General features: G+C 42.3%; 60 protein-coding genes, 4 pseudogenes and 3 riboswitches. Of the genes and pseudogenes, 18 read left to right on the forward strand and 46 right to left on the reverse strand.

Features of this window, described 5'->3' with window-relative positions:
• Nucleotides 1-97: 97 nt before the first annotated feature.
• Genes CEG13_RS17175 through CEG13_RS17190 form a run of 4 tightly spaced genes read right to left on the reverse strand, consistent with a single transcriptional unit; the run spans nt 98 to nt 2,986 of the window.
• Nucleotides 98-826: a class I SAM-dependent methyltransferase gene (locus CEG13_RS17175; RefSeq protein ID WP_100013125.1), complete on the reverse strand. Its 729-nt coding sequence runs from the start codon at nt 824-826 to the stop codon at nt 98-100.
• A 24-nt stretch (nt 827-850) separates the two neighbouring features.
• On the reverse strand, nt 851-1,198 hold the full coding sequence (locus tag CEG13_RS17180; RefSeq protein ID WP_100013126.1) for a hypothetical protein: 348 nt from the start codon (nt 1,196-1,198) through the stop codon (nt 851-853).
• Nucleotides 1,199-1,234: 36 nt separating this feature from the next.
• On the reverse strand, nt 1,235-2,056 hold the full coding sequence (locus tag CEG13_RS17185; protein WP_100013127.1) for an ABC transporter permease: 822 nt from the start codon (nt 2,054-2,056) through the stop codon (nt 1,235-1,237).
• A 15-nt stretch (nt 2,057-2,071) separates the two neighbouring features.
• On the reverse strand, nt 2,072-2,986 hold the full coding sequence (locus tag CEG13_RS17190) for an ATP-binding cassette domain-containing protein (protein WP_100013128.1): 915 nt from the start codon (nt 2,984-2,986) through the stop codon (nt 2,072-2,074).
• A 265-nt stretch (nt 2,987-3,251) separates the two neighbouring features.
• On the opposite strand from CEG13_RS17190, the gene CEG13_RS17195 reads away from it, so the two are divergent.
• From CEG13_RS17195 to CEG13_RS17235, 9 genes and pseudogenes are all read left to right on the forward strand, one after another.
• Nucleotides 3,252-3,788, forward strand: coding sequence for a short-chain dehydrogenase (locus CEG13_RS17195; RefSeq protein WP_100013129.1), 537 nt, complete (start codon nt 3,252-3,254; stop codon nt 3,786-3,788).
• A 22-nt stretch (nt 3,789-3,810) separates the two neighbouring features.
• Nucleotides 3,811-4,533, forward strand: a complete 723-nt coding sequence (locus CEG13_RS17200; RefSeq protein WP_100013130.1) for a hypothetical protein — start codon at nt 3,811-3,813, stop codon at nt 4,531-4,533.
• A gap of 58 nt (nt 4,534-4,591) precedes the next feature.
• Nucleotides 4,592-5,377: a helix-turn-helix domain-containing protein gene (locus tag CEG13_RS17205; RefSeq protein WP_239984699.1), complete on the forward strand. Its 786-nt coding sequence runs from the start codon at nt 4,592-4,594 to the stop codon at nt 5,375-5,377.
• Nucleotides 5,378-5,525: 148 nt separating this feature from the next.
• Nucleotides 5,526-6,419, forward strand: coding sequence for a DUF899 family protein (locus CEG13_RS17210; protein ID WP_100013131.1), 894 nt, complete (start codon nt 5,526-5,528; stop codon nt 6,417-6,419).
• A gap of 282 nt (nt 6,420-6,701) precedes the next feature.
• Complete coding sequence (locus CEG13_RS17215; protein ID WP_100013132.1) at nt 6,702-7,394, forward strand: Na-translocating system protein MpsC family protein; 693 nt, start codon at nt 6,702-6,704, stop codon at nt 7,392-7,394.
• Between the two features lie 195 nt (nt 7,395-7,589).
• A complete protein-coding gene (locus CEG13_RS17220; RefSeq protein ID WP_100013133.1) occupies nt 7,590-7,781 on the forward strand; it encodes a hypothetical protein in 192 nt (63 codons plus the stop codon).
• Between the two features lie 160 nt (nt 7,782-7,941).
• Nucleotides 7,942-8,274, forward strand: a pseudogene (locus tag CEG13_RS17225) (hypothetical protein); the annotation flags it as partial.
• A gap of 356 nt (nt 8,275-8,630) precedes the next feature.
• The gene (locus tag CEG13_RS17230; RefSeq protein ID WP_204758499.1) at nt 8,631-9,296 is read left to right on the forward strand and encodes a hypothetical protein; all 666 of its coding nucleotides are present in this window, start codon (nt 8,631-8,633) and stop codon (nt 9,294-9,296) included.
• Between the two features lie 380 nt (nt 9,297-9,676).
• On the forward strand, nt 9,677-10,678 hold the full coding sequence (locus CEG13_RS17235; RefSeq protein WP_100013134.1) for an NAD-dependent epimerase/dehydratase family protein: 1,002 nt from the start codon (nt 9,677-9,679) through the stop codon (nt 10,676-10,678).
• A gap of 254 nt (nt 10,679-10,932) precedes the next feature.
• Here CEG13_RS17235 and CEG13_RS17240 read toward each other — a convergent pair whose 3' ends face one another.
• The 17 genes and pseudogenes from CEG13_RS17240 to CEG13_RS19420 form a co-directional block, all read right to left on the reverse strand.
• The gene (locus CEG13_RS17240) at nt 10,933-11,856 is read right to left on the reverse strand and encodes a DNA-3-methyladenine glycosylase 2 (RefSeq protein ID WP_100013135.1); all 924 of its coding nucleotides are present in this window, start codon (nt 11,854-11,856) and stop codon (nt 10,933-10,935) included.
• A 49-nt stretch (nt 11,857-11,905) separates the two neighbouring features.
• Nucleotides 11,906-12,700, reverse strand: coding sequence for an exonuclease domain-containing protein (locus tag CEG13_RS17245; RefSeq protein WP_158234721.1), 795 nt, complete (start codon nt 12,698-12,700; stop codon nt 11,906-11,908).
• A gap of 342 nt (nt 12,701-13,042) precedes the next feature.
• A complete protein-coding gene (locus CEG13_RS18845; protein ID WP_158234722.1) occupies nt 13,043-13,210 on the reverse strand; it encodes a hypothetical protein in 168 nt (55 codons plus the stop codon).
• A 414-nt stretch (nt 13,211-13,624) separates the two neighbouring features.
• On the reverse strand, nt 13,625-13,900 hold the full coding sequence (locus CEG13_RS17250; protein WP_100013137.1) for a CD3324 family protein: 276 nt from the start codon (nt 13,898-13,900) through the stop codon (nt 13,625-13,627).
• A 344-nt stretch (nt 13,901-14,244) separates the two neighbouring features.
• Nucleotides 14,245-14,802, reverse strand: coding sequence for an alpha/beta hydrolase (locus tag CEG13_RS17255; protein WP_100013138.1), 558 nt, complete (start codon nt 14,800-14,802; stop codon nt 14,245-14,247).
• A gap of 173 nt (nt 14,803-14,975) precedes the next feature.
• Nucleotides 14,976-15,542 (reverse strand): dihydrofolate reductase family protein, encoded by a 567-nt coding sequence (locus tag CEG13_RS17260; protein WP_100013139.1) that lies wholly within the window; start codon nt 15,540-15,542, stop codon nt 14,976-14,978.
• Nucleotides 15,543-15,611: 69 nt separating this feature from the next.
• Nucleotides 15,612-15,941: pseudogene (locus CEG13_RS17265) on the reverse strand (RNA polymerase subunit sigma-24); the annotation flags it as partial.
• 9 nt (nt 15,942-15,950) lie between these two features.
• The gene (locus CEG13_RS17270) at nt 15,951-16,754 is read right to left on the reverse strand and encodes a nucleotidyltransferase domain-containing protein (RefSeq protein WP_100013140.1); all 804 of its coding nucleotides are present in this window, start codon (nt 16,752-16,754) and stop codon (nt 15,951-15,953) included.
• A gap of 79 nt (nt 16,755-16,833) precedes the next feature.
• Nucleotides 16,834-17,394, reverse strand: a complete 561-nt coding sequence (locus CEG13_RS17275) for a dihydrofolate reductase family protein (RefSeq protein WP_100013141.1) — start codon at nt 17,392-17,394, stop codon at nt 16,834-16,836.
• Between the two features lie 457 nt (nt 17,395-17,851).
• The gene (locus CEG13_RS17280; RefSeq protein WP_100013142.1) at nt 17,852-18,664 is read right to left on the reverse strand and encodes a C40 family peptidase; all 813 of its coding nucleotides are present in this window, start codon (nt 18,662-18,664) and stop codon (nt 17,852-17,854) included.
• Between the two features lie 326 nt (nt 18,665-18,990).
• The gene (locus tag CEG13_RS17285; RefSeq protein WP_100013143.1) at nt 18,991-19,581 is read right to left on the reverse strand and encodes a TetR/AcrR family transcriptional regulator; all 591 of its coding nucleotides are present in this window, start codon (nt 19,579-19,581) and stop codon (nt 18,991-18,993) included.
• Nucleotides 19,582-19,595: 14 nt separating this feature from the next.
• Nucleotides 19,596-20,378 carry a DNA alkylation repair protein gene (locus CEG13_RS17290; protein ID WP_100013179.1) on the reverse strand — a complete coding sequence of 261 codons (783 nt, stop codon included), beginning with the start codon at nt 20,376-20,378 and terminating at the stop codon, nt 19,596-19,598.
• Complete coding sequence (locus CEG13_RS17295; RefSeq protein ID WP_100013144.1) at nt 20,375-20,809, reverse strand: VOC family protein; 435 nt, start codon at nt 20,807-20,809, stop codon at nt 20,375-20,377. Before CEG13_RS17295 ends, CEG13_RS17290 begins: the two co-directional genes overlap by 4 nt.
• 313 nt (nt 20,810-21,122) lie before the next feature.
• Complete coding sequence (gene ribH / locus CEG13_RS17300) at nt 21,123-21,590, reverse strand: 6,7-dimethyl-8-ribityllumazine synthase (protein ID WP_100013145.1); 468 nt, start codon at nt 21,588-21,590, stop codon at nt 21,123-21,125.
• 36 nt (nt 21,591-21,626) lie between these two features.
• Nucleotides 21,627-22,229 (reverse strand): annotated as a pseudogene (ribB, locus tag CEG13_RS17305) (3,4-dihydroxy-2-butanone-4-phosphate synthase); the annotation flags it as partial.
• 12 nt (nt 22,230-22,241) lie between these two features.
• Nucleotides 22,242-22,892, reverse strand: coding sequence for a riboflavin synthase (gene ribE, locus CEG13_RS17310; RefSeq protein ID WP_100013147.1), 651 nt, complete (start codon nt 22,890-22,892; stop codon nt 22,242-22,244).
• 178 nt (nt 22,893-23,070) lie between these two features.
• Nucleotides 23,071-23,218: riboswitch (FMN riboswitch) on the reverse strand.
• A gap of 393 nt (nt 23,219-23,611) precedes the next feature.
• A complete protein-coding gene (locus CEG13_RS19420; RefSeq protein WP_143469693.1) occupies nt 23,612-23,893 on the reverse strand; it encodes a hypothetical protein in 282 nt (93 codons plus the stop codon).
• Nucleotides 23,894-24,718: 825 nt separating this feature from the next.
• A riboswitch (SAM riboswitch) is annotated at nt 24,719-24,821 on the forward strand.
• A 183-nt stretch (nt 24,822-25,004) separates the two neighbouring features.
• Here CEG13_RS19420 and CEG13_RS17320 point away from each other — a divergent pair.
• From CEG13_RS17320 to CEG13_RS17335, 4 genes are all read left to right on the forward strand, one after another.
• Entirely contained in the window at nt 25,005-25,169 is a 165-nt protein-coding gene (locus CEG13_RS17320; protein WP_192869567.1) for a DUF2292 domain-containing protein, read from the forward strand.
• Nucleotides 25,170-25,336: 167 nt separating this feature from the next.
• Nucleotides 25,337-25,885 (forward strand): NADPH-dependent FMN reductase, encoded by a 549-nt coding sequence (ssuE, locus tag CEG13_RS17325; RefSeq protein WP_100013149.1) that lies wholly within the window; start codon nt 25,337-25,339, stop codon nt 25,883-25,885.
• 38 nt (nt 25,886-25,923) lie between these two features.
• Nucleotides 25,924-26,124: a hypothetical protein gene (locus tag CEG13_RS17330; protein ID WP_100013150.1), complete on the forward strand. Its 201-nt coding sequence runs from the start codon at nt 25,924-25,926 to the stop codon at nt 26,122-26,124.
• 80 nt (nt 26,125-26,204) lie between these two features.
• Nucleotides 26,205-27,062 (forward strand): LLM class flavin-dependent oxidoreductase, encoded by an 858-nt coding sequence (locus CEG13_RS17335; protein ID WP_192869568.1) that lies wholly within the window; start codon nt 26,205-26,207, stop codon nt 27,060-27,062.
• A 364-nt stretch (nt 27,063-27,426) separates the two neighbouring features.
• Here the strand turns inward: CEG13_RS17335 and CEG13_RS17340 are convergent, their stop codons facing one another.
• The 9 genes from CEG13_RS17340 to CEG13_RS17375 form a co-directional block, all read right to left on the reverse strand.
• Entirely contained in the window at nt 27,427-27,999 is a 573-nt protein-coding gene (locus CEG13_RS17340; protein WP_100013181.1) for an NAD(P)H oxidoreductase, read from the reverse strand.
• 91 nt (nt 28,000-28,090) lie between these two features.
• Nucleotides 28,091-28,405 carry an ArsR/SmtB family transcription factor gene (locus tag CEG13_RS17345; protein WP_100013152.1) on the reverse strand — a complete coding sequence of 105 codons (315 nt, stop codon included), beginning with the start codon at nt 28,403-28,405 and terminating at the stop codon, nt 28,091-28,093.
• Between the two features lie 264 nt (nt 28,406-28,669).
• Nucleotides 28,670-29,185, reverse strand: a complete 516-nt coding sequence (locus tag CEG13_RS17350) for a DinB family protein (protein ID WP_100013153.1) — start codon at nt 29,183-29,185, stop codon at nt 28,670-28,672.
• A 139-nt stretch (nt 29,186-29,324) separates the two neighbouring features.
• Nucleotides 29,325-29,843, reverse strand: a complete 519-nt coding sequence (locus CEG13_RS17355; RefSeq protein WP_275661818.1) for a cysteine hydrolase family protein — start codon at nt 29,841-29,843, stop codon at nt 29,325-29,327.
• Nucleotides 29,844-29,949: 106 nt separating this feature from the next.
• Nucleotides 29,950-30,714 carry a class I SAM-dependent methyltransferase gene (locus CEG13_RS17360; protein WP_100013155.1) on the reverse strand — a complete coding sequence of 255 codons (765 nt, stop codon included), beginning with the start codon at nt 30,712-30,714 and terminating at the stop codon, nt 29,950-29,952.
• A gap of 110 nt (nt 30,715-30,824) precedes the next feature.
• The gene (locus CEG13_RS17365; protein WP_100013156.1) at nt 30,825-31,307 is read right to left on the reverse strand and encodes a DinB family protein; all 483 of its coding nucleotides are present in this window, start codon (nt 31,305-31,307) and stop codon (nt 30,825-30,827) included.
• 117 nt (nt 31,308-31,424) lie between these two features.
• Complete coding sequence (locus tag CEG13_RS18850) at nt 31,425-31,595, reverse strand: hypothetical protein (RefSeq protein WP_158234723.1); 171 nt, start codon at nt 31,593-31,595, stop codon at nt 31,425-31,427.
• A gap of 64 nt (nt 31,596-31,659) precedes the next feature.
• Nucleotides 31,660-32,430 carry a S41 family peptidase gene (locus CEG13_RS17370; RefSeq protein WP_100013157.1) on the reverse strand — a complete coding sequence of 257 codons (771 nt, stop codon included), beginning with the start codon at nt 32,428-32,430 and terminating at the stop codon, nt 31,660-31,662.
• A 134-nt stretch (nt 32,431-32,564) separates the two neighbouring features.
• Nucleotides 32,565-33,173, reverse strand: coding sequence for a dihydrofolate reductase family protein (locus CEG13_RS17375; RefSeq protein ID WP_100013158.1), 609 nt, complete (start codon nt 33,171-33,173; stop codon nt 32,565-32,567).
• 202 nt (nt 33,174-33,375) lie between these two features.
• Between CEG13_RS17375 and CEG13_RS17380 the strand changes: the two genes are divergently transcribed.
• Nucleotides 33,376-33,843, forward strand: coding sequence for a nucleoside deaminase (locus tag CEG13_RS17380; protein ID WP_100013159.1), 468 nt, complete (start codon nt 33,376-33,378; stop codon nt 33,841-33,843).
• 91 nt (nt 33,844-33,934) lie between these two features.
• Here the strand turns inward: CEG13_RS17380 and ade are convergent, their stop codons facing one another.
• The 6 genes from ade to CEG13_RS17410 form a co-directional block, all read right to left on the reverse strand.
• Nucleotides 33,935-35,722 (reverse strand): adenine deaminase, encoded by a 1,788-nt coding sequence (gene ade, locus CEG13_RS17385; RefSeq protein WP_100013160.1) that lies wholly within the window; start codon nt 35,720-35,722, stop codon nt 33,935-33,937.
• A gap of 98 nt (nt 35,723-35,820) precedes the next feature.
• Nucleotides 35,821-35,922: riboswitch (purine riboswitch) on the reverse strand.
• Nucleotides 35,923-35,990: 68 nt separating this feature from the next.
• A complete protein-coding gene (locus CEG13_RS17390; protein WP_100013161.1) occupies nt 35,991-37,481 on the reverse strand; it encodes a PH domain-containing protein in 1,491 nt (496 codons plus the stop codon).
• Nucleotides 37,478-37,972, reverse strand: a complete 495-nt coding sequence (locus CEG13_RS17395; RefSeq protein ID WP_100013162.1) for a PH domain-containing protein — start codon at nt 37,970-37,972, stop codon at nt 37,478-37,480. Before CEG13_RS17395 ends, CEG13_RS17390 begins: the two co-directional genes overlap by 4 nt.
• 188 nt (nt 37,973-38,160) lie before the next feature.
• Nucleotides 38,161-39,369, reverse strand: coding sequence for a quaternary amine ABC transporter ATP-binding protein (locus CEG13_RS17400; protein WP_100013163.1), 1,209 nt, complete (start codon nt 39,367-39,369; stop codon nt 38,161-38,163).
• Entirely contained in the window at nt 39,366-40,226 is an 861-nt protein-coding gene (locus CEG13_RS17405) for an ABC transporter permease (protein ID WP_100013164.1), read from the reverse strand. Before CEG13_RS17405 ends, CEG13_RS17400 begins: the two co-directional genes overlap by 4 nt.
• Nucleotides 40,227-40,309: 83 nt before the next feature.
• Nucleotides 40,310-41,305, reverse strand: coding sequence for a glycine betaine ABC transporter substrate-binding protein (locus CEG13_RS17410; protein WP_100013165.1), 996 nt, complete (start codon nt 41,303-41,305; stop codon nt 40,310-40,312).
• Nucleotides 41,306-41,860: 555 nt separating this feature from the next.
• On the opposite strand from CEG13_RS17410, the gene CEG13_RS17415 reads away from it, so the two are divergent.
• From CEG13_RS17415 to CEG13_RS17425, 3 genes are all read left to right on the forward strand, one after another.
• The gene (locus CEG13_RS17415; protein ID WP_100013166.1) at nt 41,861-43,012 is read left to right on the forward strand and encodes a CaiB/BaiF CoA transferase family protein; all 1,152 of its coding nucleotides are present in this window, start codon (nt 41,861-41,863) and stop codon (nt 43,010-43,012) included.
• A gap of 39 nt (nt 43,013-43,051) precedes the next feature.
• Nucleotides 43,052-44,254 (forward strand): acyl-CoA dehydrogenase family protein, encoded by a 1,203-nt coding sequence (locus tag CEG13_RS17420; protein ID WP_100013167.1) that lies wholly within the window; start codon nt 43,052-43,054, stop codon nt 44,252-44,254.
• Between the two features lie 84 nt (nt 44,255-44,338).
• A complete protein-coding gene (locus CEG13_RS17425) occupies nt 44,339-45,775 on the forward strand; it encodes an NAD-dependent succinate-semialdehyde dehydrogenase (protein WP_100013168.1) in 1,437 nt (478 codons plus the stop codon).
• A gap of 114 nt (nt 45,776-45,889) precedes the next feature.
• On the opposite strand, the gene CEG13_RS17430 is transcribed toward CEG13_RS17425, so the two are convergent.
• The 6 genes from CEG13_RS17430 to CEG13_RS17455 form a co-directional block, all read right to left on the reverse strand.
• Complete coding sequence (locus CEG13_RS17430) at nt 45,890-47,062, reverse strand: saccharopine dehydrogenase family protein (RefSeq protein WP_100013182.1); 1,173 nt, start codon at nt 47,060-47,062, stop codon at nt 45,890-45,892.
• Nucleotides 47,063-47,092: 30 nt separating this feature from the next.
• On the reverse strand, nt 47,093-48,589 hold the full coding sequence (locus CEG13_RS17435; protein ID WP_100013169.1) for an aldehyde dehydrogenase family protein: 1,497 nt from the start codon (nt 48,587-48,589) through the stop codon (nt 47,093-47,095).
• Nucleotides 48,590-48,622: 33 nt separating this feature from the next.
• The gene (locus CEG13_RS17440) at nt 48,623-50,296 is read right to left on the reverse strand and encodes a thiamine pyrophosphate-dependent enzyme (RefSeq protein WP_100013170.1); all 1,674 of its coding nucleotides are present in this window, start codon (nt 50,294-50,296) and stop codon (nt 48,623-48,625) included.
• Nucleotides 50,293-51,474: an aminotransferase class I/II-fold pyridoxal phosphate-dependent enzyme gene (locus CEG13_RS17445; protein WP_100013171.1), complete on the reverse strand. Its 1,182-nt coding sequence runs from the start codon at nt 51,472-51,474 to the stop codon at nt 50,293-50,295. Before CEG13_RS17445 ends, CEG13_RS17440 begins: the two co-directional genes overlap by 4 nt.
• A 370-nt stretch (nt 51,475-51,844) precedes the next feature.
• Complete coding sequence (locus CEG13_RS17450) at nt 51,845-52,906, reverse strand: aldo/keto reductase (protein ID WP_100013172.1); 1,062 nt, start codon at nt 52,904-52,906, stop codon at nt 51,845-51,847.
• A gap of 152 nt (nt 52,907-53,058) precedes the next feature.
• Nucleotides 53,059-53,577, reverse strand: a complete 519-nt coding sequence (locus tag CEG13_RS17455; protein WP_143469694.1) for a hypothetical protein — start codon at nt 53,575-53,577, stop codon at nt 53,059-53,061.
• 73 nt (nt 53,578-53,650) lie between these two features.
• On the opposite strand from CEG13_RS17455, the gene CEG13_RS17460 reads away from it, so the two are divergent.
• Nucleotides 53,651-54,199 carry a hypothetical protein gene (locus CEG13_RS17460; RefSeq protein ID WP_100013174.1) on the forward strand — a complete coding sequence of 183 codons (549 nt, stop codon included), beginning with the start codon at nt 53,651-53,653 and terminating at the stop codon, nt 54,197-54,199.
• A 32-nt stretch (nt 54,200-54,231) separates the two neighbouring features.
• Here CEG13_RS17460 and CEG13_RS17465 read toward each other — a convergent pair whose 3' ends face one another.
• From CEG13_RS17465 to CEG13_RS17480, 4 genes and pseudogenes are all read right to left on the reverse strand, one after another.
• Nucleotides 54,232-55,050, reverse strand: coding sequence for an alpha/beta fold hydrolase (locus CEG13_RS17465; protein ID WP_100013175.1), 819 nt, complete (start codon nt 55,048-55,050; stop codon nt 54,232-54,234).
• A 273-nt stretch (nt 55,051-55,323) separates the two neighbouring features.
• Nucleotides 55,324-55,794 (reverse strand): GNAT family N-acetyltransferase, encoded by a 471-nt coding sequence (locus CEG13_RS19425; protein ID WP_100013176.1) that lies wholly within the window; start codon nt 55,792-55,794, stop codon nt 55,324-55,326.
• 153 nt (nt 55,795-55,947) lie between these two features.
• Nucleotides 55,948-56,199, reverse strand: a pseudogene (locus tag CEG13_RS17475) (DinB family protein); the annotation flags it as partial.
• Between the two features lie 130 nt (nt 56,200-56,329).
• Nucleotides 56,330-56,949: RNA-guided endonuclease InsQ/TnpB family protein (locus tag CEG13_RS17480; RefSeq protein WP_143469695.1), on the reverse strand; the 620-nt coding region annotated here is incomplete at its 5' end.

Consider the following 56,949-nt stretch of genomic DNA (forward strand, 5'->3'; position numbering starts at 1 on the left):
TTTATAATCATGATAGATACCAAAAAAGATTAAACGGCCTTAGCCCTATGGAACACAGAGCTAAAGCCGCTTAAGTCATTTTTATTATTTCCACTGTCTACTTGACAGGGGGCAGTTCAGATGGCCTGCGTTTTTCATTAATTAATTTCGGCATTTGTTCCAACCCAGCTGCAGTTGACTGTGGTTCAATAACTTTCTCCAACACAAGCCCATTTTCAATAAGCGTGTTTATCAAAGTAGAAATGGTCCTATGGTAGATTACTACGCCATCCACATACCAATCGTGTTCCCTTTTCCCTTCTTCCTGATAGTTATCCAAAGCCCAATGTAATTTATCACCTTTTTCATACTTCACCCAATGATTGCTCCCTTTTCGGGCTGTGGCTATTGGATGTTCGGTTGAGAAGATAAATTCACCATTGTTTTTTAATAGTCTACTAACCTTCTGAACCAAATTCGGGAAATCTTCAATGTAATGTACAGATAGTGAACTGATGATTAGATCAAATTGTTGATCCGGTAATTCCAAATCCTCCATCGATACACATATGAATTCAATATTATCGTGACTGTTGTTCTTTTTAGCCCGTGCAATCATATTACTTGAGATGTCTGCCCCTATTACCTTTGCTGCACCGTTTTCAATACAATATGTTGAAAAATGGCCATCCCCACAACCTAAATCCAATACTGTCTTTCCCCTCAGATCAGGCATTGCTGATTTCATTGCTGGCTGTTCTACAAAATCGTTATAGGTAATACCACTTTCACGTAAAGATATGTAATCCTTAAAGAAGGTCGGATTATCGTAAATGTTTTGTTTCATTCATTTCCCTCCCCAATATCCCAGCTATTTCCGATCCGCAATCCAATTACTTACAGCAACTATAATCACGCCCAAGCCAATTAACCACATGAGTGGATGGCCCACACCACTTTCCGACTCGCCACCAAACAAAACCAACATAAAAATCAGCAGAAACAGCGCTGACACAGAAGCTATTTTTCCGAGATGACTTGCTTTTTCCGCCTCTGACTTCTCAGGCCAAGTTAAAATAGAGAGCAACACACAAGCAAGAAGACCGTAGATTAGGATCGTCCGGTCTATGCTTATATCCGGAAAGAAATCTTTCACCAGCAATAACACAAAAAATATGCCCGCCAAAATCGTGATGATAAGATTGATTTTCCGCTTCACACCATCCCCCCTTGTACTGTTCACTCGCTGGGCCCTCTAACTATTCGCGCGCCTGAAACTCAGCGTAGCAAGCAAAATCAGCAAGGTCGTGAAACCCAGCAAAAAGAAGACTTCGCCCGTCATCGTTACAGGCTGACCGAAGAAGGTAAGGTTCAAGCCCATCTCCTGCCGTACCCCAGCACTTAAACTCTCCACATCAATCATAATATGTTTCATCAAGTCTACCCCATAGGTGACCGGGTTCAGTGTGACGAGGAAACTAACCCATCCGGGCATGTTATTTAGCGGAAACAATGCGCCGGATAAAAAGATCATTGGCATCACCAGGATGTTTACCACGAGCTGAAACCCCTGCATGGAATTAAGCAGACTCGCTACCAAAAGCCCAAGAGACGCAAATGCGCAGGCGATCATGAACATGACCGGGAGCAACAGGAGAAACGAAAGCGGATCAATCCCTATGCCGAGTACAGGCAACAGCACAAACATCATGACACCCTGCAAAAATGCAACAGAAGCGGATCCAAGCATTTTGCCAATCGCGATGTTGACCCGGGATACCGGTGATACAAGGATTTCACGCATGTACCCGAAATCACGATCCTGAATAATGGACAGCGATGAAAAAATCGACGTCATTAACAGCGTCATGGACACAATCCCCGGAAAAATAAATTCCGTGTAATTAAAATTCTCCGCATTGGTACCCGCGCGGACTAACGACTCCATCGAACCACCCATCCCAATACCAAATACCACTAAAAAAAGAATTGGCATGGAAAAAGACCCGACCATCCGCGGCCGATCTCGGAAAAACTTGATAATATCCCGCTGCCAAATAGCTATAATTCCTTCCATCAGTCATCCCTCCTATTAATCTCTGATCTCGCGGCCTGTAAATGACAGAAACACGTCATTCAGGGTAGGTTTACGAATATCCAATCCAGTAAGTGGTGTTTGCAATGTTTTAATAAACTCGGAAACAAACGCATCGCTGTTTTCCACCTTGCAGTAAATCACGTCATCTTTCAGTGACAGATCCACAACATCGAAGTTCTCCCTGATTTCTTTCATAGCCGCCTCATTATCGCTGGTGGTGATTTCGATAATATCCCCGCCAAGCTGCTGCTTTAATCGTTTTGGTGTGTCAATCGCAATAATCTCGCCGTGATCCATAATGGCAATACGATCACTGATTTCTGCTTCATCCAGATAGTGTGTTGTTAAAAACATGGTGATATTTTCTTTTTCTTTCAGTTTCAATATATATTCCCAAACATGAGCGCGTGTCTGCGGATCAAGCCCGACTGTCGGTTCATCAAGAAACAGCACCTTTGGATAGTGAAGCAGCCCGCGGGCGATTTCCAGCCGTCGCTGCATGCCGCCGGAAAATTTCTCCACTAATGTGCCAATGCTTTCCTTAAGATCGACAATTTCCAGCACCTCATCAATACGGGATTTACGCTGGGCGCGGGAAATACCATAGAACTTGCAATGCAGCATTAGATTTTCCTTGGCGGTCAGCTTCTCATCCAGCGTATTTTGCTGAAAAATGATCCCGATACTTTCCCGTACCCGATTCTGCTCTTTGACGACATCATAACCATTGATCGTCACCGTCCCGCTTGTTGGTGGAAGCATGGTGGACAAAATATTGATGGTCGTGCTTTTCCCTGCTCCATTCGGACCCAGAAAACCAAAGATCTCTCCTTGCTCCACCCGAAAATTGCTATTCTTGACAGCCTGAAAAGATTTATAGTTTTTCTTTAAATTATTAACCTCAATCAATGCTCATTTCCCCCTTTTCTCACTTGCCACTTTTGTTTCAAGGCAACAGGTAGATCCTAATGCAGTCCCTCTTTACAGAGTAAACGTTCCAGCGCAGGCATGCCATCCTTTTGTTCTTTTCCAGAGATCATCGTCTCTTTTAAAAATTTTACCGAACAGCACGATTATACACCAAGTATAGTATGAGTTGAAAGTCTTTTCTGGCAATTAATACGAAAGCGGTTTACACTATGATTAACTACGTTGCAGAGGGGTTTGAAAGAAAATGAAACATGCACTTGTTGTCGGTGGAACGGGGATGCTTCGGGAAACAACGCGATGGCTGGAGCAGCAAGGTTACCACGTTTCTATCGTTGGAAGAAATGAAGATCGACTGAATCAAACCGTGCAAGTACAGCCGGATCATTTCACAAAGATAGCTGTGGACTATACAAACTCGAATGATTTAGCCAAAGAGCTTGCGCGCACGATAGATACGAATGGTCCTATTGATTTGGCGGTTGCCTGGATACATTCAACCGCGCCCGTGGCTTTGCAGATCATTCATGACGCGATAGCCCTGTCATCTCCTAAATGGTCACTTTTTCATGTCAAAGGAAGCACCCGCTCCATTTCTAAAGAAAAGCCTTTGGAAAGTGAAAATATGGCTTATCATCAGATTTTGCTGGGATTTGTTTTAGAAGGTTATTCGTCCCGCTGGCTGACCCATCAGGAAATCGCAAGTGGAGTAATCGAAGCAATTCAGGCGAAGCAGGATGAATTTGTCATAGGAACACTGGAACCTTGGAAAAAGCGACCTTGAGTGTTAATCGGAGGTGAACATTATGGCAATTTCAATTAATGCAGTTGCTGAATATAACGATAAGGGATGTTTGATTTATTGCACAAAACATACCGGCGCTTTTGTCCGCGGGAAAACAATAGATGAAGCGGTAGCTAAATTTGATAGGGAAATTACCCAATACACGAGGTGGTTATCCGGGGATCGTCATCTCAAGAACGAAAAAGCAGATGTCCGGATTATCCAAGAAAAGAAAAGCAGTCTGCGTGTAGAGGATGCGGATTCTGATGTAATTTTTGCCAAAGAGAGACTGCCCTTAAGCGGAGAAGAATACGATCGGCTAAAAAACACCGCCTTGAAGTCAGCAGCGGATTCCAACACTCTGTATCACTCCATACCTGATAAACAATACCGTATTACCCCGCCAAGAAAAACTTTTTACGGTGAAGTTCCATGCACCGCAGATGAAATCTACACGCATACAAATAATGTAACAAACTATTATGCTGGGGAAATTGGCGTGAGAATGGATAACCTGTCCGATATAGCTGAAAACCGCATTCTAGCAATAAGCTTAATAGAATCGCTCCCCGACTTTTTAAGCAACCCTGTACACTTCGGCAGTTATGACGAAGAATGGTCACTAGGGAAAGTGCTGCGGCGCTTCATATGGCATGACCGCACCCATGCAAAATCCATGTATCGAATGGCCGCTAAGGTATGGGGAGATGAGAAAATAGAAAATCCGTTTTGTTTTGAAATTTAACATTATATCCCGGATTCTAATGTTATAATAAATCCATACACGAAAGCTGGTGATTAAAGTGGATCATACAAGCGATCAATACAAGGCTGTGGTGCAGGCAATTGAATATATGAAAAGGAATTTGGATAAAGAAATTACTTCAGAAGAACTTGCTTCTCTAGTTGGATATAGTCACTACCATTTTTCGAGGATTTTTAAAGAAATAACAGGTGTTTCTCCACGCCATTATTTGTCGGCTTTACGTATTGAGTCGGCAAAACAAATACTTGTAAACCGCTCCTCATCTACTATGTTACATACATTGCTGTCCGTTGGCTTTCGGAGTATGGGTACGTTCAGTTCCAGATTTAAGCAATATGTCGGTTTATCGCCAAAGCAATTTCAAGTAAATGTAAAGCCTTTGCACCAGTTCATTAATCAGCAAGAGAATAATATAAAGCCATTGGAAGACAGCCGCCCTTCACCTGTTTTAACTTGCTATATTGAATTTCCCGAGAGTTTTAAAGGGCTCATTTTTGTTGGCCTATTTCCACGACCAATTCCTGATCAAAAGCCTCTGCAAGGAATTGTGCTAAATCATCACCAATCAAAATGCCTCTTTTCAAACATACCAACCGGAACCTATTACGTTTTGGCTGCAACCCTTCCAATAAGTTTCAATCCAAGAGATTACTTTTTGTTGGATAGGGTACTCCGCGGAAAATATGAATATCCCATTAAAGTTACAGATTGTACAAATACAGAGATACGAATTACACTACGGGAGCCGTTGCCGACAGATCCGCCAATATTGGTAAACTTGCCCCAACTGTTATTTGAACAGAAAAAGGATAAAGCAAACTAGAAGAAAAATATAAATCGTTATCATGCTACGCTAAGCATAAAAAATATGGGAGCGATTTTATGTTGAATGAAGTATGTGCGCTTTATTGAGGATCCTGCTGGAAATCAAATTGAAATAGTAGAGTTTTCTAATTAGGAGGGATTATTCTATGGTTGAACATAACATAGTCAGTGAAATCAATAAACTGGAGCAGGAAATTTTGGAAAAGAAGAAAAGGTTAGTCGAACTCAAAAAAGCAATACCTGATAAACAAGTAGAGAATTATCTATTCCAGTCTTCTATGAATCAGGAAAAATCTCTGCTTGAATTGTTTGATGATAAGGATGAGTTGTGGGTCGTTCATAATATGGGCAAAAGCTGCGGTTATTGCACCATGTGGGCAGATGGATTTAATAGCGTTTATCATCACCTCGATGGTAAGGCAGCCTTTGTTGTTTCTTCACCGGATACACCTGAAGTTCAAGAGAGTTTTGCGGCATCACGAAAATGGCAGTTTCCAATGGTTTCAATTGAAGGGTCTGCATTTACCAAGGATATGGGCTTTGAAAAGGAAGGCTATTTTTATCCAGGAGTATCCACTTTTTATAAAGATGAACAAGATCAAATTTTCCTCCATTCACAGGCAAGTTTTGGTCCGGGAGATGATTACTGTGTCCCATGGCATTTGTTTGACCTCCTTCCTTCAGGGAGAGAAGGAATTACAGTTAAGCGAAATTTAAACTCTGAATCTCCATTCCAATTAACAAACAATATAGCAGTTGGCGTGACGGATTACGATAATGCAGTTCAATTCTATGAAAATGTCTTAGGAATGCAGATGGAGCAGGAACTTCAGAATGAGAAAAAGTTCTCAGCCAGTGGGACGAATTTTTATTTCGAAAATGCCTCGGAAAACGATGTGTACTTTGAATTCGCTGTTGATGATTTTGAAGCTGCAAAAAGGCTCCTTCTTGCCAATGGGTGCACAATCACAAAAGTGTACAGTGAAAATAGCTGCATGTTTGCTGATCCGTATGGGCTGAGGTTTCATGTATTTGAATAATAGCTGATGGCTGCATGGATTTAATAGCAGCAAAAACAAACTGAAGAGAGAGTATCTTTTGCATTGTAAGGTACATCCCTTCTATGATCAACCAGGATTAAACGAGCGATGAACACATGAAAGACGAGGATGAAAGTTGCTTTTGCACTCCCTAAACCACCCGCTATCGATCGAATAAAAACGGAAAACCAGGTTATCCTTGTAATGAATAAAACACATTGATACAATTAACATTGGATAGAAAAAAATAACGTTTCTGTCTTTAAAAAGGAATGACTACTCTTGGATAAAAACTCTCTACAAACTGAAATAGCAAGTTATATAGGAAAGCTTTTACGGGATAACTTTGGGAAAGGCCCATCTTCCGTTTATGTCTCCTTAAAAAAACCATTTATCAGCATACACTTGCGAGACTTTCTAGCTCCTATGGAACGGGTGTTAGTGTCCCAGCAGGAAACAATGAAAGTAGAAGAAACAAGAGACCTTCTCATGCAGGAGCTGATTCCTGATATCAAGGCTACCTTAAAGGTTGGCACAGGCATGGAAGTAAAGGAATTATATTATGATTGGTCCCTTCAGAATCGTTCGGGCATTTTAGTTGGGATTTTGGATAATGAGGAAGACAACGATAATAAATTAGAAAATTACCCGGAAAAAGAAGCAGTCCATCATGAGATATTGCTCATAAGCAGACAGGCGGAGAAATCCCCGGAATCTCTGGATTCTTGTTTCCTTAATGATCGAACCCTTTTAGTGAAAAGAACTGGTATCTTAGTCAGAATTGAAAAAGAGCTAATTCGGACTGGATTTGAAGAACACCTTAAGCTCACGAAAAGACAATTAGAAAAAAGGCTATTACACGGCAGTGATTTTGAAGAAATTCTTCAAAGAAACGTGGTTGATATCTTCGTTGATTGGGATTTCAAATTGGATAAAAGCTATATAATATTTATTTTACAGCCGAATAATAAGTAAGGTGGAAATGAACCGGACAATAGAGCTGGACTTAAGCCGAAAAGGATGACAATACATCCCTTTTCGGCTTTTTTTAATTTTTCAATTATCTCACACGAAGGGAAAGTGCAGACTCCCAGTCAAATTATATATCAATACACAGATTATAATAAGTGAAAGTACAATATTTTATGGAAAAGGAAGTGAATTAACTCTATGCGCTATAAACTGATTTCGAAAGGTATAAACCCTCCCAAAGTGCTTTTTAATTCCGGAACAAACACTGTTAAAATATTTGATACAGTAGAAGAAGCTAATAGAATGAAAGATGAGTTAAATGACATTACCCTCGATGATGTACATTGGGAGGTCGCTCCTCTGAACGCAGAGGGTAATCCACAGGAATGACCGGATGTACGATACTTGCTGCATTATGGCTGATGATAATTCATGATGTTTGGCAATGCTGTTCGGCGAATTCAAATAGTTTTTCGCTTATGAACAGCGTCAGCCAAGGTTCTGAATTATTATCAGCTCCCCACATTCCCCAAATCAAAATTATTTAGATGCCGGTGAGATCCGGATTGGCGAGACACCGATAAATGAGCTGTCACTGCAATCGTGGCTCAGCCAAATTGGTTATGTCTCACAGGAAAGCGCAATGATGGAGGAAGCAACCGCAAGCCTCGACAGCCGATCGGAAGAAGTGGTTCAGCAAGCACTGGCAAAGCTGATGGAAGAACGCGCGACTTTTGTAATTGCTCACCGATTATCTACCATCGTGGATGCAGATAAAATAATTCTTATTGATAAAAGAAACATCACCGGCAGCGGCAGCCATCAGGAATTGATTGGTTCACATCCTTTGTACCGGGAATTTGCGGAACAGCAGTTGACTTAGTGTATTAATTTTTAAAAAAGCAGCAAATAATGTGAGGCTGCTATGATATAATAGGAAATATCTGATAACAATCGCTGGGAAGAAGGTGAAATCTATGATTAAACTGGAACCAGGCAAAGAAGGCAAAAAATTAACTGTAGTAGATTGGCAAAACTCCACTCCGCGAAAATAAGCTGTTGTGGGATGGTGTTGCGTTTGACCCATCCGGGGAAGAAAGAGATATTTTTTGTATGGCCTTGATCTACAACATGGAGCTAAATCACCTTGTCGAAATCCTTCCTGATCATTCACGGGGAGCATTAAAAGAGGTACTTGAGGAGTATGGAAACGAATAGAGAGAAAAGGAGGCAGCCGTAATGTTACGTCTGTTCCGTCGTTGGCGCCGCCAAAGATCAGTAAATAAAGTTAAGCGGGGAGATGGTCATGCGCTAAAGCCCTATCGTTGGACGCATCTGCTTTCCCGCTCCCTATTTTACGCAAAACTGCATGAAGATGATGGCATCGTCCATACGTATGCAGTAGATGTCCATTACTTCAGTGAGGAAGAAACTGCCGAGCTGTACCGCGATGGCAAACACTATGCCACCTCCAAGCTTCCTGCAGTTTTCCCAGTGCCAGGTGGTTTCATTGAAGTAGCAATAAGTACATACGGGCTCAAGCGCATGCACTTTGTCACAGATGACGACTCAGAGTATCAGCTCTACCCTGATCGCTCGTCGACAGAAGGACTGCGAACGAGATTCGATCGTCGCTTCCCGCGAGCAAGCTCAGTTATTGGCACCGCAGCTATCGTTACATTACTAGTTTCATTGATATTAGGTCTTCCGCAGCTTGCAGCATTAATCTCTCAAATTCCCATTGTTGAGGAGTATTTAGGATCTTTCGAATCACCATTTGTACTGTCGGATTGGTTAAACACCACACTTCTGACAGCTGGGATTTCGGCTGCGATAGAGCGTACCCTCATGCTGCGGAATCACTGGTTGATCGATATGGAAACGAACTGGTGGGACGGCTGGTGAAACTATTAAAAAATTATTTACGTAATAAGAGTCCTTGATCCCATGACCCCTTTCATTATTGATTCGCAATAAAGAAAAGGCCATTTACTCCTGTTTTGTTTGGAAGGAATTTGGCTTTCTAAATGTATACTTTACATACAATTATCAACAAGACTTTTTCACATTCAGATTTTCCACCTGAAAACCATATCCTTTTCTGCCTATTTTCTCTTATAAGAAGTGGAAGGAGCGATTAAAAAGGAGTGTGAATCATGAAGAAAAAGTTTAATGAAGCTGCTTCCCCACCATGGTAAGCCTGTTTGCGATGTACTAACAACCATCGGCATGGCAAGCGAAGTACTACGTAATTATTGACTCTATCCTAGGGAGGAATCGGCCTAATGAAAGTACTATTGCTGGGCGGGACGTTATTTTTAGGAAAACATATCGCAGAACAAGCTTTGAATAAGGGGTTGGATATTACATTATTCAATCGCGGAAAAACGAATCCAGAATTCCTAAAAGAAGCAGAAGGTGTCACACATATTGTTGGTGATCGCAGTACAGCTGACATCGAAAAGCTTACAGATAACTGGGATGTAGTGATAGATGTATCAGGTATAAATCCAGATGATGTACAACGTTCTGTAGATCAATTAAAAAATCGTTGCACTAGCTATGTTTTCATCTCAAGTATCAGTGCATACAAAAATCTGGATAAAGGGCCTGTATTGGAAACAAACGCACTTCACGAACTAGATAAAGGCGACTATGGCAGCAATAAAGCTACTAGTGAGGTCATAGTAAACAATGGTTTTTATGATAACTCACTCATTATCCGACCTGGTCTTATTGTTGGTCCAGATGATCCGACAGATCGATTTACCTATTGGCCATGGAGAATGAATCAGGGTGGAAAGGTTCTCGTTCCAAATGTGAGTCATAATAAAAACGTTCAGTTTATTGATGTGCGCGATTTGGCGTCGTGGATTATAGAAGCTATTGAGCAAGGGTTGAAGGGTACATTTAATGCAACAGGTCCGAAAGAGACTCTAGGTTTCAGAGACTTTCTTTTAACATGCAAAAAACTAGTTTCACCAGAAAATACGGAGCTTTGCTGGGCAGATGAATCTGTCTTACAAGAAAATCTGGTTCAACCCTGGATAGAGCTGCCATTTTGGCTCCCTGATTCTTTAAATATGAATGGGATGATGCACGTGAACAATGACAAAGCCATAGAAGCAGGGTTAAGCTTTCGTCCCTTTCGTCCAATGAAGGATACAATAATAGATACTCTTGAATGGAGCTTACATGAGCGGAATGGGAAATGGGACGCGGGATTGGAAAGGGAGAAGGAGTATCGTGTGCTGGAAGTAGTGGAAAGTGGAAATAACGCTGTTTGAGAGTATGCTACATAAAGAAGATGATACCTCGACACAAGTATCATCTTCTTTATCTCTACATATGCTTGTTAATCCCAAAGCGCCCTAGATTTGGATAAGAATTTTGGTTAATTAACAACTAACTTCTTAATTGAGCAGGCGACATGCGGACTATTTAAAACCACTCATATCTTTATTGGGCAATCCCAATCCCACCCTTTTCTAGATTGGATTTTAAAAGAGGATTTACATTAAAAGGGACTCAGCTCCCAATGCTATTTATTCGAATACGAAACACGCCATAAATAAAACGTGGCATAGGCCTCCCAGCCTTTCCATGGGACTGCCATCTTGAGAATCTCTTCCTTTGTCGGTTTCCGATCCATTCCCTTCAATATTTTTAACGCATTTTGGAGCCCGACATCAGCAATCGGAAAAGCTGCTGGGTAGCGAAGAGAGCGCACCAGCACATAATTCGCAGTCCATGGGCCGATTCCACGAATTTTGATAAGCGCCTTTTCAATTTCCTTAAAATCATTCAGCTCCAGCAGCTTTTCTTTTGTAAGCTCCCCGATCGCCATTAACCTGGCAATCCCTATAATATATTCACTTTTTCTACCCGTCATTTTAATGTCTGCCATGTCCCGGGCGCTGAGTTTTGCTATTTTTTTATACGAGGGGAACACCCAATAGCGTTTCCCTTTATACTCGAAAGCATCACCGAATTTCTCGACGAATTGTCGCTTCAATGTGTAAGCAAACCGCAGATTGATCTGCTGACCCAAAACACCCCAGCACAGCGCTTCGAATAAGTCGGGCATTCCAACGATTCTTAAACCATAATATTCCCCAATGAGCGGTCCGAGCATTGGATCATTCTGAGCTATTTCATAAAATGGCGCCAGGTCTGTGTCAAGATCAAACCAGTCCCGGATATAATCGATAACAGCTGCTCTGATTTTATCAGATTCAGGCTGGTCCCCTGCTAAAAACCGGACGAACAACTTGTGATTGTCCGGGGAACTAATCTGCACAAGTGTACGTACATCATCAATAACAACTACACGTGTAATTTTTTCATCTTCTATTTCATACATCATTTCATTTTTATCCCGTTGCAAGTATTCAAGATTTGGCTTGAATCGAAACTGATCAGGGACTTTAATGAAAATGCTTTCGTGGTCCCAGTGTTCTGCCATAAAGAAAATCCCTCCAAAGTCCATCTTATACTATAAGATAAAAAACCGCTCACCGCTTCTCCGCCGTCTCCCCTCTCATCGAAAGAAGCGTGCCAGTAAGTACGGCAATTTCTTTCTTGGTTTTTCTTATCTCAAGCGATTCAATCTGTTCAAGCTCTTTTTCACTTATGCCGGATATTTCGGATAATTCTTTATAGCTGACACCGACCTTCTCGCGCATCAGTTTTACATACCAAATTTTCTTTTTATAGGTTTTGTCCATTTCGAGGTAGTCGATGAACGGTTCTGGGGTGATTTCCAATGTGTGATAGGCCTCGACAAACACTCTCGCTGTATTATTGTAGGCATCATCAACTGATCGATGCGGTTTTCCAACAAATCTTAATCCTAAGAGCTTCACCGCTGAACCCAAGCCAATAAGATTTCCTTTGCCCTGATTCACTTCCATTGAAAAGGCATCCTGCAGATCAAAATACTTCCTGTGCTCTACCATGTCGAAGTCCAAATGATAAGCCTGCATATTCTTCAGCAAAATCCGCCGGTCCACTTCTCCCCACGAACAGAAAATATACGGTTCTTTGCCAACCCAGCTGTCAAAACTCCTTATTACAGTCGGCAATCTCAGCGCCAGCCAGCGTTCGGTATCCTTCATATTGGTAAATTTTCTGTTTCGCCGTGACACACGCCGGCGCGACCTGACGTAACAATGGAATCTCCTCCCGATCAGGATCATCCCATCAAGCACACTCACTTCCACCGCCCCAATTTCCGTGATTTCCTGCCCCCTGACCTTCCCCTTGCGAAAAATCGGACTCCACTCCAGATCAAACACGATAAACTTCATCCCTTCCCCCCTCTCCACATGTGGAAAATAGGTCTTTTCCACATGTTGAATTTTATTTCGACATGGGAGGGGGAGAATCCTTGCAGGGAGGGAAATTTTTATTTGAAACCGGGTGGAAAATTGCAACTCAATTACGGGCTTTTTCCTTGTGGATGTATTTAATTTGACCATAAATAAACGTAAAAAAGCCCACTTTGAGTCTATCAAAATGGACTTTTCTTTGCTCATCCAAAACCATCATTTGATTGTTTGTTTCTCCCTATTCTCTAAAGAAACCATTCATCTAACACTTCTCTTTTCCTGGAAAAGTGTTATTCATCCATCTTTCGCCATTTTGCTCAATCAGCCTTTCCCCGGATCAAAAAATGATCTGAAAAGCGTGTTTTTCTTTATTTTTCTATCGGTAACGTATTTGGTTTTATTAACTCTTCTACTTCCACAGGCTTCTTTTAATAATTGATCCATACGGTCGTTTACGATACTTTTGTAGATGTCTAAATGAAAATGCACGATATTACCTCCCTAAAAGTTGTTTAATTCGTTTATCATACAACCGGGAAGGCTTCTGGTCTTCGGCATTCAACGGAAGATCACCCTGCAAATAATCCCCCTTCGCGAAAGGATTATTTACAATTTGGGCCTGAATATGGGTTTTGAACATGCTTGTTTTCTACGTTTATACAAAAATCACCTTAATTTGTGAATTCATCATCCATTCAGCCTCCTTTACCAAGATCTATCGCGACATATCCATTAACTCACGAAACAAACCATACAAACAAGCGAAAGAATAATTATAATCATTTTATACACAACTTCCGGGGGAATTAGTGAAGCAAGGAAGGAGTCTTTTCTAGCAATAACAAAAGCGCGGTAAAATCACCACGCTTCATGTTTTTAAACCCACAGATATTCAATTTTGCTTCATGCCTTGCTTCGGGTTTTATATATAATTTTACGGATACTGTCGTTAGACAAACTATACATTTCCTCTAATTCTTCCAGAGACTTGCCTTCTCTGTATAACTGAAAAATATCTTCATTTCTTTGGGCGATTAACGCTCGGGAACCATTTACCTCTCCCCAGCCTGCCCGCTGGTTTTTTTCTTTGGGAATATAAATCAGTTCGCCCTGGATATACTTCTGCATTTCTTTCAGCAATCTAGGGGGAAAAACCTCTCTCCCATTTTTGTATTGCACGATTTACGTCCTCCTTATTAAGGTGTACGTGGATAAACTGTATTTTTTTATTCATATCATTCATTTTCCGTCTCTCCTTTCTTTCAAGTTAAGTTCTTAAGTCATCCAAAAAACAAAGTTAATGTTCTGAAAACACCTGGAATAAATAAATGGAGCCGCACGAAGCGGCCCCATACGTTCAGAGATCCCCGCTTATGCGGAAATCACCTCAAGTTTTGTGATCATTATAATCAGCCTCCTTTCGCAAGAGTCTGTCGGCCCGACACTCTTATTAACTCATGAAACTTCCGACCGTGCAAGTGAAAGTTTAATTATAATTAATTTTTTCCAATGCTTGTATAATTTTATTGACGAAATTTTCTGATATCGTTGACAAGCTCAGGCAACCCGTCACTAAAAGCATGTTCAGTTCCATCGAGTATCCGGGTATTTGCCTGTGGAAGCTTTTCCTGATAGTGTTCAAGATGTGCAGACGGCACTACTTTATCGTTACGGCTGTGATAAAGGAAAACCTGCGATATCTGAGGGAGTTTTGAAGCAAAATTCTCGGACAAAGTATACTCCTTGGCCAGCCAATCATCGTCCCCTCCCCAATATGGTGCTGCAATCATAAACAAACCGGAAATGGATTGTTTGCATGCCTCCTCCGAAAGATATTTCAACAGAACCGACCCGCCTAAAGAATGGCCGATAAGAAGCATCTCACCATTCAATGAAGCGAATTCCTTTTCCAGTTGAGCTTTCCAAAGCGTGTACTTAGGGTTTTCAGGATCAGGCATTTTTGGATCTATCAAGTTATATTCATTACCCAGAGCCTCTTTTAAATATGCTTTCAGATCACTGCTTCCTTGGTGAAGTTCCTGGGAGCCCGCACTATGAATGAATAATACATGTTTCTTCATTTTATAACTCTCCTTTTCTCTGGTTATGGTCAAAAGAAGCTTCTTTCATGCTTGTACAGGCTTGGCCACAATCCCTTTCGAAGGACGATCCGACGAAAGGGCAGTTTTAACCAATGAGCAGAAAGAAATGTAAATGCTTTTCTTTACTGCCAATAATAACCTGAATAAACCTGCTAAACAGGCTTATATCGCAGTATTACTATGCCAGATTTAAACGGTTGTGTCTCTGCAAGGCTTAAATTCTTCGTATCTAAATTTTCGTTAAATAAACGCTTCCCGCCACCCACTACAATTGGATGAATCATGAGTCTATATTCATCGATGAGGTCATGTTGCATCAGTGAATTGACTAATTGACCACTACCATGGACGGTAATATCTTGACCAGGTTCCTGTTTTAACTTAGATATTTCCTCTACGAAATTACCTTTAATCAACCTCGCATTATTCCAATCTGCTTCCTCTAATGTTGTTGAAACAACATACTTGGGAAGACTGTTCATTCTTTCAGCAAATCCTGTATCATCTGTCATTATTGGCCATGCAGCCGCAAAACCTTGATAGGTTATACGCCCCAGTAAGAGAGCGTCACTTGCAAATAGTTCATCATGCTTAAACTTCTCCACTTCATCACTCCAGTACTGACCACTCCATCCGCCATACTTAGATTTATCACCACCTCCAGGATCTTCCATAACACCATCAAGTGTGATAAATTCTGTTACAATAATTTTTCTCATGTTCATTCTCCTCGTACATTATTTTTTACACTAAACCTTATCTTTTCAGTCCAAAAAAAATTCAACGCCTTACCCCCTGTAATCACCTTTCGACTTATCGACAGCACACTCGGAAGCGCGCTTCAGGAGCAATTCCCGCTCGCGTAAATTGCCCGTGAGCATTGCAGCAAGTTTGAATTCTTCGCATGCTTTGGCAATACGACCAAGCTTAAAGAGAATGTCGCCGCGCACACTCGGCAACAGATGATAGCCTTTCAGAGATGGTTCCGACATCAATGCATCAACGATTTCAATACCAACTTCAGGGCCGAATGCCATAGGAAGCGCAACCGCACGATTCAACTCCACGACAGGCGACGGGGCAACTTGGGCGAGTGCGTCGTACAGGGCTGTAGGCCGCCCTAATGTTCAAGAAGAAACACGGGCTTCACGTTCAAAGTTGTCACTGGCCCACTTACCCTCTCTCTTAAAGAGTTCCAGTACTGCTCCACGATTGGTCGTCGGCTCCTCAAGCCATTTTTCCAAGGTGCGAATAATAGGTTCCTTATATTGAAAGTAGTGGATAAAAACCTCAGACTGCTCGTGAAGCCGTGTCGACCAAATCTGAGATCGCTCCATCACCATGGAATAGTATGTTCGAATGAGTTTACGGGCAAAGTTTTGTGCAATTGTTTTAAACTCCTCATCGGGAGCTGCTTCTAACCGGCTTATTGTTCGGGCAAGAACTTCACGAATATCTCCATTAAAACTTATTGCTATCTCCGCTGTGAGTTTGTACGGACCGAATCGTTTTCGAATATCCTTTCCATGCACAAAAACACAGAGCTCCTTAATGAACGCCTGCTCGTAATAATTTTCAGGATCTACCGCATAGCCGTAATCTCCAATTGCTATGCCAACATCACGAACCAGCGAACGATATTTTTGAGACAATTTCCCAGATAGGTTCTTTATTTTTTCTAACTCATCCGGGTTCAGCTTGCTATTGAACATAGCGAGAAGATCCAGGTCTGACTTACGTATTACAGCGTCACCCCTGGCTACGCTGCCATACACATAGACACTGTGTAATTGATTTGGAAACAATTCTATTAGATTTTCAACTGACTCTCGTATGCAAGGTAAATAGACAGTATCAATCTTGTCCAAACCTACATCACTAACAATAAACCCATTGCGGTCCAGACCATATCCAGCTTGAAGTTTCCCCATTTCAATCTCCTTCCTCTGCACCATCATTACCGAACGAGTCCTTTTCTGTTATTCAGGTCATACAAAACCATATCACTCACTAATGCTCAGCAGGACGGTAACATAACAGGATATTTCCAGAACGAAATTCCTTCGTTTTGTGAAGTGTCAGATGAATTCTTTGATCTAATTCTTTAAAGAATGGTTTGCCGCTGCCTAAGATAACCGGATTAACTATTATATGATACTCATCGATTAACTTATGCTCTGTTAAAGAGAAGACCAAGTCTGAGCTGGCGAGTATGACCATGTCCATGCCGTCCTGCTGTTTTAATTCTGAGATTGCATCGGAAATGTCCGCGTTTATCAGTCTCGTATCCTTCCAATCTACAGATTCCAGCATCTTTGAAAAAACTACTTTAGATAATTGGTTCATTTTTTCGGCAATAACGGGAAACTTCTCGGCCGCAATTGGCGTTGGCCAAAAATCAACCATATGCTGATAGGTTTTTCGACCAAACAAGATCGTGTCTACTGAACTCAGCAATCCTTCCGTATATTTAAAGTACTCTTCATTTACTACATGCCAATCCAATTCTTGATTTGATCCTTCAATAAATCCGTCAAGACTTACCATGATTTGAGATATAACTTTTCTCAATTTCCTCTCCTCCATAGTCGTATATTTTGTTTATTAGCGACTATAGCATACTTAAGCCGATATAATTTCTTCTCGATTGCTGAAAATGAATTTATTCTCTGACGTTATTTAATTAATTCCTCTATACAGACATTTTATGATAACAAAACTGTTCTTCGCCTTCTTCTGCAAGTCTATTGATTGCAGCTCATTGACAAAAAAGGACGACTCTTTGAGTATTCGGGAAGAAGTCTTTAGCAGAAGTTAATGGTGAGTTTACTTGGTGAAAAATTGTTTACTTTGAAAGAATACTCTTTACTACAGCAGGTTGATCTTAAGCAATCGGGCAGTTTTCTGGAATAAGTCTTCTTAAACCTTATTATAAACAAAAATAAACGTGGTACCCTAATGGTGGTTACCACGCTTACTTTTTAATTTATTGGGGTTTTGTTCCAGCTTCATTTATGTTGGAGATCTATTATTCTGTAATAGATTTAGCACCAATATAATGATTTTGCCAATAGTCTATGCTGATATCTGCTGCACTTACACCGTCACTTCCGGCATGAATCATTTGATTGTCACCAATATAGATTCCGCTGTGGGAAGCACCTTCTGTATCGTACGTACCTTCAAAAAACACGACATCCCCGATGCTCGGTTCATCAACATGGACACCGTCGTTCACCCACATATCACGATGTGTCCGCGAAACATCAATCCCCACTTGTTCAAACACATAATTGATAAATCCACTGCTGTCCATTCCTTCTGGAGTTGTTCCTCCCCATACATAAGGCGTACCTATGACACTTTCTGCAGCAGCAACAATGTCTGATTGAATGTTAGAAGTACTATCTCCAGTCTCCGTTATCGTTAAATTGCCTCCTGAAGATTCGCTTGCTGGTGATTGCAGTGCTTCTAATGTATTTGGGCCTACTATACCATCAACTAGTAAATCATGATCTGCTTGAAACTCTCTTACCGCTTGTTCGGTTATTGGACCAAAAATACTGTCAACCGTATATGTATAATATCCTTGTTCTTGAAGTTCTTCTTGTACATTCGCTACTTCTGTACTCACATCTCCAAAGCGAATGAGCTCCGTCTCACTTGGTGATGTTTCTGTTTGCTCCTGTGCATCAGAAAGATTGCTCTCACTGATGGTTATGTCTCCCTCTGAAGCACCAGCACTTGCAAACACACTCCCGCCAAAAATAGGAGTAAATGCCAAGGTAGCTGCAAATGCCGTCGAGATCACATATTTTTTTGTTTGATTGGACTGTACCAACGAAATTCCTCCTTCATTATCTCTGTGAAACTAGTTAAGTAAAATATGATTCGACATAATTCGTCATATTTTTTAACTACCGACACTTTATCATATGAAAATATCAATGAGATAACATAGCGATTAAGAAGGAATAACACTTTATTATGTAACATTACAACTCATTTTATGTTCATTATGAGACTATTTTCCAGTAAAGATTAAGCAGAAATTTAACTAATTCGTCCTGTTCTTTATTGATCAAGCATTATTAATTCCTTTGTAACCATAAATTACAAACATCGTCTTACTCAAGTCGAATAAGCTCCATACCGCTTCAATCCCATTCACTTATTTTCTCTCAAACCTTCCAACATGTGCTGTAAAACCATCATCGCTTCTTTTATTTTATCTTTCTGATCAGGATAATCAGCGATCCATAATACCAACTCATTCATTGCCCCAGAAAGACAATGTGTCATTGCATCTGCAGAAACAGGCTTTAATAGATTCTGCTCCTGCATTAACTGTAATTGTTCTTTCAGTGAATTCATCGAATATTTCTCGTCCATCTTTCGAAAGGTCTCCCAGCCTAATACGGCCGGCCCGTCAACTAGCAGGATACGTTGATTATGCGTTTGTACAGCCCCCTCCAGGAAAGCTTGGCAACCATTGATCAATTGCTGCCAGCTGTCGTTACTTTTTGCTGCAGCCTCTTCTACATACTCCCCTACTTCTTTTTGAACGGCCTCAAATACGGCAAGGAAAAGTCCTTTTTTATTTTTAAAATGATGATATAAAGCCCCTCTGGTTAAATCTGCCTCGTTTACGATCTCTTCCAGGGAAACATTCGCATACCCATTCGTCGTAAAATGGTTTCTTGCTATTTCTATTAATCTTTGTATTGTCCGCTCTGTTTCTGTTTTGTTTTTCCTCATGCTGTCTGCACTCCTCATTCCACTTGTTGTAATAATTTCATTGCAAACTCATCCTCTAACTTTATCAGAGTTCTTAAACCATTTTTAACTATTTTTGGGTTTATATCATCATTTTCTGATACATACTGATCGATCCATGCGAGAACCATTTCAGGATTCTCTTTCGTTAAATCATTAATATGGTTGGCTACAGACTTTTGAACATAACGAGAACTGTCCTGCATCAAATTCTCCAGCAAATACAAATTGTTTTGTACCCTTCCCTTTAATGGAGGAATCTTTTTCGCCCATGGGAGTCTTGGGCGAGTTCCTTCACATACTAATCGCCTGACATGTGAATTCGGATCTTTTACCCAACCTTGAAAATAATCCAGACATCGATCAGTATCTGCTATTAAATAAGGCCGGACTGCATATTCTGATGTGTGCCGTTTTGTAATTTCATACATCGCATTTAAGGATAAATCAACGTGATCCAGCCCGTATTTTTCAACAAAAAAGGCTACTGGCATGAGGAAGTATCCTTTGGTAAACATGCCTTCTTCGGATTTATTTTCCGGTCCTAAAATCTTCAATAAGATAGCCAAAGCATCTTCATATTCAGTTGGAAGATGCTGTTTTAATGTGTCCGCTATCACCGCCACACGGGCCTTCAATTCTTTATGTTCCACTTCACTGGCCACAGACTCCACAAAAGATTTTCTTGAAAATCGGGGGTAATGCAAATGGATTAAATCCGCTAATCGAAGTGCCAATTCCCTGTCAAAATAATATTTCAATGCTACATATTCACTCATGATGACCTGTCCTTCCATACCTCCTCTTTATATTGATCCTGAAAGGACGCATCAGGAGGAATAACCGTTATGACATCAATTAACACACCATTAGGGTCACTTGTAATGAAATGCCTTTGGCCAAATGCCTCGCTGCGTAAATCGAGATGCAAGGGAAGCTGTTTTTCCGTAATCAATTGCTGATACACTTCATCGACATTTTCCACTTCAAAATTTAGAATCAATCCTTGAATATACTTACCAAAGGAACTTGGTACTGTCTCATGATTGGCCTGCAGGATTGCCAATTCAGCATCAGTCTCCTCTTGCTTCAAACTCATGTACCAATCCGCCTCAAAAACAATCAAGAACCCAAAATACTGCTGATAAAATGCACCTGTTTCCTTTACTTTCTCTGTCATCAATACCGGGTAAAAACTGCTTAGCCTCATCGTTCTTCACTTCCTTATCATGTGATGGGTTCATTTTAACATACATACAGTATGTATGTAAATCAGCAGTCTTCTTATTCAAATTGCATAAGGGATGAATGTAGATAACGGGGCAGTCATATCAACAGTTATTATTCTGCGCCTTTCATAAATTGAAGTACCTCCCTCTATAAATTAATTAAACAGAAAGCTGCTGGTATCTGCTCTATAATTGAACAAAAAAAGCATGGAGGCATAGAAAATCCCGTACAGAATTTCCAAATTACCACCATGTCTTTTCTTAACAGCAACATGTTTAATATTTTATTTCAATTTATTTTAGTTCCAAAGCTAGGTTAGCCATTTCTATCGCTGAAACAGCAGCTTCTGCTCCTTTGTTTCCAGCTTTTGTTCCTGCCCGCTCAATTGCCTGTTCAATCGATTCCGTTGTCAGCACCCCAAAAATGACCGGCTTTCCCGATTGCATGGAAGCATTGGAAATGCCCTTTGCCGCTTCATTGCAGACATAGTCAAAATGCGGAGTAGAACCTCGGATGACCGTCCCTAGCGTGATAATTGCATCATATTTTTCATTGGCCGCCATTTTTCCGGCAATCAACGGAATTTCATAAGCACCTGGGACCCAGGCCGTGTCAATATTTTCATCAGCTACCCCGTGCCTTCTCAGTGTATCCATCGCTCCATCCAGAAGCTTGTTCGTAATAAATTCGTTGAACCTCGCGACCACAATTCCAATTTTAAGATCTGTTCCAACCAAATTTCCTTCATATATTTTGCCCATGCTACATGTCTCTCCTTCTTAATAATGAATTGGATTTTCATATTTTTTTCGATAAGCAATCAATTGTTCGATAGAAATTAATTTCAAGTCAAAGTCCCCTGCCATCTTCTCGAGATCCGGCACCCTTGCCATTGTTCCATCGTCCTTAATAATTTCGCAGATGACTCCGGATGGAAAAGCCTCGCAAAGCTTTGCCAGATCCACAGAGGCTTCTGTATGACCTGTACGTCCCAGTACACCTTCCTCTTTTGCAATAATTGGGAAAACATGGCCTGGCCGCCTGAAATCTGATCCTTTTACGTTCCGATCTGATAATGCCCGTATTGTTCTTGATCGTTCTGCTGCACTAATTCCAGTAGCTGTATCCATATGATCTATCGTTATGGTAAATGCTGTACCCAATGGATCCGTACTCTCATTTGTCATCATTGGAAGTGCCAGTTTCTCCGCATGCACCCGCTCTATGGAAGTGCATACAAGTCCTTTTCCATAAGTAATCATAAAATTGATAACTTCCGGTGTCGCCATTTCCGAAAGCGCAACAAGGTCTCCTTCATTCTCCCTATCTTCATCATCAACTACAATAACTGGTTTTCCGTTCTTTAAATCTGTAATTGCCTCTTCAATGGTATGAAACATAATCTCACTTCCTTAACTAAATCCATTATTTTTTAGAAAGTCTTTTGTTATATTTGTTTTGCTGCCGTCGAATTGCTGATCAAGCATGTTTTGAACATATTTAGCGAGCATATCACATTCGATGTTTACAAGGTCTCCTTTGCCTTTCTCACCAAGAATTGTTTCTGCTGCTGTGTGGGGAATAAGCGAAATGGTAAATCTTCCTTGTTCCGTACCAAATACAGTCAGACTGACCCCGTCCACTGTTATAGATCCTTTGTGCAATATGAATCGGTTTAACTCATCCGGGATTTCAATAACATAATAAATTGCATTCTCATCCTTTTGTTTTCCAACAATTCCCCCAGTTCCATCCACATGTCCTGAAACGAAGTGTCCGCCGAATCTTCCGCCGGCCGCCATAGCTCTTTCTAGATTCACCTTTGATCCTGTCTTTAAAGACTGCAATGAGGTCGACTTAATCGTCTCCGGCATTGCCTCAGCCTGAAAGTTATCTGAAGAAAAATTGGTTACAGTGAGACAGATTCCATTTACGGAAATACTGTCACCAACATTTACATCTTTTATTACTTCCTGAGATCCAATAGTCATTTGCACCGCATGTTCAGAGACCTTTTGCATTCTTTTTATGGTCCCCATCTCTTCAATAATTCCTGTAAACATTCTTGCTCTGCGCCTCCTTTATTTAAAATTAAAAAAGCCTCTGAATCAGCTTCAGAGGCGATAGTGGTAGAATTTTATATGCAAACAATGATAAATAATGTCTAAGCAGACGGCAGGGACCAATTGTGAAAAAAACAAATAAAGTCCATGCGCTGTGTGAACATCACATGCTTACCTAAAATTCCTTCTCCCATCCAGACTTTAACTGTCGGCTCTGGAGTTTCACCAGATCCACCGCTTGGCTCAAAAAGCCGCACGGGTCACGGACTGAGAAGCATCGCTTCATCACCGCCGATTGGGAATTTCACCCGACCCCGAAGGAAATTCTATTATGAACTTGTATATTAGTTATAACTTAAAAGCGATTATACTGCAAGTTTCATGAATTAATTTTATTCGTTTTCGGTTAAATTATGATTAATTTTGCTTGTTGTTGACGAATTTAGTCAACGATTCGTCAACAACTTATAAACCAAGGAGTGATTGTGTAATGGTAATAAAATTGTTTGATTTTGAAACTGAAAAAACGCATTACACCGACCACGTTTGCGGACGGTGTAAAAATAAAGTTGTTTAATTTCTTGTACAATTACTAAACACGAACTTATGGAAGTAACAATAAAATCGTTTAAAAATCAGATCCTTATGCCACAATCTCACCCGTTTGCTGCAAAAAGCTTTTTTATAGCTTGATTTCATTATCTTAAAAGAAGACCATTTTATATAGCACCATTAACAGCGCTTGTTTTCCTCACAAAAAAGACAACCGCAACAACCTGCGATCGCCTTATTTTGATATTGGAAACTTGATCAATACGGTGTTGTAGATACCATTCAAGCAAAGGGCGGCTTTGCTGAATCATAGTTAATTCTCCTGAAAAGCGTTCCTTCCAGAAACCAAAATGATACCATTTTAAATCTTTGGTAAAGACAACAATTTGTGAACCTCCAACACTTGAAAAGTGCAGGAGGTTCATAAAATAGCCTTTCTTTACTAACACCTACAATATTTCTTCTTATATGCCTTTTTGCAGCAATCATAAAAACGATCTTTAGGATTGTAATGGTCGCATCGATCATGATAATGACATTTCCTTTTACAACAATCATAAAAACGATCTTTAGAATTGTAATAGTCACAATGATCATCACAATGATACTTCTTTTTACAAGCATCGCGATAACACATATAATCACCCTCCTTACTTTCTTTTATAATATGATAATAAGAAGAAATAGATTGGACAGGTTTCATAGTTAAAAATACATTTTCTTTAAATCATTCATATTGACTTTTACCAATAGTGGTTGTTTCTCATAATCTCTACTTAGGGAGTGTTATCTGAGGTACAGGCAACAAAACGGAAAATCACACGTTAAAGCTTGAATCCTTGGTATAAAAGGGGAGAATCATTAGTGTCCATTTAGTGCCTTAATTAAGTTGTAGATGTGTTGAAATCAGTCCATTTACAGCACCAGAACTCTTTACCAAAAACGAAGAACTGTTCAATGCAGGGTGAATACCTTTTGGGAAGGGTCTTAGCGTACACATAACAAGCAATTTTTGTAGGTTGACTTGCTTACCGTATAAAATTCAGAAATGTTGGCGGAATCCCCTTAAAGTTTGGCCTCATGGCCGGAAACAGGACCGAAGAAGTGCCTCCAGTTTAACCAGTATTCGGTATCTGCTAATATATCCAATATATTAACAGGTTCGAGTCTTTCTGTAATATTTTGTTTGTACAGGGTGTAGTTAAGCAATGACTATTGTCATATCGAAAAATACTTTGTAAACTAATAATTATAATTAAACTATATAATTAAGATTCTTATCCAGAGAGGTGGAGGGACTGGCCCAACGAAACCTCGGCAACAGCCTTATGAAAGTACTGTGCCAATTCCAGCAAGCGTTAGCTTGAAAGATAAGAAGAGTAAAGTAAACGTTGATGTTTAAACCCTCTTCTTATTTCAGAAGAGGGTTTATTTTTTGTGAATAGCTGATTAGGCTACCAAAGGCATTCATTTTCTGGATTATTCATTTGGAGGTGCGCAATGCCGGTCGGCTGTTCCTGTTATTTTATTAACACCCTAAAAAAAATAGGAGTGAGGAAATTGGCAAAGATTGATGAATCAAAAATTAACCATATTGTAAATGTGTTAAAAAGTTTAGAATATGGTTCTGTAGTCATTACGGTACATGATGAGGAAATCACACAAATAGATACAACTGATAAGAAACGGTTTTCTTTATCGAAAAGTCGATCAGGAAAAAAATAAAATTACATATTGTTCATGCTGATTAGACAACTAAAGGCATCTTCCATTTCGATAAGTAAGGTAAGTACTTTTCGGGTGAAAGATGTCTTTTATTTATTTAATGAACAATATGAAAATTTGATGTTGCAGCTCATTAATCAAAATGAAAATTAGAAAGGATGTATATGATGAGTGAAATTGTTGTTTTATCCGGCAGTCCTTCTGAAAGTTCCAGGTCAGAATCAGTACTAAAATTTATCGGTTCATTACTTATAGAAGAGGGCTTTTCTGTAACACATATTTCCATACGGGATTTATCAAAAGACGTACTTTTCAATGGTGAATTTAATAGTCCTACTGTTAAAGATGTAACGAAACTTATTCAAGAAGCGGAAGGAGTTATCGTTGGTTCGCCGGTTTATAAATCTTCATATTCTGGAATGTTAAAGACGTTATTGGATATACTGCCGCAGGATGTACTAGAGGATACGCCGGTCTTACCGCTAATGACAGGAGGGAGTTCATCCCATTTGCTGGCATTGGAGTATGCGTTGAAACCGTTGCTGGCTTCATTAAAGGGTTTGAATTTAAAAGGTGTTTATCTGGAAGATTTTCAAATTGATAAAACTAAAATCAATAATCCTATCATCCATACCAAAGCCTTGGAACGTTTAACAAAACAAGTGGCGTATTTTACAAAAATAATTAACAGTAAACAGACTAACATTCTATTATAACAAAAGAAGAAAGGGGTTCTTGATCAGTTAAAGTAGCGATTGAAGAATTTGCTTTTAAAGCAGCAACATTGCTATTCGAAGTAGGAGGGGCTTCAGCAACAAGACAATCAGCAAATTTAGACCGGCACTGGCGCAATATACGTACGATATCTTCTCACAACCCAACATTATATAAAGCAAGAGCAATCGGGGATTACCATATTAATGATGATCTATTATCAGAGAATGTATATTTTTAGAATAGGATAGGAGGACAGGTACCCCGGTTCATCTGTATATAAGGTTAGAGGAATAAATAGAAAGGAAGGAAGGAATTACAATGACAAAAACATTATCTTTTTCAGCTTTTGTAATGAATACCGCTTCACATATTGTACATGGGACATGGAGGCAGCCCGAAGGAGAACAAATTGATTTTAATAAAGTTGATTTATGGATTAACCTTGCAAAAAAATTAGAGGAAGGCGGATTTGACAATATCTTTTCTTCTAAAAGAGGTAAAGAGTTTGCAGCAAAAAATGCGGAAGCAATTTTTATCCAAGCACCTAACCCTGAGGTTGCCAAGGAATTAATAGAGGAAATGGTTGAATTATTGGAAAAATACGGACGTCAACCAGAAGACTTGAAATTTTACCAAGGATTAACCTTCGTCATTGGAGATACAGAGGAAGAGGCATTAGAAAAAAATAAAAAAATAACAGAAGCTACAGATTTAAAAATGATGATCGCTCATTTGGGTGGCGCCATGGGTATCGATTTTGGCAAGTGGGATTTGGATACACCACTAGAGAATATTGAAACAGAAGGGACTAGGAGTATACTACAATGGGTGCAGCAAGGAATACCAGACAGAAAGGCAACTTTAGCAGACTTTGCAGCCCATAGCGGGAAAAAGACTCGCATTGTCGGAACAGCTGAGCAAATTGCTGATAAGTTAGAAGAATGGCTTGATAACGGTGTTTCAGGTATTAATGTGATGAATTCTTTTATACCGGGTTCGTATATTGAATTTATCGATAAAGTAATGCCTATTCTAAGGGAACGAGGTCTGGTAGAAGAGCATGGAGATACACCAAAAACACTCCGTTCAAGACTATTTGGCAGTGACAAGCTAAATGACCGTCATCCAGCGACCAACTATCGGCATCAATTTGCGAAAAAGCAACCAATTCGTTAATGTTACTATCACAGAAGAAATTGGTTGCTTCTGAAGAGATTTTTATGTTTTTATAAAAACATAATATAATGGAAGAAACTCGATTTTTTTAATTCAATTCCTAGTAGAAATTCTTGAATAAGAGATTTCAATTTAGGAGGTACTTAAATCGAGCGTTGTATTCTGATACTTATTTTACGTATTGGAGCTGGACGATATTATCGTTATAGGGAGTCCGAAGAGGCCTCTTTCTAAATGTATTTGCCGGTCAAAGCATACATTTATGATAGAGTGCCTCTTCTTTTTGTGAAGAAAAAATGCTCAAATATCTCCGAGAACTATTTTACACATGAGAAGTGAGTTAAGTTTTTGTGATAAATTTCCACTATTCAGCATAGTTAAATCCCAGATTATAAGCTCGAGTTAACCACGCTTCCATATATCTTGGCTGTTCCTTTATGGTCTCATAAAAAAGCTCGAATTGCGAATTCGGGATTCCACAATAATCCGCTAACCCAACATTGAAATAATGAGTCATCATCTTGTCGTACTGCCTTTTCTCAAAACGCTCGACTGGAGCTCCGGCCAAACTGAGCCACAGCACTTTTTGATGATCAAGCTTTTTTGGACCATAAGCAAACCCATAGTTCCAAACTCGGTCTATATATCCCTTCAGCATAGCCGGCATACTCCACCACCAAAGTGGAAAAACAAATGCCAACGCATCATGTCTTTTCATTCGCTCCATTTCTGTCTCAACAGCAGGAGAATATTGTTGCCTATCAGCGGACCATTCGGGCTCATCTTCTTCCCAAAGCACAGGGCTGAAATCGCTGCGATATAGATCCATTATCTCTGTTTCGTGACCTGCATCCTTAAGCCCCTGTACAAAACTCTCTGTAACTTTAAAAGTCAAAGAGTCCTCTCTTGGATGCGTCACAACGGTCAGTACCTTCATTATGATTTCCCTTCTTTCTTTTGGTTTTTGTGGATAAATCATTATCAAATCCTCATATCGAAATATGACGATATGATTATGCAAAAAAAGATTAAAGCTTTTCTTTCAAGAATGCGGATACATCTTGAATCGTTTTTTCATTTCTTTGGTAGTACGTCCATTTTCCTTTACGCTCAGATTTCAACAGACCAGCCTTTTGCATCATAGATAAATATTGAGATGTCGTTGATTGTGATAATTGTGCTTTCTTTTGAATGACACCTACACAGACACCGCCTTTCTCGTCAATATTTTTTGGATCTTTTCCAGGAGGATTATCAAAATGATCTTTTGGATCTTTCAACCATCTCAATATCTCTAAACGCGTTTCATTGGATAATGCTTTGAAAATATCAATATGTCTCATATCTTAATATTAATCGTCTTTTCCCGATATGTCAATGTAAAAGTTATACATTACTTATCGGCATCCTCTTACATCCTTGTCCAGTTAAGCGAAAATGTGACCAGGAACATCCAATACCTAAACCTATGAAGGAACTAAACATTTCACAAAAAATAATTATCTTTTTTGCGAGTGTAAGATCTATAGCTACCAAAATTATAACCCAAAGAATTAAGAAAAGCGCAAGACTTTATTTTGTTTTATTACGCTCTTTAACGTTGCAAATTAATTCTCCCATTGCCTGTCATAAAGATACACGATATAATCGTTCGGCACACTGGTATAACCCTGTTGGCGAATCATAGCGGTAAGATTTCCTCGGTGGTAGGTCCCATGATTGACGACATGCTGCACGAGTTCTGAAAGATGGGTTTCCAGTTGTCCGAACGTCGGATGTACCACAGCCATAGCTTTGTCCATATCTTCTTGACTATTGAAAAAGGCTTTATATTGTTTGGTCAACTCGGCATACAAGGCTTCCATTTCACCGGGGCCCTTACCCTTTGTGTTTTCTTGCGCCTGTATAATGGAAGCTTGAATTTCGTTCATACTTTTCTCTCGCATTACACCAAGGTATATTGTATCCGTCGTATAAACATGAACAAGCGTTTCCGCAATTGAAGGAAAAACACTTTGGATTTCCTGAGTATAAACGGTTTGCGGCAGCTCTTTTAACGTTTCAAAAAATCTATTATTTGCCCAGACGTGATAGTTATACAACTGTAAGATGCGGTGTTCCATTAAAAACTCCTCCTTATATTTCATTATTTTATGTCTTTTGCACAATCTCCGTCCTGACAAACTTGGTCAGGGAAGTTCATTGATTTCTGATCCTTATTCAACAATATGTCTCTTCTCCGGAACATCTATATCCTATCTCTTACCCAGAAAACTGCACCTCCTTTGCTTCCTTAAGATCAGCAAAGTTGCCAAGTACTCCATTGTGATGGCCAATAATTTGCTGCGCGGTTAAGGAACCGGAATCCCATGTCCCGTGGGCATCTTTGACAAGTGTCACTTTATAGCCGAGACTAAATGCACGGTGGCAAGTAGTGTCCACACACATTTCGGTTTGATTTCCGGTAACAACAAGGTGTTGGATTCCTTTTGCTTCCAGTTCCTCCTTAAGATTGGTTTCATGAAAGGAATCTGGCGTCCATTTTTGAATAACGGGGTCTCCTTCTTTTGGGCTAACCGACGGATGAATTTCCCAGTAGTGAGTGCCCTTCACAAGGCCCTCGTCATTATGTTGGACAAAAACAACAGGAACATCTGCCGAACGAGCCTTTTGAATTAAGGACTGAATATTTCCTAGCATCTCCTTTGCCTTGTATACCGGATTAGACTCCTCATACATCTCGTTTTGGACATCAATAACCAACAAAGCTGTCTTTTGCAATTTTAGCACCTCCCTTAAATTAATTGTACTGATACAAGTATTCGCCATACTTAATAAAAATCCTCTTTTTATTTAAACGGATTGAATGCCCACACGCGGAAGAAGTTTATGGTGTTGCTATAATTAGCCGCAGCGCACAGGTGAAACTCGACTTTGTTCTGAATTCCCCATATTTTCTATCCCATTCACCTGATTTTAGGTCATCAGATAGGGCTTTTACCAATCTATCTTCAACCTCCTCGGACAAAAATCCCCATGCCGATTGTGATAATCTCACCTCTTTTTCCAGAAATGCTTCGGGCCTCCCATAAAAAGCCTCCTGAAAGCCATCCACACAGTCAAACGGAACTGGGATGGATTGAACTGCACATTTCCCCCCAAGTGCATTGGTAATAAAATCTATCTTAGGATAACGGGGTTTCTCCACTTCAATCAGCTCCGGAAAATAATCAGCATTCCAAAAATCATCTAAAGCATCCGGATCGAAAGTCATAATGATAACTTGCTCCCGCGTAACTCTACGCAATTCCTTCAAACCTTTATTCATGTCCGGCCAATGATGGACCGTTAACATTGCCATGGAAGCATCGAAGGAATTATCGTCAAATGGCAGCGAATCTGCTGTGCCATTTATAGCCGGAACTTTTTGCGCTTTTAGACGTTGAGAACGCATTACGTTTGATGGCTCAACTGCAACTACATATCTGTCCTCTGGTTCATATGAGCCGGCTCCTGCTCCCAAATTCAACACCGTTTCTGCCGACCCTAAAGCGTCATAAACATACTCCGCTATTCTAGGGTCCGTTCGTCTGTGTCCAGAATATTTTTGTCCATATTTGTCATAATTGAAGGCTGGGTTTTCAATTTCCATATCATTTGGCCTTCCCTTCTGGAGATCATTTATATTTAGTTATCACGCCAATAAATCAGCGAATTAATGAACTAGGGACTCCAGAATATCCATATCACGGAGGTAGGTGACTATTCACTCTGACCTAGAATATTTGGTATACCAATTGCACGTTTAATACCGTGCATCACACCAAGATGATATGTTTCATGACCAATCAAAAAACAGATTAACTCCTCGAATGTGGTCTCATACTCAGCTGGCTTTAGCAATTCCTCGTTAACACGTCCACTAAGTAGCTCCTGTAAGTACCGCGGTTCTGCTTCTAACCACTGTAATAAATCGTCCATTGATGGAGGATCCTCGTTCCAATCTGATGACCTGGTGCCAGTGGCAAATAAGGTATGATAGAAATCTGGTAATCTTTTGTCTCTCCCTATTCCCATGGAGATATACTCATCATTTACTACTAGAATATGCCCTGTGTTCCAGCGAATGCTATTTAAAAATCCTTCAGGTACCTCGTCGACTAGGTCTTCCGGAGTAGAACGAACCAATTGAACAGTAAAATTCCTCCAAAAGCTCATTTGACCGAACAAACTTTTTTCTTTCATATGAAATCATCCCCTTTTACCAGCAAAAAAATAAAATACCCCGCCTGCCATCAAATGTGGATTGGGTTCGAAACTCAACGACTCTATTTGTAATTAAATAGTTTAATTGCATAATATTCAATAGGTTACATCTTGTTTATACTGCATTTTCTCCAGTTCCTTCTGAGCTTCCTGAACCAAAAACTCATGGCTTATACTGCCTTGATATTGTTTAGTCACATGGTGAAGGGCTATTTTGTAAGCTGTCCCAAATGCTTCCTCCCTACTGGTTTCGATATCTGGTATCACCCCTACCCCCTCCCAATTTGTTTGGGTGATCGGATTGATCGCACGTCCATTAGGAATAAATACACTAACATGCTTTGTTAGTTGGTGAACAAAGCCAGGATTCGCTCCTCCCCCCTGTAACTTCCCCTATAATCGTTGCCCGTTTTAAGTGTTTCAAGTTATAGGAAAACTCTTCAGCACCAGAAAATGTATAATTGCTTGTCAAAATATAAACTGGCTTAACGACGTAGCGTTTTCCTGAAATAACTGGCATAGTCCAGAATTGTTTATAATTATCATCCGGTCTATAATAAAAACTGTTTAAATGTACTGGCTTTGCGGATTTAAATAAATAGCTTGTTAAAAACGCAACCATATTTGGATCCCCGCCACCATTATTTCGCAGATCAAAGATTAGTGCCTCAGTATTAGCCACCAAGCTCATAGCATTTGCCCCTGTTTCTGCAGCAATCATAGCATTGTAAAATTCTCTTAGATCAATGTAACCAATGTTCCCCGCAAGACGCTCAACCTTATAAAAACCATAATTATCAACCTTGGCACTCAACAAATATTTTTCCTTCTGTTCTCTTTCGTTTATCTTTTGATCCAAAGACTTCTCAAGTTGCGAGTACTTTAATCTTAAATGTTTATCTTTACTTATTTCCCTAAAATCATTTGTAAGTTCTTCACAAAGCTCTTCCACGGTTGCGTCTCTTTCATATTCGCTTTTTGATAACTTCAACTCTAGCATCTTTCCCATTTCCTTTGCGATATCAGGAAATACGTAGTAATCATTTAAAGCTTCAACCAATGAATTAATGATTTCAGCATAAGTTGTTCTATCCTGATGCATGTGATCAACCCTTTCTTTAAAGAGATATTGTTAGAATAAGCAATTTTCCAGTCTTAATATCGTGTCAATATGTTCTCCTTTCTTGCACCTTATTTAATAAAGACTTAATTACATTCGAAATAACACCAATATATTCATCTCAAAACATCATATTTAACATGTATAACACATGTTCCTTCTATTACCTCAGTTGATTTCAACATGACGCTCTCTTCTCCAATATAATCAAATAAACGTATACCCCTACCAAGCAATACTGGGGCGATATGTAGATCTAGTCCATCTAACAGCCCCAATTCTATACATTGTTGTGCGACACTCGCAGTGCCAACACTTATATCCTTAGATCCAGCTGCTTGCTTCGCTTGTTTAACCGCTTGTTCCACTCCGTCTGTGATAAAGGTAAACGGTGTAGTACCTTCAGGGGGAGAATCTGGGATACTGTGAGTAAGCACAAATACCGGAACATTTTCTAATGGGTGACTTCCTCCCCATCCATTCACGATGTCATAAGTCCTTCTTCCAACAATCATAGCACCGGTTTCTTCAGCCGCTGAATCAAAAATGTTCTTATCGATGCTTGAAAGTTTAAAAAAGGGGTTGGTCCGGCTAGTTTCTTCTCCAGAAAACATCCAGGCTTGCAGAATGTCGCCATTATCTCCTAAAGGCTGTTGTTGATTATCATTACTTCCCGCTATAAATCCATCGAGAGACATAGAGATATTTAGAATAACTTTGCTCATTACATAACCTCCTCATAGTACCACCATTATATTACGCAAAAAAACATGAATTTCTTCTCGATTGCTATTTTATCCTGTCCGATGAATTCATAGCTAAATTTTCAGTACATTAGCAAATACAGATATGTTATAATACTGACGGCGTTTACGGTCAAATATGAATGAATGATATTATTCGTGTGATGGAATGGAGGGGATTAATGTGGGAAAAGAAAAGCTTATGGAAAGAGCTATTGAAATTGCGCAAAAAAGTGCAATGACCGATGGCGGTCCATTTGGGGCAATTGTTGTAAAGGATGGAAAGATAATTGGTGTCGGTCGCAATGAAGTAACGACAACGAACGATCCCACCGCTCATGCAGAGATGCAGGCGATTCGAGCGGCATGCAAGTCATTGAATCGGTTTCAATTAACGGATTGTGAAATTTATACCAGCTGTGAACCATGCCCAATGTGCATCGGTGCAATCTATTGGGCCAGACCAAAAGCGGTGTACTATGCAGCTACGAAAAAGGAGGTAGCCCAAATCGGGTTTGATGATCATTTTATTTATGAACAAATTGCACTTCCTGTTGAAAAACGCAGCATGAAGATGGTACAAATTTGCCCGGATAATTATGACCTTCCATTCCAGATCTGGAAAGATTCAAGTGATAAAACGAGCTATTAGGCTTGAATGCTGTTAACACTACTTTTAATTTTGCAGTAAAAAAGCAGGCTCGTTTCAACTCCAAAACAAGCCTGCTTTCCTGCTGTGACATTTACTTATTTACTTTTTCCGTCTCAATCAACTCAAAGGTGGTTACATCTGCTATCCCCCGATTTGTTATACGAATTTCCGGGATAACCGCCAGAGCAATCAGTGAAAAAGTCATAAACGGTGCATGGAGGGGACAGCCAATGTGTTTCCAGGCACGCTCCAATTCTGTTACTTCATGGATCACCGTGTCCAATGGCTGATCAGACAACAGCCCTGCAATTGGCATATGGACATGGGCTAAAACCTTGCCATCCTCCACAACGATCATGCCACCGCCTGATTCTGCCAGTATATTGGCTGCCACTGCCATATCATCTGCATTTTCACCCATCACCAGCAGGTTATGACTGTCATGCGCGACAGTTGAAGCGACTGCTCCTTTTTTAATTTGAAAACCCTGGGTAAAGCCGAGCGAAGTTTGCCCGGATCCGTGGTGACGATCGATGCATGCTATCCGAATAATATCCCGCTCGATATCCGGCTGAATAACACCGCCCGTCATCGGTAGAGCCACTTCCAATTTTTCCGTTCGTGCACTATTTTCAATAACTTTAATTGCATTTACATGTGCAGAGCTATTACTGGTTTGGGATTTTAGCAGAAAATCTTCTGGTACAAGTTTTTTCCCGATCTTCATTGAATTTTTCACGTTTTCCGGGTACACGTAAACAGGGAATTCGCCAACGATCTGATTATTTTCTGCTATAACCTGCCCATCTGTCATGACCATGAAAGGTTCTACCGTATGCAAATCATCCAAAATCATGATATCTGCGCATTTTCCGGGTGCAATACTTCCGAGGTCATCCTGTTTTTTATAATAACGCGCAACATTAATCGTCGCCATCTGGATAGCTGTTACAGGGTCTACCCCTTCCTCAATGGCACGGCGTACAACATGATTTAAATGGCCCTGTTCCACCAATGTTTGCGGGTAAACATCATCTGTCACAAGCATAATATTTTCCGTAGCTACGTTATCCTCTGTAACAATTTTGATCACTTCTTTGACATCATGCCAGGCAGAGCCTTCCCGAATCATCAGATGCAGCCCGAGGCGAACTTTTTCAAGTCCTTGCTCACGGGTCACAGTCTCATGATCGGAGGTGACACCAGATGCAATATAGGCTTGCAGCATTTGGTCACTTCCATCTGGAAAATGCCCGGTCACCGTTTTGTTCACTTTCATGGTTTCTTTTATTTCTCCGATCATTTTTGGATCGCCATTTATGACCCCAGAAAAATTCATCACTTCGCCAAGTCCGACGACATTTTCCCAGGTTAATCCTTCTTTAATATCATCGACACCCAGACTTGCACCGGCATCCTCAAAATGATCGGTCGCCGGCACACAAGATGGAAAAGTTGTGAACACTTTGAGCGGCAACTGCTGACCTTCTTCATGCATAAGGCGAACACCCTCTGCACCAAACACGTTGGCAATTTCATGGGGATCCATAAATATACCTGTCGTTCCTTTTACTAAAGCCGCTTTTGCAAACTCAGTTACAGACAGCATCGTGCTTTCCACATGCATATGGGCATCGATCAAGCCTGGTGCGATATATTTTCCTGCTGCATCAATGATTTTCGTCTCCGGTCCAATGGTATGTGCCGCATCCCCAACGAAAGCTATTCTTCCATCGGATATGGCAATACCCTGGTTTTCCAGTATTTCTCCGGTTAGCACATTGATGAGCATCCCGTTTTGAATAACGGTTTCTGCCTTTTTCTTGCCTAAAGCTACTTGGGCCAAATCGGTGTTGAGTTCGTGAAGATGTTTATACAATGATGGAGCCTCCTTTATAAAATGAAAAAAGCCTGGAATACCTTCTTCCAGACTGTCCTACACGTGGAAAGGAGACACATATTTCATAAAAATAGATCTGTGCCATTTCCGTTACATGTAGTCCAGTGATTTACGGTCACTTGGTAGAGACGCTTGAGCCCTATTCTCAAGCTTATACATTTATTTAATTGTTAATCTATCTAATCATATGCTTTATTTCTTGTCAATATAGTCCAGATCAAACAATTCCAGGCATCAGCGTCTATCTTTACCTAATCTCCAACTCTCTCCTTCTTCCCTTGTACCATGCAAAAAATGTATCCGCCCACTCATCTGGCACATCAGCAATTGTTGAATGCAAGACAGGTTTGGCACGATTTACCACGGCAAGAGAGGCGAGCCCCATTTTTTTCTGGAAAATGCTGCGGGATGCTCCTACTTCAATCAGCCTGTTGCGTTTGGAAAGAAAGAAGGAAGTGGTAAATCCTCCGCTTCTTAACTGGATAAACTGGTCATTTATCGTATAGGATGTATGTTTATAATCTAATACTCTCGAAATAACGACCAATATCAATAAAACAATAGACAGTGCCCACCAATATTCCGACAAACCCAGAAAATCAGGCTTCCAGAAATAAAGGATGACGGTTGCGATAATCCAAAACCAACTCGGCGTCAGCATACGCAGCCAGAATGCTTTTCGCGGCAAGCGCTGCATAGAATCGGTGATTTCATATGTCCGCAATATCTCCACAATTAATTGATGCGCTTTACGTACTGGCAGAAAAGGGTACAGACTGTTCACATCGGCGCTGTCTTCCCCCATTCCACCGGCACATACGAGCTTCACTTCTGCCAAGCCAAGAATCCGCTTCATCAGTGACTGCTCAATCTTAATGGCCTGTACATTCTGTTTCGTAATCGAAAAGGGTGTCTCTTCCAACACGCCTTTGGTAATATAGACCTTCTCTTGATCGGAGGCAATTTCATATTTGCCATATTTAATAAATGTCCATATCATGCCGCCCGCGATTAACAATACCAACAGAATAACAGCCGAAATGACAATCAGCCACCAGTTTTGAAAAATAGCCGAAAAGAATCCCTCTGTTTGCTGCTCCATCTGAAAGGTATCCTCCAGCTTGGATAGTAACGATCCGCCGATTGGGATGACCGCAAGAAAACTCAATGACGTAAACGATGCTTTTATCACATCTTTTTTTGTTGGATGAAAGTGCACTGTTCGATCCGGTTCTACAGCTGGCAATTCGCTTTCTTCCGTTTCCTCTGTCTCATCAACTTCGATTACATCCGAACTACGCTGGGACACTTCTTTTTCCAGCCGGTCTGCCTCCTCACGAGAAACGACATGAAAAGTTACTGCGCTCTCCTCCCCCTGAGAACCAGTTTCGAACGTAATGGAAGTCACACGGAAAATGCGGTGAAACAGCTTTGTTTCCCGTTTAATATGCTGCACTTTTGCATAAGGAACGGTTTTTCTTTTCTTTGAAAATATGCCTTCCGTTAATTCAAAGGCGGTTGCTGTGAGCGCATATTTATGTGTCAGCCATTTCAGGAAAATGTATAGGATTCGGAGGACAATGATGGCCAGTAGCGCATATTTCCCGTACGTCACCCACCAGGCATCCGATCCTGCCTGGAAAACAAACAAAATAAGGATAAAGAAAAAACTGTTTTTAATAAGTTGCCACAGGTCATAGATGATTTGAACGGGATGATAACGTCTTGCCTCCGTCATTCGTCCATCTCCTCTACCTTGGCATAATGGGCGATGCGGTTTCTCAGTTCCATCGCCACATCCTTATCAAGCATTTGGATGGTATGTGTGGATCCCATCGTTTGCACCGATATCGAATACAAATCGTATTTACGCATGAGCGGACCTTGTTTGGTTGAAACGGACTGAATTTTTGTCATAGGCACAAGCTGGTGCTCTTCCTTTATTGCACCAAATTTCAACTGAAGAAACTCTTCGCTGATATCGTATCGCCAGTGTTTGTACAATAAGGAAGGCCTAATAAATCCCCAAAGGGCGCCAAGCACGCTTATTACAGCCAGTGCGATGAGGATCCAGCCTATCCAGTTAACCCAATCAAAATAATAATCGAGAAAGAATAATACAATAAGTACCACAAAACCGATAACATTCTCTATTGTTTCATCAAGCAGCCAAACGTTAACGGATTTTTTTGAGAGTCGATTCTGAGGTGTTTGCAGCTGTTCCGGCAATGGTTACACTCCTTATTCTGTTTTGATGCAATTGATAGTACGAGCGACTTGTCGATTTAGTTTCATTCGGTTCCCTCTATTATTATGTTGCTGTTCACATGAGGAGTCAAACTGCCTTTTGTATAAGCAAATAAAACGCCAAAGATTCTTGAAAACCTTTGGCGTTTTTACCTATTCTTATTCAACTTCTACCCATGATACTCTTCACTCTCATCCACATCATCAGGTGCTAACCCAGACAATACATGGACACGAAGGATAAGCCCAGCAAGCTTATTATCATCATTCACAACAGCCAATGGAAACGATGACTCCAGTGCTTTCGGTATTAAATCACTGATGTATTCGTCTTGTTTCACGACCGTGACATCCGGTCGCAATACATCTTCCAGTGACTGTTTTTCCTTGATCCCTTTGACCGCATCATCAATTGTCACAATCCCTTTCAGATGACGGCCGCGGTCGACAACGAATACACTGGATATGCCGTTTTCCCTCATTTCTTTTACCGCAACATTTAACCCGTCCTTGATCGACACCAGGGCATTTGGTTTAATCATCACATGTTCTGCCTGGAAAACTTTTGACCGGTCAATATCTTTGATGAACTCGGAGATATAATCATTTGCAGGACTTTCAATGATTTCTTCCGGTGTGCCAACCTGCACCACCTGTCCTTCCTTCATTACTGCCACCCGGTCCCCGATGCGAAATGCTTCGTTCACATCATGTGTAATAAAAATAATCGTTTTTTGCAAACGCTCCTGAATATCCAGCATTTCCAGCTGCATTTCCCTGCGGATCAGCGGATCAAGTGCACTAAATGGCTCATCCATCAGCAGGATGTCCGGGTCATTCGCCAACGCTCTGGCTAACCCAACCCGCTGCTGCATACCGCCCGACAATTCACCGGGGTACTTATCTTCATATCCTTTCAAGCCGACACTTTCAATGTTTTTCATCGCAATCTCTCTGCGTTCTTCTTTGGAAACATTGCGTATTTCCAAACCATATTCCACGTTGGCCAAGATGGTTTTATGGCTGAACAGGCCAAAATGCTGAAAAACCATCGCTACTTTTTCCTGTCTCATTTTTTTAAGTTTTGTATTGTCATAGGCAACAATATCCTCATCATCTATATAGATAGATCCGCCTGTTGGTTTATTTAATAGATTGAAACAGCGAATCAGCGTTGATTTCCCGCTCCCGGAAAGCCCCATGATGACAAAGACTTCCCCTTTTTTCACATCCAGAGACGCATTATATACACCGACTGTATGATTCGTTTTCTTCAGAATTTCTTCTTTTGTCATACCCTGTTCAACCATGGGGATAATCGACTTTGGTTTAGGCCCAAATATCTTGGAAACATTCTCAAGTCTTATCTTGGTGGTCATTCTCCTGCCCCCCTGTGTTTTTGGAATTTATCCGCTACGCCGTTGGTAATCCGGTCAATAATGATCGCTAAGAATACGATACTGATACCCGCTTCAAAACCTAGCGCAATATCAATTCGGTTAATCGACACAAGTACCTGCTCCCCTAAACCGGAAGCACCTACCATCGAGGCGATAACAACCATCGCGAGCGCCATCATCGTGGTCTGGTTCACCCCTGCCATGATCGTCGGCAATGCCTGTGGAAGCTGAATTTTACGAAGCATCTGCCACCTGGACGAGCCAAATGACTGAGCCGATTCGATCACTTCCTTATCCACACCGCGAATAGCCAGCTCCGTTAATCGGATAACAGGCGGCAATGCATAAATCAATGTAGCAAAAATGGCAGAAACATTCCCCAACCCGAAGAAAAAGATGGCAGGGATCAAATACACAAAGCTCGGCATCGTCTGCATCGCATCCAGAATCGGCCGGAGCACATTGGAGAAACCCTGATTATATGCCATCAAAATACCCACTGGAATGCCGATAATCAGACAGGTGAGAACAGCTGTCACAATAATAGCTATCGTCGTCATCATATCCGCCCACAATCCAAATGTCCCAATCAGAAAAATAAACACTCCAAACAACAAACCTGCATAAATGCTCTTAAAATACCAGCCTAGCAAAATGATCGCAATGATAAAGACCCACCATGGAAGCCATACCAGAAAATCATCAATTACATTAATCATACGGGAAGTTAGTAAGTAGATTAAGTCAAAAAAGCCACGTAAAGACGTATCTAGGAAACTGACAAATTGATCTGCATAATCACCTAAATTTGTCGTAATATCAGGGAAATTACCCATTGGCAAAACTCCACCTCTTTTATATTTTAGTTCGTTCTAAAAATGAAGAAGCAGCCAGCCAAGTGGCGGGCTGCTTCATAAAATTACAATGCTTCTTTTACTTGTGCCGCAACATCTTCCGGAACCCAGCTTGTCCAGACATCTTCATACTCATTCATCCACCAAATTGCCGCTTCTTCAGCGGATGCTTCATTTTCCATCATATAGCTTAAAGCCGCTTCCGTCATAGCACTGTCCGTTTCATAGTTGCTTAAGAAGTCTACCACGTCCGGCGCCTGGTCCGGCAAATCTTGATGCACCGCAACGACGACATCATTTGGTGGCAACTCGGTCGCCCCTGTCTCATTAAATGTTTCCTCGTCGTATGGAGGTTCTTCCAGCAATGTCAAATCATACTGTGCCGTAACGGCCGTTGGGGACCAATAATAGCCAACCCATCCTTCACCGGCATTATAAGCATCCGTTAAATCAGCAACTGCCGCTGCGTCAGAACCCGGTGCAAAATTATTCATGGTTTCGCCCAAGCCGTATGCTTCAAACTTCCTGTCGATATCTTCTTGAACCGCCCAGCCGCTTGGTGCATTGATAATTCTTCCGCGTCCAGGGTCTTCCGGATCTTCAAAAACTTCCGGATAATTTTTCAAATCCTCCACCGTTTCCAAGTCAGGTGCCATTGGCTCAATCCCTCTGTCCGGGTCCCCTTCGATCACATAGGTCGGAACATACAGCCCCTGTACATTGTCATCAAAATTAGTGGAAACCGTTTCAATTTCCCCTGCCTCGGTTGCCTCTTCATACACTTCCTTTACATTATCTGTCCATACTTCCATATAAACATTAATGTCACCTTCACGAAGACCTTGCAGTGTTGCCGCTGTTGAACCGGCCGTTACGTCTGTATTGATGCCATAGCCTTCTTCAATAATCGTGGCAGCTATGCCGTTATGTACACGTATGCTGTCCCAGCCGGCATCCGCCATAACAATCGTTTCAATCTCCCCGCTTGCACTTGAGCCACCACCACAGGCAGAAAGCAAAAGCGCGCTAGCCGCAGTGATTGATAATAGAATTTTCTTCATGAAATTCTTCCCCCTTTTTTATATTGTTTACCTGGAAAATAAAATCGAATAATTCCAGCAATTTTTCCGGTGAATATTCGTTACCCTTAGTAATTGAAATTAATAGACAGGAGCCATAGAATGTGGATGGAAGGAACGCCTTTTATTAAGAGGATAAATAAGCACCTTTCGCTTGTTAAAGAGAACTTGACTGTCGCCGCTTAAGAGAGGCAGAGCGTCGCGGTCCCTTTGTCTGTCAAGCAAAATTAATTATATAGAACTAGGCATTTTTAATCAATGTCACTAAAATGCCAAAATCCGACATTAACTGTGGTAATAAGCTATCAAGTGAGGTTATCGCCGAATATTAGCTTAATACTCACTTACACTCCATAATGACCGTTTTATGGCATCCTTTACATTTTTAAAACAGCATTTCTATAGTGAATCAAAATCCGGATTGTAATGTTGTACATATTTTTCAGAATAATATATAATAAAATTGTAGATACTGCTATGTTTCTTAACAGCATAACGTAATTATTGAAAGCCGTTTTGATGGAAAGGAGTGAAGCAATGGCTGGAGCGCTGGAACACATTAAAATCCTGGATCTCTCCCGGGTGCTTGCAGGTCCTTATTGCACCATGATTCTAGGCGATCTTGGGGCTGAGGTGATTAAAGTCGAGGCTCCGGGCGGCAGTGATGAGACGCGAAAATGGGGTCCGCCCTTTCAAGATGGAGTCAGCGCATATTACCTCTGCGCCAACAGGAATAAAAAGAGCATTACACTGGATCTGAAGTCGCATGAGGGTATCGAAGCGATTAAAAAACTCGTAATTGAAAGCGATGTCATTATCAATAATTTTAGATCAGGAACGATGCAGCGACTCGGGCTGGATTATGAAACACTGGCCGCGATCAACCCGGGGATTGTCTATTGCTCGATTACCGGATTTGGGGAAACCGGTCCCTATCAAGATATGCCAGGCTATGATTTTATTATTCAAGCGATGAGCGGGCTGATGAGCATTACGGGTGACAACCAGGCCGGTCCGCAAAAAGTCGGGGTGGCGATCACCGATATTCTGACCGGACTGTACGCCTGCATCGGCATCCAGGGAGCGTTGCTTGAGCGGACGCAATCAGGAAAAGGACAAAAACTGGATCTATCATTATATGATTCTGCCGTCAGCTCCCTTGTTAACATAGGGAGCAATTACTTAATGTCCGGGGAAACTCCTGCTGCGCTGGGAAACCAGCATGCCAATATTGTTCCATACCAGACGTTTCAGACGTTGGATGGAGAAATGGTGATCGCTGTAGGGAACGACGCTCAATTTCAGCGACTGTGTGAGATTTTGCAGAAACCTGAATACGCTGCAGATGCGCGTTTTGCGACCAATCCGGATCGTGTGGCAAATCGTGAAACTCTAATCCCTCTGCTTCAGGAGGTTCTTCTGAAAAAGCCAACCGCCTACTGGCAGGAAAAATGCCGAGTAATGAGCATCCCATGCGGGCCAATTCAAACCATCGATGAGGTTGTGCGTGATCCACAGCTTCAGGAGCGGGAGATGTTTATTTCGACAGAGCACCCGACAGCCGGAAAAATTCGGATGGTCGGCAGTCCGCTGAAACTTTCGCGTACCCCGGTTAAGGTGAAGCACCACCCACCGGATGCCGGGGAACATAATGATGAGGTGTTAAAAGGGTTTAGCAAATTGGAATAAGCGTATAGCTCAAAAATTACTTATACAGGAGATGAGCAAATGGATTTCAATTTTACCGAAGAACAGGAAATGCTCCGCAACACCGTGAGAAGTTTTGTTGATAAGGAAATTTTGCCCTATATTGCCGAGTGGGACCGGGAAGGGAAATTCGACCCTGTCATCATGAAGCGGTTGTCCGAACTTGGCCTGATGGGAGTCTGTATTCCGGAAAATTATGGCGGCAGCGGGATGGACTACAATTCGCTGGCAATTGTCTGTGAGGAGCTGGAACGCGGGGATACAGCTTTTCGCACAGCGGTATCCGTCCACACTGGCCTCAACAGTATGACTCTTTTGCAATGGGGTACGGAGGAACAGAAACAAAAATACCTGGTCCCCCAGGCAAAGGGAGAAAAAGTCGGCGCTTATGGTCTGACAGAACCTGGTGCAGGGTCTGATGTTGCCTCCATTCGATCAACTGCAGTAAAAAATGGTGATCATTATGTGCTGAACGGCTCAAAATCATGGATTTCGCTGTGCGATACCGCAGATCATTTCCTTGTTTTTGCTTATACCGAAAAGGAAAAGCGGCATAAAGGAATTTCCGCATTCATTGTGGAGCGTGGCTGGGAAGGGTTTGACTCGAAAGCGACAAAAGGAAAACTCGGCATCCGCTCCGGTAACACCGGCGAAATATTTTTCGATAATGTCAAAGTACCGGCAGAAAACCTCCTCGGAGAAGAAGGAGAAGGATTCAAGATTGCCATGGCTGCACTCGACAACGGCCGTTTCACCGTGGCTGCAGGTGCTGTCGGGCAAATTCGCGCCTGTCTGGAGGCTAGCACAGACTATGCAAAAGAACGGGAAACATTCGGAAAGCCAATCGGCCAGCATCAGCTTGTCCAGCAGATGATTGCCAAGATGAAAGCAGGTCTGGAGATGAGCAGCCTGCTCGTCTACCGTGCAGGTGAACTCAAAAATGCCGGCAAACGCAATACCGAGGAAACATCGATAGCCAAATGGCAGGCCTGTGACTTCGCCAACAAAGCCGCAGATGATGCGGTTCAGATTCACGGAGCATATGGATATTCCGATGAATACCCGGTGGAGCGGTATTTGCGCAACTCAAAAGCTCCGGTGATTTATGAAGGAACACGGGAAGTGCACACCATTATGCAGGCGGAATATGCCCTCGGGTACCGGCAGGATAAGCCATTGAATAAGATGCTGCCGGAATGGAAAAGAGAGCAGGAGGTTCGGTAGCAGGCAGTTTCATTCAGTGAGGGTTCGGGTGGGACCCTCTCTGAACGGCTTTTACAGACTAGGAAACCAGAGGGAGGTTATCACATGACATACGATAAAAGCATATTTATCAATGGAACATGGCGGGACCTGAAAGAGACAGAAACTGTGTACAATCCGGCAACCCTGGAGCCGGTCGCCAAAGTCGCTTATGGCGGAAAAGCGGAAACGGAAGAGGCAATTGCCGCAGCACTCAAGGCATTCAAGACATGGCGTGAGATGACCGGCAGGGAGCGTTCGGGGATTTTGTACAAAGCGCATGAACTTATGCTGGAGGATGCAGAGCGTCTCGGGGAAATCCTCACGACTGAGCAGGGCAAACCGCTGAAAGAGGCAATCGGGGAAGTGAAAGGCGCGGCCAGCTTCCTGCTCTGGTACGCCGAGGAAGCAAGCCGTACCTACGGAGAATGGATCCCATCTTCTGCCCGATCCAAGCGCCTGCTCGTCATCCCCCAGCCGGTCGGTGTTGTTGGGGCGATCACGCCATGGAATTTCCCGGCATCGATGATCACCCGCAAGATTGCTCCGGCTCTCGCTGCAGGATGCACAGTGGTGTTAAAACCGGCACCGGAAACCCCGCTGTCGGCAATAGAGATTGTCAGGATTTTAGAAAAAGCCGGCATGCCAAGCGGTGTGGTCAACCTTGTAACCGGAGATGCGGAGGCAATCGGCAACACAATGCTAACAAGCAAAGATGTCCGGCTGATCACTTTCACCGGATCGACCGAAGTTGGGAAACACTTGATGCGGGAAAGCGCCGATCATGTGAAAAAACTCTCGCTTGAACTTGGCGGCCACGCACCGATTATTGTGTTTGACGATGCGGATATTGATAAAGCCGTGTCCCTGGCACTCGCCAGCAAATTCCGCAATAACGGTCAAACTTGCATCTGCGCCAACCGGGTATATGTCCATGAAGCAGTTAAACAAACGTTTAATCAAAAACTCACCGAAAAAGTCGCGCAACTCAAGATTGGCGATGGGCTGGCCGAGGGAACCGACCTGGGGCCATTGATTAATGAACAGGCGGTCCAGAAAGTTCAGGTCCATCTGGAGGATGCTGCGGCCAAGGGAGCAAGCATTGTTTCCGGTGGCGAAAAATGGAACGGCGGAATGGCGGGCCATTTCTATCAGCCTACTATTCTTTCAGAGGTTACCGATGATATGCTCGTGATGAACGAAGAAACATTCGGCCCGCTCATGCCAGTGCAGACATTCCGGGATGAAGATGTGGCTGTTGCCAAAGCGAATGATACCGACTATGGCCTGGCAGCCTATATTTTCACGGAAACAACCAGCCGAGCTATTCGGGTGGCAGAAAAACTTGAATACGGAATCGTTGGCGTCAATGACGTCTTCCCTGCTGCAGCGGAAGCACCATTTGGCGGCATCAAGCAATCCGGTGTTGGCAAAGAAGGCGGACATCACGGTATGGATGAGTTTTTGGAGAAAAAATATGTGACGATTGGGATGGAGGATTAATTGGCAGAAACGCTCGACCTGGCTAATAATGCTATTTTCTAAGACTAGCAATTAAGCATAGATAAAGCCGCATTTCTCTAAAAGTAGAAATGCGGCTTTTCTGTGTTGACCAAGTTAGATCGTCACTTGTGACTCCTCTGCCGTGCTGTGATGGCGAATATCCACCCCGCGTTTGGCCATTTCTTTTATATATGCTTCTCCTGGCACAATTTGCTCCGGTGGGTAAACCCCCCGCATCGCAATGGTCCCGTCAGCAATCATCTGGGCGACGACCGATATCGTGTTGGCTGTCGCTCTCGCCATTGCCGTCACATTGTTTTTTCTGTCTTTGGCAGTTGTCATTTCAAATGTATGGGTCTGGGGCTGTCCGTCTTTTTTACCGCTGACACTCACCCTTAGCAGCACCACATCATCCTTATCCCCGAGTTCGACAATCGGATCAAGCACCTTGAGCAGCACTTCTCTTGGATTAATCTTCTGCCCGTTTACATCAACCGAATAATCCGTCCGGGTGAGATTGAGATCAACCAGCAGCTTGAATTTCTCCGCATGCCCCGGATAGCGGATCGTTTTATACTCGAGCGCTTTCAGATCCGGATAGGACAAAGACAATGTCGAGGTGCCGCCAGATGTATGAAAAGCTTCCAACGGGCCGAATTTATCAAAATAAACACGCTCTACCTCACTCAAAGAAGGGATCTCCTGTCTCACTCCATTCCGGATAATCAGCGAGGGATCCGTATAATGGTCAAATACCCCTTCCATGGAAAAAACATGGTTGTATTCAAACGGTGGGTCAGGCTGCAGTGGAATACCACCGACAAACAGTCTGATCTCTTCCAGTTCATCCAATTGACTTGCACCATATCCGGATAAAATATTGATCATGCCGGGAGCAACACCTAAGTCAGGAATAACCGTAACACCGTACCCTTTGGCCTCTTCCCCAAGCTCCAGCACCTTATCCGTTATATGGCCAATGTGTCCGCCTAAATCGACTGAATGCACACCAACCTTGATCGCCGTTTTTGCGACCGTTTCATTAAATGAATAAAACAGCGCGTTAATGATTACATCAAATTGCCGCATATAATTGCCAAGCTCCTGCTCATCCATCGCATTGACCTGGTAAGCTGTCAGTTTGGCAGACTCGAGCTGATCACATACCTGCTGAGCACGCGCCAGATCAATATCCGCCAGTCCGACTGCCGTCACTCCTTCACTTGCTGCCAAATCTCTTGCCGCTTCTTTTCCCATCAATCCAGAACCTAATACCCCTACTTTCATCTCCATTCACTCCCCCGTCTGCTATTCTATCTATTCCGTGTCAATCTGGGCCCGCTGCAGTTTTCCGCTGTAATCAACATACACCGCTTTCCATTCGGTAAACACATCCAATGCCTGCACGCCGGAATCGCGGTGGCCATTGCCAGTTCCTTTTGTTCCGCCAAATGGCAAATGAATTTCCGCGCCTGTTGTCCCGGCATTCACATAAACAATTCCCGTGTCGAGATCGCGCTGTGCCTTGAACACGCGATTGGCGTCTGATGTAAAAATCGAACTTGATAGACCAAATTCCACGCCATTATTGACCTCTATGGCTTCTTCAAAACTTTTTACCGGAATCAGCGAGATGACAGGCCCGAAGATTTCTTCCTGGGAAATCCGCATGTCTGCCGTGCAGTCTGTAAACAAGGTTGGTGCGAAATAATGCCCGTTTTCGTACACATCATCATCCAGAACATACCCGCCGGCAACCAGTTTTGCCCCTTCGTCTTTACCAATCTCAATATAGTCTTTGATTTTTTCCAGCCCGGCTTTATTGATGATTGGCCCCACTTTATTGGATTCATCCAGGCCATCACCAATCGAAAGTTTTTCCATTTCCACAAGCAGCCGCTCCTCCAGCCGCTCTTTCACATCTTCATGGACAATCACCCTGCTGGCGGCCGTACAGCGCTGGCCGCTCGTTCCATACGCACTCCAGATAATCCCCTCGACAGCCAGGTCCAGATCAGCATCATCCATCACGATGACCGCATTTTTTCCGCCCATCTCAAGGGAAACTTTTTTCAACTGCTTGCCGCACTCGCTGGCAATGTTTCTTCCTGTTTCATTGGATCCGGTAAACGAAATCACGCGGATGTCGTCATGGTGCACCATCGCATCCCCAACCGCTGAGCCCTTTCCAAATACAACATTCAGCACACCCTTTGGCAACCCTGCTTCTTCAAAAATTTTGGCAAGCTCATAGGCCATGATCGGCGTTTCCGTGGCCGGTTTCCAGACGACCGCATTGCCGGCAACAATTGCCGGGAATGACTTCCAGGTGGCGATGGCGATAGGAAAATTCCATGGAGTGATAATCCCGACGACACCCACCGGAGCGCGCTGACTCATGGAAAATTTATTCGGCAATTCTGCCGGAGTGGTTTGGCCAAACATCCGCCGGCCTTCCCCGGACATGTAAAACGCCATATCAATGCCTTCCTGCACTTCCCCGCGCGCTTCTTCTATCACTTTGCCATTTTCCATCGTCAGCAGCTGAGACAGCCGCTCCTTGCGTTCTTTCATCAGGATTCCAACCTGAAGCAAAATTTCTGCCCGTCGCGGTGCTGGCACCAGCGCCCACTCTTTCTGCGCTTTTTTGGCAGCTTCCACCGCAGTATTAACGGCATCTGCCCCGGATAAAGGTACTTGCACAATCGTCTTTCCATTTGCCGGGTTCGTTACTTCGGTAGAATCCTGCGTTTCCACCCATTCCCCGCCAATAAAATTTTTCAGCTTCTCTGCTTGGAGCAATGCTTCTGCCATAAAAAATACCTCCTAATGTGATTAGTTGATCATCTATTTTTTTGCACGATTACGGATTTGGGTAATCGTGGATGAAACGGAAATCTGTTCTTTATTGGTCAACACTTCAATGACCGCCGGATGATTTTTCGCGAGAGCCTGTTTGAGTGCTTCTGCAAACGTCTCTGACGTATCAGCCACATAGCCGTCCGCCCCTACGCTCGCCGCCATATCTTTAAACGAAACCATACCCAAATCTGTGCCAATTACCTTTTCCGGGTAATGAATTTCCTGGTGCATGCGGATCGTGCCATACATCTGGTTGTTGTACACAATGCAAATGACCGGAATCTGATAGCGGACGGCCGTCTCCAGCTCTTGCATGGTCATCATAAAACCGCCGTCTCCGGACAGGGCGATCACGGGTTTTTCAGGGAAAGCGAGTTTTGCCCCAAGTGCAGCCGGCATGCCGTAGCCCATCGCTCCGGAGGTCGGCCCAACATAAGTATGCTCTTGTTTAAACAAATAGAAAGCATGCAGCCAGCCGGCAAAATTCCCCGCATCATTGGTGAAAAGGGCATCCTCTGGCAGCAGATCAGACATCACTTTCATCGTATGCTTGTTGATGCCATCTTTATGCGAAACTTCCAGACGACTTGCTTCCTGATAGGCGTGATGCCGCTTTTTGGCCCATTTTTCCCAATTACCGCTGAGCGTCATGTTGGTTAGCGCCAGCAACGCTTCCCTCGCATCTGCTACAATGCCGGCATCCGGCGCGTACACCTGGCCAATGGTGTCATAGCTGATATCGATGTGAATCAGTGATTGCTCCGGCGCAATCAATTGATAATCCTGGGTCGTTACCTCGGATAAACGCGTGCCGATCGCTAAAAGGACACCTGCTTCTGCTGCAGTCTGCAGGATGTTTTTATGTGTTCCCAGCCCAAGATGTCCGACATAAAGAGGATGATCATTCGGGAACACATCATGCCTGCGAAACGCTGCCATTACAGGGATCTGGTATTGTTCTGCAAAAGCCAGCAGTGCCTCTTCCGCCTGTGCGCTTTTCACCCCGCCGCCTGCGATAATCAGCGGTTTTTCTGCCGCGGCAAGCAGTTTTTCCACTTCATGAATTTCTTCCATGGCTGGTGCCGGTTTTGGTTTGATGGCGGCCGGGCCAAATCGCATTTCTGCGCTTTTAGGGAGTACATCCTCCGGCAAAGAGACAACCACCGGGCCGGGTCTTCCTGTCTGGGCAACCCGGAAAGCACGCTGCACCAATTCCGGAATTCGCTCAGGGTCCTTCACTTCGACCGTCCATTTGGCGATATGCTGAAAATAGCGGTCCAGATCAACTTCCTGAAACCCTTCCCTGCCCCGGAATTTGCTGTGCACCTGTCCCAGAAAGACAACCATTGGTGTGGAATCCTGGTAGGCGGTATGTACGCCGATGGAAAGGTTTGCCGCGCCAACGCCCCTTGTTGCCATGACGACCCCGGGTGTGAGGGAAGACTTGGCGTACCCTTCTGCCATAAACGACGCGCCGCCTTCATGCCTTGCCGAAATCACCCGGATGTCCTCTTCATCATGCAGGGCATCAAGCAAAGGCAAATAGCTTTCTCCTGGCACACAAAACACATTGCGGATCCCTTCAGTTTTCAGGATCTCAACAATGCCCTGGGCTGCCGTCATAATTTTAGATGCTCTTGCTGTTTTGGCCGCTTTCATTCCGTTGCCACCCCCTTCAAATCGATCTGCTCCATGCGGTGGATTACTTCATCCAAGCGTTCAGCCGGAACCGTAAGTGCCACCCTGAAATACCCTTCCCCCTGTGCTCCAAAGGCATTGCCAGGTGTTACGATGACACCTGCCTCGAGCAGCATTTTCTCCGCAAATTCCATGGATGAATACCCATGGGGGACCTTAGCCCAAAGAAACATCGTGCCGTTCGGCTTATCCGCCTGAATACCAAGCTTTTCAAAAGCACGGTGCAGTTTTTCCATCCGTATTTGATACACATAGCTGTTTGCCTCTGCTGCTTTAAAATCACTGGAGAGTGCTGCTGCGGCTGCTTTTTGAATCGGCAAAAATTGGCTGGTATCAATATTGCTCTTGATGGTACTCAATGCCTGAATGACCTCTTTATTTCCGACTGCATAACCGATTCGCCAGCCGGCCATGTTAAAGCTTTTCGACAAGGAACCGAATTCCACCGCATGGTCTTTCGCATTTGGCACCTGCATGACACTTGGCGCTTTATAGCCGTTGTAGGTAATCATGTCATATGCCGCGTCGTGCACGAAGAGAAGTCGATTTTCCTCGGAAAATGTAATCGCTTTCAAAAACGTGTTAAAATTAACGGTTGCCGCGGTCGGGTTGGACGGATAGTTTAACAGCATTAATTTTGCCCGATCGATTACAGCTTGATCGAGTTCCTCATATAGCGGCACATAGCCATTTTGATGGTCAAGCCGCAATGACACACTTTCCCCGCCAGCCAACTGCACCGCCGTCCGATAAACCGGGTAGCCGGGATCGGGCACCAACACAGCATCCCCTGGATTGATCGTGGCATGCATCAGATTTGCAAGTCCTTCCTTTGAACCTATCACTGCCAGAATTTCAGATTCCGGATCCAGCTCCACCTGATAGCGCCTCTTGTAATAATCTGCGACGGCTTCTCTGAATTCCGCACAGCCGCTGTAGCTGGAATAGCGGTGGTTCGTGGGCAATCGCGACTCAGCCACCAGCCGGTCGATGATAAATTCAGGTGTCGGTAAATCAGGCGCCCCAATTCCCAGGTCGATCACATCAACCCCATCAGCTTGAAGCTCTTTTTTCCTGCGCTGAAACTCTGCAAATAAATATGGCGGCAAATCTCTCACTTTGTCTGAAACAAAAGACATCCATTGTCCCCCTAGTTTCTATTTGAAGCGCCATTCTATATTCGATGATAAATCAATGTTTTGTAAATTGCAATTGTTTTATCGGGATTGTTGGCGGGGATGAGGTTGTTCGATTTGTGGGCTGTGGGGTGTGGGGTGCGCGATTTGAGATGATGGCCGCGCGACTTAGCTGTGGGTACGCGCGATTTGACCTTGAGCTCGCGCTATTCATGCGTCTGCTTGCGCGATTTGTCAGACACTCGCTCGCTTCGGACGTACATTCGCTCGATTTGGAGTTGTCCGTTTCTGGGCAACTCGTGCTGTCACTAAAAAGAGCATTTGAAAAAGCAGACCGTCACCATGGCAGCCTGCTCTCAAAAACAACCCTCACTTACTCCATAGACTTTTTATACTCTTCCAAATATGGTTTTTCCGAGGACGATGCTTGCTCCAAACCAGTCATCGCACGGTGCCATAGTGGGTAAACCTGTTCCGGCCGGGCGACAGATTCAATCTTATCATGTTCTTCCTTCGTCAACTCAATATCGTAGGAAGCAATGTTTTCCCGCAGCTGTTCTTCATTCCGTGCAGCAATAACAACTGGGCCTACATTCGGACGGTCTTTCACCCAGGAAAGTGCAATCTGCGGAATGCTTACTCCCCGGTTTTCCGCTACTTCCTCAAGAGCATCAATGACTTGATAAAGTCGCTCCTGATCCATAATCCAAGGCTCAGGCCATCCTTCTCCCTGTCTTGTATTCTGCGGCGCTTCTTTGTTGCGGCCGACTTTTCCGGTAAGAAGTCCTTCACCAAGCGGACTCCAGATCATTGAGCCAACGCCGAGTTCACTGCCTGCTGGCAATAGCTCATACTCTGCCTCGCGAGCCTCTGGTGTGTAGTAAATTTGCTGGGTAATTGGAGGAATGTAACCTTGCTGCTCCGCGATCGTAACCGTCCGGGCCAGTGCCCAGCCGCTATAGTTGGAGACACCCCAGTAGCGAATCTTGCCGGATTTCACCAGGTTCGTCATCGTCTCCACCGTTTCCTCGATCGGAGTCTGCCCGTCCCAGAGATGGACAAAGTAAAGATCGAGATGATCCGTTCCCAGCCGCTGCAAGGACTCATCAATCGATTTCTCCAAATGTATACGGGAAGCGCCGCGAGAGTTGGGATCATCACTCATATGAAAACCCGTCTTTGACGTAAGCAGCACCTCATCCCGGCGTCCTTTAATCGCTGCCCCCAGGACTTTTTCCGCGTCACCCCGCGAATAAAGATTTGCCGTATCAAACATGTTGATCCCGGCCTCCAGGGAAATATCAACCATTCTCGCAGCATCTTTTTCATCAATGTTCCCTGCCGGTTCAAACCCATTCGTACCGCTGAATGGGATTGTGCCCAGAATGTATTTTGGCACTCGGAGCCCTGAAGTTCCTAGATTAATATACTCCATTATATCCCTGCCTTTAATTGTTTGAATAACCCTTCTTGATTGAAAAAACATCCCATGGTGGATGTTGTGTATATTACTTTTTATTCCCTATATGTTGACTGCCAAACATAGGGAAGCGCTACTCGTTCGCGGGTTAACTATCGTTTTCTTATTCAATAACCTAAAATCTTCATCTGCGAAAAAACAGCAAATCCCCCAACAGTTGTTCGAAAATCATTCGGAACCTCATCATAAGTTATGAGCAACTGCGGATACTTTTCCAAATTAAAAACTCCCCTTGCATCCTCAAGTTTCCGCGAAGTAGCTATTGAGTGCTCCAACAACCGCTGAAGTCCCCCATCAGATTGAAAATACCACCAAGAGCGAAATTGCTCTGCCGCGTTTTCCCTCTCTTGTTTTGCTGTGTTTTCCACAAGCTTCTCCAAATAGATAATTTCAGACTCAGAATAATGAATATAATACCCTTTGCTTTCCAACTGGTCCATAAAATGATCCCACTGCACCCGTATTTTATTTCTTACTTTTTCGGCGTTTTCATTTGGAAGTTGGTTGTGAGGAAATCTCTTCTTTGGATCGAGCATATTATGTACATATAAAAGAAAGTTTAATTCAGGAGAAGCAATGATGGTGAGATCAGGCGTATTAGTCATCAGTTTTCCACCTTTATTCATTTAGTTTTTGCGATTTCTCATAGTTCGGTATAAATAAAATTACCTGGAGTAACTTAAGCAAAGAGGTGACAAAATGAAAACCTACAGTACAGCGTTTATATTTCTTATTGCAATATATTTCATCTTTACAAGTTCGGTGTCTGCCCACACAAACAACAACGATGGAGAAGGAGATTTCCATTCAGACCAGCCTTTAACTCTGGAAGAGATTTACAAAATCAAGGGATACACACAAGAAATCACGGATCCTATCGAACAATTCGAGGATACATTCAGCACCAAGGTAGTATTGCCGAAGAAAATGCCCTTTGACGTACATCGAAGCTTTGGGAAAATGAACGAAGATAACAGCTTATCGCTGCATTTTTTCGGTGAAAACAAAAAAGACCTTTTTCAATTCACCATCAATCCAAATGAACCCTACAAAAACAGTGTGAATGATCAATTAAGCAATGGCAAAGAGATATTTATTGAAGAAATTAATCATGATCCGCTGCATATTAGACAGCTATTTATGAAAAAAGGTGAATTCGAATATATTCTGGGCATCAACTATGCTGATGAAAAATATAAAAGACCTGTATTGATTGAGACAGCGGAGTCTATGATTGAGCAAGAATAATAACACTCCCTTCCGAGTAGAATTGTCATCATTCAATTCCTATCCGCCAAGAAAAACTCCAAAATGATCCGGGAAAATAACTCCGGAAATTCCAGGTTTGCCAAGTGGGCTGCATTTGGAATGGTCACTTTTCTCGCCGTCGGGATCTTTTTGCAAATCAGATTGGAAATATCGTGAAAATCCTGAACATCATGACCACCAATAATAATCACTACAGGGATTTTTATATCACCTATTCTGTATATACTATCTTCAGGGTCAATTTCCTCCACGGAAGAAGCTGGTTCTAGTTTAGTCAAAGCCTTCATCTGCATATCTATTACCAGATCTTTAACCTTTGACTCAATAGACTCAGTTGTTCTCCCTGCAACTATCCATGTGTTGAAATTTAGTATTGCAGCCTCCTCTGTCTCACCTTCTTCCAATAACCTCTCCTCTTCTGCTTCATACTGCTGCAGGTACAATGAATCTTCCCATCCACCTAATGCCGGAGATAGTAGTGCTAAGCTTTGACATTTTTCAGGATTGTCCAGACAAAAGTCAATTGCTAATTTCCCGCCAAACGAAGCAGCCAGGATATGGACTTCACTAATGTTTAACTGATCCATCAGTTCATTGATCATGTTATTATAAGAAAACTTACCCCCGGTGAAGTCACTCTGCCCAAACCCTGGGAGATCAAACCTAATGACATGAAAGTTTTCTGCTAATAAATTGAATTCATTGTCCCACATACGTGAATCCGCGATGCCTGCGTGAATTAACAGTACATTTTCTCCTGCACCCTTCATCTCATAGTAAATATCAGCTCCTGCAGTTTTAACGATACCTGTTGATTTGTTTAAATTCATTTTGTAATAAACTCCCAATAAACCAAGATGTGTAACTCTGCTGCTTTCTGATAAACCCCCTATTTTATTACCTTCACCATCTGCCTGATTGCCCCTAAATGATAGGCAGCATGAGCTAATGAGCCAAGCAGGTTATACGCCTTTTCGGCAGGAAGCTCTTCTCCGCTGACGTGTTCAGTCAGCCTTGAATATTCATTTTCCCTTTAGGTCCTTCAAATGTTTCACCCAGCAGACCCCTAACGCCTTCATTTATCATTTTTTCACCAGCTTTCTTCAAGTTATGTTTTCATTTATTTCTTTCACCATGATTACTTGCAAACTATCTTCTGAAATAACAGGGGCATGACTTTTAATCACTTTCCATCCCTTTTTCTGATATAAATTTACAGCAGGACTGTTCTCAACGTTTGTTGTTAAAATAGAAGTGTTATGATCAACCTCCTCTAATAGAACATCATGCAACTTGCTTCCAATTCCAAGACGTTTATAAGTAGCGTCGACAGCTAATTCAACGAACTCAAAGCAACTACTCAGCCATATCTTGATTTCAGCTTCTGATAACTGTTCAGCAATTTTCTGCCGGTAAAACTGCTCCGGTAAACTTGTATAGCCATATGTAAAACCGATAATATTCCCTTCTTCATCTCTTGCTTGGAATCCCCTAAACCCTTCATAATTTGTATGTTTGTTTATGTTTTTTATAATGTTTCCCTTATCTCCTCTGATAAGAATGCCCCACAGTATAGTTCCCCAATCTTTTCTATATCAGCGTCATCATAAAAAAACTGAGTAATTTTTATGGGCTTATCCACAAAATACCCCCTATCCATCTACCTAACTCTCGCTCCCATGCTTGGACTCTGTAAACCAGCTAGATCCGTTAAGTAACAGAAGCACTTAAAATTCCTTTTCCATTTTGCGAATATAAGCTATTTGTCCAATGTGATAGGCATTATGTGTAGTCAAATTTCCAATTAACGCCCACCATTCGGCTTCCACTGGAAATCCAATGACGTTTGATTCGAGCTTCTCCTCTGTAATCAGCTCTTGCCAGCGCAGCAGGACCTCCAGCAACTGCTCTTTAAGCTCTGGGAAGGTTTTTTTCGAAGTCAGGAAGCTGTTTGCGTTATCTTCTAATGATTGGATCGCAGTGAACTACTCCCACCACTTACCACCCTTAAGGGTAGCTTGAAATGGGGGCTTCTTGGGTAATCGCCACTTTTGGCAGCTGACGAAATGGACCAAGCTAACCCTCTTGTTCCAAAAGTTTATATTTTTATTAGATACTTGCTAATAAGCGAATACCTTCTTTTTTGATATTGAGTGCCGAATTGTAATCTCTATGGAGACTTAGACCGCAAGTACATTGGTAGGTACGTTCAGATAACTTGATTTCTTGTACTGAACCACAATTTGAACACGTTTTGGTGGACGGGAACCATTTGTCAATTTTAATAAGTTGTTTCCCTTGTTCTTTTAGTTTGTATTGCAAGAAAGAAGTGAACATTCCCCAACCATTATCAGCGACGCTTTTGCCAAACTTTAGAGCTTGTGACATCCCTTTCATATCTAAATCTTCAATCACAACAGCGTCATAATTCGCCGATAAGTTTTTTGATTTATGATGAAGAAAATTCTGACGTTGATTGGCAACTTTTTCTTGAATTTTAGCTACCTGAATGCGTTGTTTATTCCAGTTCGAAGACCCTTTCTTTTTACGAGAAAGTTTACGTTGTTCTTTTGCTAATTTTTCAAGCATTTGTCGATAAAACTTAGGGTGATTGGCTTTCTCACCCTCACTATCGACAAATAGGCCATCCATCGCAAAATCTAACCCAACTACTTTTTCAATTTCTTTGCTTTCAATCTCCTTCTCGTACTCTGTAAGAATAGAAATAT

Source organism: Lentibacillus sediminis (assembly GCF_002763455.1).
Classification (GTDB): Bacteria; Bacillota; Bacilli; order Bacillales; family Amphibacillaceae; genus Lentibacillus_D; species Lentibacillus_D sediminis_A.

What these genes read in the sequence shown, in the direction of transcription:
- CEG13_RS17235 (WP_100013134.1), top strand. Translation starts at nt 9,677, where the DNA reads ATGAAAGTACTATTGCTGGGCGGGACGTTATTTTTAGGAAAACATATC.
- CEG13_RS17260 (WP_100013139.1), bottom strand. Translation starts at nt 15,542, where the DNA reads ATGAGAAAAATTATTGTAACAGAATTTATCACACTTGATGGTGTTATG.
- CEG13_RS17365 (WP_100013156.1), bottom strand. Translation starts at nt 31,307, where the DNA reads ATGAAAGAAAAAAGTTTGTTCGGTCAAATGAGCTTTTGGAGGAATTTT.
- CEG13_RS17270 (WP_100013140.1), bottom strand. Translation starts at nt 16,754, where the DNA reads ATGGGGAAACTTCAAGCTGGATATGGTCTGGACCGCAATGGGTTTATT.
- CEG13_RS17230 (WP_204758499.1), top strand. Translation starts at nt 8,631, where the DNA reads ATGTTACGTCTGTTCCGTCGTTGGCGCCGCCAAAGATCAGTAAATAAA.
- CEG13_RS17245 (WP_158234721.1), bottom strand. Translation starts at nt 12,700, where the DNA reads ATGAAGTTTATCGTGTTTGATCTGGAGTGGAGTCCGATTTTTCGCAAG.
- CEG13_RS17405 (WP_100013164.1), bottom strand. Translation starts at nt 40,226, where the DNA reads ATGGGTAATTTCCCTGATATTACGACAAATTTAGGTGATTATGCAGAT.
- CEG13_RS17415 (WP_100013166.1), top strand. Translation starts at nt 41,861, where the DNA reads ATGGCTGGAGCGCTGGAACACATTAAAATCCTGGATCTCTCCCGGGTG.
- CEG13_RS17185 (WP_100013127.1), bottom strand. Translation starts at nt 2,056, where the DNA reads ATGGAAGGAATTATAGCTATTTGGCAGCGGGATATTATCAAGTTTTTC.
- CEG13_RS17410 (WP_100013165.1), bottom strand. Translation starts at nt 41,305, where the DNA reads ATGAAGAAAATTCTATTATCAATCACTGCGGCTAGCGCGCTTTTGCTT.
- CEG13_RS17460 (WP_100013174.1), top strand. Translation starts at nt 53,651, where the DNA reads ATGAAAACCTACAGTACAGCGTTTATATTTCTTATTGCAATATATTTC.
- CEG13_RS17285 (WP_100013143.1), bottom strand. Translation starts at nt 19,581, where the DNA reads ATGAGGAAAAACAAAACAGAAACAGAGCGGACAATACAAAGATTAATA.
- ssuE (WP_100013149.1), top strand. Translation starts at nt 25,337, where the DNA reads ATGAGTGAAATTGTTGTTTTATCCGGCAGTCCTTCTGAAAGTTCCAGG.
- CEG13_RS17390 (WP_100013161.1), bottom strand. Translation starts at nt 37,481, where the DNA reads ATGACGGAGGCAAGACGTTATCATCCCGTTCAAATCATCTATGACCTG.
- CEG13_RS17420 (WP_100013167.1), top strand. Translation starts at nt 43,052, where the DNA reads ATGGATTTCAATTTTACCGAAGAACAGGAAATGCTCCGCAACACCGTG.
- CEG13_RS17345 (WP_100013152.1), bottom strand. Translation starts at nt 28,405, where the DNA reads ATGAGACATATTGATATTTTCAAAGCATTATCCAATGAAACGCGTTTA.
- CEG13_RS17425 (WP_100013168.1), top strand. Translation starts at nt 44,339, where the DNA reads ATGACATACGATAAAAGCATATTTATCAATGGAACATGGCGGGACCTG.
- CEG13_RS17450 (WP_100013172.1), bottom strand. Translation starts at nt 52,906, where the DNA reads ATGGAGTATATTAATCTAGGAACTTCAGGGCTCCGAGTGCCAAAATAC.
- CEG13_RS17465 (WP_100013175.1), bottom strand. Translation starts at nt 55,050, where the DNA reads ATGAATTTAAACAAATCAACAGGTATCGTTAAAACTGCAGGAGCTGAT.
- CEG13_RS17195 (WP_100013129.1), top strand. Translation starts at nt 3,252, where the DNA reads ATGAAACATGCACTTGTTGTCGGTGGAACGGGGATGCTTCGGGAAACA.
- CEG13_RS17455 (WP_143469694.1), bottom strand. Translation starts at nt 53,577, where the DNA reads ATGAATAAAGGTGGAAAACTGATGACTAATACGCCTGATCTCACCATC.
- CEG13_RS17440 (WP_100013170.1), bottom strand. Translation starts at nt 50,296, where the DNA reads ATGAAAGCGGCCAAAACAGCAAGAGCATCTAAAATTATGACGGCAGCC.
- CEG13_RS17445 (WP_100013171.1), bottom strand. Translation starts at nt 51,474, where the DNA reads ATGTCTTTTGTTTCAGACAAAGTGAGAGATTTGCCGCCATATTTATTT.
- CEG13_RS17400 (WP_100013163.1), bottom strand. Translation starts at nt 39,369, where the DNA reads ATGACCACCAAGATAAGACTTGAGAATGTTTCCAAGATATTTGGGCCT.
- ribH (WP_100013145.1), bottom strand. Translation starts at nt 21,590, where the DNA reads ATGGGCAAAATATATGAAGGAAATTTGGTTGGAACAGATCTTAAAATT.
- CEG13_RS17340 (WP_100013181.1), bottom strand. Translation starts at nt 27,999, where the DNA reads ATGAAGGTACTGACCGTTGTGACGCATCCAAGAGAGGACTCTTTGACT.
- ribE (WP_100013147.1), bottom strand. Translation starts at nt 22,892, where the DNA reads ATGTTTACAGGAATTATTGAAGAGATGGGGACCATAAAAAGAATGCAA.
- CEG13_RS17335 (WP_192869568.1), top strand. Translation starts at nt 26,205, where the DNA reads ATGACAAAAACATTATCTTTTTCAGCTTTTGTAATGAATACCGCTTCA.
- CEG13_RS17295 (WP_100013144.1), bottom strand. Translation starts at nt 20,809, where the DNA reads ATGAGGCTAAGCAGTTTTTACCCGGTATTGATGACAGAGAAAGTAAAG.
- CEG13_RS17375 (WP_100013158.1), bottom strand. Translation starts at nt 33,173, where the DNA reads ATGAGCAAAGTTATTCTAAATATCTCTATGTCTCTCGATGGATTTATA.
- CEG13_RS17370 (WP_100013157.1), bottom strand. Translation starts at nt 32,430, where the DNA reads ATGCATCAGGATAGAACAACTTATGCTGAAATCATTAATTCATTGGTT.
- CEG13_RS17360 (WP_100013155.1), bottom strand. Translation starts at nt 30,714, where the DNA reads ATGGAAATTGAAAACCCAGCCTTCAATTATGACAAATATGGACAAAAA.
- CEG13_RS17255 (WP_100013138.1), bottom strand. Translation starts at nt 14,802, where the DNA reads ATGAAGAAACATGTATTATTCATTCATAGTGCGGGCTCCCAGGAACTT.
- CEG13_RS17435 (WP_100013169.1), bottom strand. Translation starts at nt 48,589, where the DNA reads ATGGCAGAAGCATTGCTCCAAGCAGAGAAGCTGAAAAATTTTATTGGC.
- CEG13_RS17430 (WP_100013182.1), bottom strand. Translation starts at nt 47,062, where the DNA reads ATGAAAGTAGGGGTATTAGGTTCTGGATTGATGGGAAAAGAAGCGGCA.
- CEG13_RS17240 (WP_100013135.1), bottom strand. Translation starts at nt 11,856, where the DNA reads ATGGCAGAACACTGGGACCACGAAAGCATTTTCATTAAAGTCCCTGAT.
- CEG13_RS17175 (WP_100013125.1), bottom strand. Translation starts at nt 826, where the DNA reads ATGAAACAAAACATTTACGATAATCCGACCTTCTTTAAGGATTACATA.
- CEG13_RS17290 (WP_100013179.1), bottom strand. Translation starts at nt 20,378, where the DNA reads ATGAGTGAATATGTAGCATTGAAATATTATTTTGACAGGGAATTGGCA.
- CEG13_RS17200 (WP_100013130.1), top strand. Translation starts at nt 3,811, where the DNA reads ATGGCAATTTCAATTAATGCAGTTGCTGAATATAACGATAAGGGATGT.
- CEG13_RS17220 (WP_100013133.1), top strand. Translation starts at nt 7,590, where the DNA reads ATGCGCTATAAACTGATTTCGAAAGGTATAAACCCTCCCAAAGTGCTT.
- CEG13_RS17210 (WP_100013131.1), top strand. Translation starts at nt 5,526, where the DNA reads ATGGTTGAACATAACATAGTCAGTGAAATCAATAAACTGGAGCAGGAA.
- CEG13_RS17350 (WP_100013153.1), bottom strand. Translation starts at nt 29,185, where the DNA reads ATGGAACACCGCATCTTACAGTTGTATAACTATCACGTCTGGGCAAAT.